This window comes from Catenulispora sp. MAP12-49, from assembly GCF_041262705.1.
Lineage (GTDB): Bacteria > Actinomycetota > Actinomycetes > Streptomycetales > Catenulisporaceae > Catenulispora.
In genome coordinates this window covers 57,672-113,472 of sequence record NZ_JBGCCP010000027.1, presented here as the reverse complement: position 1 = coordinate 113,472, position 55,801 = coordinate 57,672, and the positions used below count along the sequence as shown (strand labels likewise).

53 protein-coding genes and 1 pseudogene (2 of these 54 only partly in view) are annotated in these 55,801 nt (G+C 70.8%); 27 read left to right on the top strand and 27 right to left on the bottom strand.

Annotated elements, in window-relative coordinates; genetic code table 11:
• From ABIA35_RS36130 to ABIA35_RS36110, 5 genes are all read right to left on the bottom strand, one after another.
• Positions 1 to 140, bottom strand: the start of a protein-coding gene (locus tag ABIA35_RS36130; protein ID WP_370360935.1) for a DUF6084 family protein. It extends 505 nt beyond the left edge of the window; the window shows 140 of its 645 coding nt (coding positions 1-140); it begins with the start codon at positions 138 to 140; its stop codon lies beyond the left edge, outside the window.
• Positions 137 to 772, bottom strand: coding sequence for a DUF5947 family protein (locus ABIA35_RS36125; protein WP_370360934.1), 636 nt, complete (start codon positions 770 to 772; stop codon positions 137 to 139). The genes ABIA35_RS36130 and ABIA35_RS36125 overlap by 4 nt, the downstream gene beginning before the upstream one ends.
• On the bottom strand, positions 769 to 1,353 hold the full coding sequence (locus tag ABIA35_RS36120; protein WP_370360933.1) for a NifU family protein: 585 nt from the start codon (positions 1,351 to 1,353) through the stop codon (positions 769 to 771). Before ABIA35_RS36120 ends, ABIA35_RS36125 begins: the two co-directional genes overlap by 4 nt.
• Complete coding sequence (locus tag ABIA35_RS36115; RefSeq protein WP_370360932.1) at positions 1,353 to 3,137, bottom strand: nickel-dependent hydrogenase large subunit; 1,785 nt, start codon at positions 3,135 to 3,137, stop codon at positions 1,353 to 1,355. Before ABIA35_RS36115 ends, ABIA35_RS36120 begins: the two co-directional genes overlap by 1 nt.
• A gap of 74 nt (positions 3,138 to 3,211) precedes the next feature.
• Positions 3,212 to 4,267 (bottom strand): hydrogenase expression protein HypE, encoded by a 1,056-nt coding sequence (locus tag ABIA35_RS36110; protein ID WP_370346261.1) that lies wholly within the window; start codon positions 4,265 to 4,267, stop codon positions 3,212 to 3,214.
• Positions 4,268 to 4,414: 147 nt separating this feature from the next.
• Here ABIA35_RS36110 and hypF point away from each other — a divergent pair, with 147 nt between their 5' ends.
• Positions 4,415 to 6,745: a carbamoyltransferase HypF gene (gene hypF / locus ABIA35_RS36105; RefSeq protein ID WP_370360931.1), complete on the top strand. Its 2,331-nt coding sequence runs from the start codon at positions 4,415 to 4,417 to the stop codon at positions 6,743 to 6,745.
• On the opposite strand, the gene ABIA35_RS36100 is transcribed toward hypF, so the two are convergent.
• On the bottom strand, positions 6,696 to 8,078 hold the full coding sequence (locus ABIA35_RS36100) for an SIS domain-containing protein (RefSeq protein WP_370360930.1): 1,383 nt from the start codon (positions 8,076 to 8,078) through the stop codon (positions 6,696 to 6,698). The genes hypF and ABIA35_RS36100 overlap by 50 nt on opposite strands.
• A 52-nt stretch (positions 8,079 to 8,130) precedes the next feature.
• Positions 8,131 to 8,826, bottom strand: a complete 696-nt coding sequence (locus ABIA35_RS36095; RefSeq protein WP_370346255.1) for a hypothetical protein — start codon at positions 8,824 to 8,826, stop codon at positions 8,131 to 8,133.
• Positions 8,827 to 9,006: 180 nt separating this feature from the next.
• On the opposite strand from ABIA35_RS36095, the gene ABIA35_RS36090 reads away from it, so the two are divergent.
• Both ABIA35_RS36090 and ABIA35_RS36085 read left to right on the top strand, forming a co-directional pair.
• Positions 9,007 to 10,272, top strand: coding sequence for a glycosyltransferase (locus ABIA35_RS36090; RefSeq protein WP_370360929.1), 1,266 nt, complete (start codon positions 9,007 to 9,009; stop codon positions 10,270 to 10,272).
• 34 nt (positions 10,273 to 10,306) lie between these two features.
• The gene (locus ABIA35_RS36085) at positions 10,307 to 10,777 is read left to right on the top strand and encodes a DUF5709 domain-containing protein (protein WP_370360928.1); all 471 of its coding nucleotides are present in this window, start codon (positions 10,307 to 10,309) and stop codon (positions 10,775 to 10,777) included.
• Positions 10,778 to 10,818: 41 nt separating this feature from the next.
• Here the strand turns inward: ABIA35_RS36085 and ABIA35_RS36080 are convergent, their stop codons facing one another.
• Positions 10,819 to 12,399: an MFS transporter gene (locus ABIA35_RS36080; RefSeq protein ID WP_370346249.1), complete on the bottom strand. Its 1,581-nt coding sequence runs from the start codon at positions 12,397 to 12,399 to the stop codon at positions 10,819 to 10,821.
• Between the two features lie 184 nt (positions 12,400 to 12,583).
• Here ABIA35_RS36080 and ABIA35_RS36075 point away from each other — a divergent pair, with 184 nt between their 5' ends.
• The 3 genes from ABIA35_RS36075 to ABIA35_RS36065 are packed head-to-tail and all read left to right on the top strand — an operon-like array spanning position 12,584 to position 14,771.
• Positions 12,584 to 13,417 (top strand): patatin-like phospholipase family protein, encoded by an 834-nt coding sequence (locus tag ABIA35_RS36075; RefSeq protein ID WP_370346297.1) that lies wholly within the window; start codon positions 12,584 to 12,586, stop codon positions 13,415 to 13,417.
• On the top strand, positions 13,414 to 14,505 hold the full coding sequence (locus ABIA35_RS36070) for a 1-acyl-sn-glycerol-3-phosphate acyltransferase (protein WP_370360927.1): 1,092 nt from the start codon (positions 13,414 to 13,416) through the stop codon (positions 14,503 to 14,505). Before ABIA35_RS36075 ends, ABIA35_RS36070 begins: the two co-directional genes overlap by 4 nt.
• Before the next feature lie 47 nt (positions 14,506 to 14,552).
• On the top strand, positions 14,553 to 14,771 hold the full coding sequence (locus ABIA35_RS36065; RefSeq protein ID WP_370360926.1) for a CsbD family protein: 219 nt from the start codon (positions 14,553 to 14,555) through the stop codon (positions 14,769 to 14,771).
• A gap of 91 nt (positions 14,772 to 14,862) precedes the next feature.
• Here the strand turns inward: ABIA35_RS36065 and ABIA35_RS36060 are convergent, their stop codons facing one another.
• Positions 14,863 to 15,867, bottom strand: a complete 1,005-nt coding sequence (locus ABIA35_RS36060; RefSeq protein WP_370360925.1) for a YihY/virulence factor BrkB family protein — start codon at positions 15,865 to 15,867, stop codon at positions 14,863 to 14,865.
• Positions 15,868 to 16,130: 263 nt separating this feature from the next.
• Between ABIA35_RS36060 and ABIA35_RS36055 the strand changes: the two genes are divergently transcribed.
• A complete protein-coding gene (locus tag ABIA35_RS36055) occupies positions 16,131 to 16,487 on the top strand; it encodes an STAS domain-containing protein (protein ID WP_370360924.1) in 357 nt (118 codons plus the stop codon).
• Positions 16,488 to 16,592: 105 nt separating this feature from the next.
• On the opposite strand, the gene ABIA35_RS36050 is transcribed toward ABIA35_RS36055, so the two are convergent.
• On the bottom strand, positions 16,593 to 18,806 hold the full coding sequence (locus ABIA35_RS36050; protein WP_370360923.1) for an exo-alpha-sialidase: 2,214 nt from the start codon (positions 18,804 to 18,806) through the stop codon (positions 16,593 to 16,595).
• Between the two features lie 320 nt (positions 18,807 to 19,126).
• Here ABIA35_RS36050 and ABIA35_RS36045 point away from each other — a divergent pair, with 320 nt between their 5' ends.
• The 3 genes and pseudogenes from ABIA35_RS36045 (at position 19,127) to crcB (ending at position 20,297) form a co-directional block, all read left to right on the top strand.
• Positions 19,127 to 19,696, top strand: coding sequence for a CrcB family protein (locus tag ABIA35_RS36045; RefSeq protein WP_370360922.1), 570 nt, complete (start codon positions 19,127 to 19,129; stop codon positions 19,694 to 19,696).
• Positions 19,693 to 19,854: pseudogene (locus ABIA35_RS36040) on the top strand (DUF190 domain-containing protein); the annotation flags it as partial. The gene ABIA35_RS36045 and the pseudogene ABIA35_RS36040, both read left to right, overlap by 4 nt.
• A 74-nt stretch (positions 19,855 to 19,928) precedes the next feature.
• Positions 19,929 to 20,297, top strand: coding sequence for a fluoride efflux transporter CrcB (gene crcB, locus ABIA35_RS36035; RefSeq protein ID WP_370346295.1), 369 nt, complete (start codon positions 19,929 to 19,931; stop codon positions 20,295 to 20,297).
• Positions 20,298 to 20,304: 7 nt separating this feature from the next.
• Here crcB and ABIA35_RS36030 read toward each other — a convergent pair whose 3' ends face one another.
• The gene (locus ABIA35_RS36030) at positions 20,305 to 21,339 is read right to left on the bottom strand and encodes an NADP-dependent oxidoreductase (protein WP_370360921.1); all 1,035 of its coding nucleotides are present in this window, start codon (positions 21,337 to 21,339) and stop codon (positions 20,305 to 20,307) included.
• A 189-nt stretch (positions 21,340 to 21,528) separates the two neighbouring features.
• Here ABIA35_RS36030 and ABIA35_RS36025 point away from each other — a divergent pair, with 189 nt between their 5' ends.
• Positions 21,529 to 22,545 (top strand): Lrp/AsnC family transcriptional regulator, encoded by a 1,017-nt coding sequence (locus tag ABIA35_RS36025; protein ID WP_370360920.1) that lies wholly within the window; start codon positions 21,529 to 21,531, stop codon positions 22,543 to 22,545.
• Positions 22,546 to 22,885: 340 nt separating this feature from the next.
• On the top strand, positions 22,886 to 25,264 hold the full coding sequence (locus tag ABIA35_RS36020) for a putative Ig domain-containing protein (RefSeq protein ID WP_370360919.1): 2,379 nt from the start codon (positions 22,886 to 22,888) through the stop codon (positions 25,262 to 25,264).
• Between the two features lie 77 nt (positions 25,265 to 25,341).
• Here the strand turns inward: ABIA35_RS36020 and ABIA35_RS36015 are convergent, their stop codons facing one another.
• The gene (locus ABIA35_RS36015; RefSeq protein ID WP_370360918.1) at positions 25,342 to 26,712 is read right to left on the bottom strand and encodes a recombinase family protein; all 1,371 of its coding nucleotides are present in this window, start codon (positions 26,710 to 26,712) and stop codon (positions 25,342 to 25,344) included.
• A gap of 84 nt (positions 26,713 to 26,796) precedes the next feature.
• Between ABIA35_RS36015 and ABIA35_RS36010 the strand changes: the two genes are divergently transcribed.
• A complete protein-coding gene (locus ABIA35_RS36010; protein WP_370346225.1) occupies positions 26,797 to 27,165 on the top strand; it encodes a BlaI/MecI/CopY family transcriptional regulator in 369 nt (122 codons plus the stop codon).
• 101 nt (positions 27,166 to 27,266) lie between these two features.
• Here ABIA35_RS36010 and ABIA35_RS36005 read toward each other — a convergent pair whose 3' ends face one another.
• The 4 genes from ABIA35_RS36005 to ABIA35_RS35990 all read right to left on the bottom strand — a co-directional run bounded on the left by ABIA35_RS36005 (position 27,267) and on the right by ABIA35_RS35990 (position 30,867).
• Entirely contained in the window at positions 27,267 to 27,842 is a 576-nt protein-coding gene (locus ABIA35_RS36005; protein WP_370346223.1) for a carboxymuconolactone decarboxylase family protein, read from the bottom strand.
• A gap of 2 nt (positions 27,843 to 27,844) precedes the next feature.
• A complete protein-coding gene (locus ABIA35_RS36000; RefSeq protein WP_370360917.1) occupies positions 27,845 to 28,909 on the bottom strand; it encodes a cobalamin-independent methionine synthase II family protein in 1,065 nt (354 codons plus the stop codon).
• A 150-nt stretch (positions 28,910 to 29,059) separates the two neighbouring features.
• Positions 29,060 to 30,331, bottom strand: a complete 1,272-nt coding sequence (mltG, locus tag ABIA35_RS35995) for an endolytic transglycosylase MltG (RefSeq protein ID WP_370360916.1) — start codon at positions 30,329 to 30,331, stop codon at positions 29,060 to 29,062.
• Positions 30,332 to 30,345: 14 nt separating this feature from the next.
• Complete coding sequence (locus ABIA35_RS35990; RefSeq protein WP_370346217.1) at positions 30,346 to 30,867, bottom strand: SigE family RNA polymerase sigma factor; 522 nt, start codon at positions 30,865 to 30,867, stop codon at positions 30,346 to 30,348.
• Between the two features lie 227 nt (positions 30,868 to 31,094).
• On the opposite strand from ABIA35_RS35990, the gene ABIA35_RS35985 reads away from it, so the two are divergent.
• On the top strand, positions 31,095 to 31,703 hold the full coding sequence (locus tag ABIA35_RS35985; RefSeq protein ID WP_370346215.1) for a TetR/AcrR family transcriptional regulator: 609 nt from the start codon (positions 31,095 to 31,097) through the stop codon (positions 31,701 to 31,703).
• On the opposite strand, the gene ABIA35_RS35980 is transcribed toward ABIA35_RS35985, so the two are convergent.
• On the bottom strand, positions 31,692 to 32,873 hold the full coding sequence (locus tag ABIA35_RS35980) for a hypothetical protein (RefSeq protein WP_370360915.1): 1,182 nt from the start codon (positions 32,871 to 32,873) through the stop codon (positions 31,692 to 31,694). The genes ABIA35_RS35985 and ABIA35_RS35980 overlap by 12 nt on opposite strands.
• Positions 32,874 to 33,002: 129 nt before the next feature.
• Here ABIA35_RS35980 and ABIA35_RS35975 point away from each other — a divergent pair, with 129 nt between their 5' ends.
• On the top strand, positions 33,003 to 33,995 hold the full coding sequence (locus ABIA35_RS35975) for a GlxA family transcriptional regulator (RefSeq protein WP_370346211.1): 993 nt from the start codon (positions 33,003 to 33,005) through the stop codon (positions 33,993 to 33,995).
• A gap of 146 nt (positions 33,996 to 34,141) precedes the next feature.
• Positions 34,142 to 35,137 carry a type I glyceraldehyde-3-phosphate dehydrogenase gene (gene gap, locus ABIA35_RS35970; protein ID WP_370346209.1) on the top strand — a complete coding sequence of 332 codons (996 nt, stop codon included), beginning with the start codon at positions 34,142 to 34,144 and terminating at the stop codon, positions 35,135 to 35,137.
• Positions 35,138 to 35,168: 31 nt separating this feature from the next.
• Here the strand turns inward: gap and ABIA35_RS35965 are convergent, their stop codons facing one another.
• Positions 35,169 to 35,723 carry a TetR/AcrR family transcriptional regulator gene (locus ABIA35_RS35965; RefSeq protein ID WP_370346207.1) on the bottom strand — a complete coding sequence of 185 codons (555 nt, stop codon included), beginning with the start codon at positions 35,721 to 35,723 and terminating at the stop codon, positions 35,169 to 35,171.
• Positions 35,724 to 35,871: 148 nt separating this feature from the next.
• Here ABIA35_RS35965 and ABIA35_RS35960 point away from each other — a divergent pair, with 148 nt between their 5' ends.
• Complete coding sequence (locus tag ABIA35_RS35960; RefSeq protein WP_370346205.1) at positions 35,872 to 36,288, top strand: hypothetical protein; 417 nt, start codon at positions 35,872 to 35,874, stop codon at positions 36,286 to 36,288.
• Positions 36,289 to 36,343: 55 nt separating this feature from the next.
• A complete protein-coding gene (locus ABIA35_RS35955; protein ID WP_370360914.1) occupies positions 36,344 to 37,120 on the top strand; it encodes an aminotransferase class IV in 777 nt (258 codons plus the stop codon).
• Here the strand turns inward: ABIA35_RS35955 and ABIA35_RS35950 are convergent.
• Positions 37,090 to 38,358, bottom strand: coding sequence for an MFS transporter (locus tag ABIA35_RS35950; RefSeq protein ID WP_370360913.1), 1,269 nt, complete (start codon positions 38,356 to 38,358; stop codon positions 37,090 to 37,092). The two genes, ABIA35_RS35955 and ABIA35_RS35950, sit on opposite strands and share 31 nt — an antisense overlap.
• Positions 38,359 to 38,453: 95 nt before the next feature.
• Between ABIA35_RS35950 and ABIA35_RS35945 the strand changes: the two genes are divergently transcribed.
• Positions 38,454 to 39,428 carry a helix-turn-helix domain-containing protein gene (locus ABIA35_RS35945; RefSeq protein WP_370360912.1) on the top strand — a complete coding sequence of 325 codons (975 nt, stop codon included), beginning with the start codon at positions 38,454 to 38,456 and terminating at the stop codon, positions 39,426 to 39,428.
• Between the two features lie 48 nt (positions 39,429 to 39,476).
• Here ABIA35_RS35945 and ABIA35_RS35940 read toward each other — a convergent pair whose 3' ends face one another.
• The 3 genes from ABIA35_RS35940 to ABIA35_RS35930 form a co-directional block, all read right to left on the bottom strand.
• The gene (locus ABIA35_RS35940; RefSeq protein WP_370360911.1) at positions 39,477 to 39,665 is read right to left on the bottom strand and encodes a hypothetical protein; all 189 of its coding nucleotides are present in this window, start codon (positions 39,663 to 39,665) and stop codon (positions 39,477 to 39,479) included.
• Between the two features lie 97 nt (positions 39,666 to 39,762).
• Complete coding sequence (locus tag ABIA35_RS35935; RefSeq protein WP_370360910.1) at positions 39,763 to 40,527, bottom strand: hypothetical protein; 765 nt, start codon at positions 40,525 to 40,527, stop codon at positions 39,763 to 39,765.
• A 4-nt stretch (positions 40,528 to 40,531) separates the two neighbouring features.
• Positions 40,532 to 41,161 carry a TetR/AcrR family transcriptional regulator C-terminal domain-containing protein gene (locus tag ABIA35_RS35930; protein ID WP_370360909.1) on the bottom strand — a complete coding sequence of 210 codons (630 nt, stop codon included), beginning with the start codon at positions 41,159 to 41,161 and terminating at the stop codon, positions 40,532 to 40,534.
• 101 nt (positions 41,162 to 41,262) lie between these two features.
• Here ABIA35_RS35930 and ABIA35_RS35925 point away from each other — a divergent pair, with 101 nt between their 5' ends.
• Both ABIA35_RS35925 and ABIA35_RS35920 read left to right on the top strand, forming a co-directional pair.
• Positions 41,263 to 42,798, top strand: coding sequence for an FAD-dependent monooxygenase (locus ABIA35_RS35925; protein ID WP_370360908.1), 1,536 nt, complete (start codon positions 41,263 to 41,265; stop codon positions 42,796 to 42,798).
• Positions 42,799 to 43,169: 371 nt separating this feature from the next.
• Positions 43,170 to 44,804: a lectin gene (locus tag ABIA35_RS35920; protein WP_370360907.1), complete on the top strand. Its 1,635-nt coding sequence runs from the start codon at positions 43,170 to 43,172 to the stop codon at positions 44,802 to 44,804.
• Positions 44,805 to 44,891: 87 nt separating this feature from the next.
• Here the strand turns inward: ABIA35_RS35920 and ABIA35_RS35915 are convergent, their stop codons facing one another.
• The 4 genes from ABIA35_RS35915 to ABIA35_RS35900 form a co-directional block, all read right to left on the bottom strand.
• A complete protein-coding gene (locus ABIA35_RS35915; protein ID WP_370346187.1) occupies positions 44,892 to 46,319 on the bottom strand; it encodes a WGR domain-containing protein in 1,428 nt (475 codons plus the stop codon).
• A complete protein-coding gene (locus ABIA35_RS35910; RefSeq protein ID WP_370360906.1) occupies positions 46,316 to 46,963 on the bottom strand; it encodes a hypothetical protein in 648 nt (215 codons plus the stop codon). The genes ABIA35_RS35915 and ABIA35_RS35910 overlap by 4 nt, the downstream gene beginning before the upstream one ends.
• Before the next feature lie 32 nt (positions 46,964 to 46,995).
• Complete coding sequence (locus tag ABIA35_RS35905; RefSeq protein ID WP_370360905.1) at positions 46,996 to 48,498, bottom strand: hypothetical protein; 1,503 nt, start codon at positions 48,496 to 48,498, stop codon at positions 46,996 to 46,998.
• Between the two features lie 62 nt (positions 48,499 to 48,560).
• Positions 48,561 to 50,663, bottom strand: a complete 2,103-nt coding sequence (locus ABIA35_RS35900) for a hypothetical protein (RefSeq protein ID WP_370360904.1) — start codon at positions 50,661 to 50,663, stop codon at positions 48,561 to 48,563.
• A gap of 153 nt (positions 50,664 to 50,816) precedes the next feature.
• On the opposite strand from ABIA35_RS35900, the gene ABIA35_RS35895 reads away from it, so the two are divergent.
• The 6 genes from ABIA35_RS35895 (at position 50,817) to ABIA35_RS35870 (ending at position 55,192) form a co-directional block, all read left to right on the top strand.
• The gene (locus ABIA35_RS35895; RefSeq protein WP_370360903.1) at positions 50,817 to 51,245 is read left to right on the top strand and encodes an uL11 family ribosomal protein; all 429 of its coding nucleotides are present in this window, start codon (positions 50,817 to 50,819) and stop codon (positions 51,243 to 51,245) included.
• Positions 51,246 to 51,273: 28 nt separating this feature from the next.
• Entirely contained in the window at positions 51,274 to 51,735 is a 462-nt protein-coding gene (locus ABIA35_RS35890; RefSeq protein WP_370346177.1) for an enoyl-CoA hydratase-related protein, read from the top strand.
• A gap of 71 nt (positions 51,736 to 51,806) precedes the next feature.
• Positions 51,807 to 51,935, top strand: coding sequence for a hypothetical protein (locus ABIA35_RS35885; protein WP_370346175.1), 129 nt, complete (start codon positions 51,807 to 51,809; stop codon positions 51,933 to 51,935).
• Between the two features lie 271 nt (positions 51,936 to 52,206).
• Positions 52,207 to 52,824 (top strand): TetR/AcrR family transcriptional regulator, encoded by a 618-nt coding sequence (locus ABIA35_RS35880; RefSeq protein ID WP_370346173.1) that lies wholly within the window; start codon positions 52,207 to 52,209, stop codon positions 52,822 to 52,824.
• Between the two features lie 89 nt (positions 52,825 to 52,913).
• Entirely contained in the window at positions 52,914 to 53,600 is a 687-nt protein-coding gene (locus ABIA35_RS35875) for a TetR/AcrR family transcriptional regulator (RefSeq protein WP_370346171.1), read from the top strand.
• A 134-nt stretch (positions 53,601 to 53,734) separates the two neighbouring features.
• Complete coding sequence (locus tag ABIA35_RS35870) at positions 53,735 to 55,192, top strand: MFS transporter (RefSeq protein ID WP_370360902.1); 1,458 nt, start codon at positions 53,735 to 53,737, stop codon at positions 55,190 to 55,192.
• 12 nt (positions 55,193 to 55,204) lie between these two features.
• Here the strand turns inward: ABIA35_RS35870 and ABIA35_RS35865 are convergent, their stop codons facing one another.
• Positions 55,205 to 55,801 carry the 3' portion of an alpha/beta fold hydrolase gene (locus ABIA35_RS35865; RefSeq protein ID WP_370360901.1) on the bottom strand. Its footprint extends 219 nt past the window's final position, so only the last 597 of its 816 coding nucleotides appear in the window; its start codon lies beyond the right edge, outside the window; it ends in the stop codon at positions 55,205 to 55,207.

Sequence of the window (55,801 nt, the reverse complement as noted above, 5' to 3'; positions counted from 1 at the left end):
ATCTGGACCTGGCAGCGCAGCGCGATCGCGTGGACGCGCTCGCCGGTGACCTCGGTGATCCGCAGGCGGGCGGCCAGGTTCGGCGCGGCCGCGTACGGCTCCGGGCTGATGTCCAGCACGGTGAAGGCAAGCTCGCTCACGCCGGTCGCACCGCCTTGCGCTCGATGTCGGCGAAGAACTCCGCGACGCGGGCGTGGGCCTCGGAGCCGCCGTCGAAACCGCGCCACAGCACGCGCAGGTGGCCGACCAGGGCGTAGCAGGCATCGATGGGGACGACGAAGCGGTCGAACCCGTCCTCGCGCGCCCGGACCAGGACGGCCTCGACGTCGGGGACGGCTTCGGCGAACGCCTCGGAGGCGTCGGTGGGCAGATCGGCCTCGGTGGCGCCGGCCGGGCCCGGATAGCAGACGACGGTGCGCTCCTGCCGGGAGTTGCGGAAGATGAAGGCCAGCCCGACCGGGACCTCGAGGCTGTCCCACTGCTGCCGGGGCAGCGGCGGCAGGGCGAGGTGGCGGTCGGGGACGGTGCGATAGGACAGTTCGGCGCCCTGGTACTCGAACAGCAGCGAGCAGGGGCGGCAGGCGCACAGCAGCGCGCGGCTGTCGAGGTTGACGACGTGGCGGTGCTCGGCCGAGACCGGGACCGCGCACAGCTCGCAGCGCTCGATGACGGTCGGGACCTCGGGGTGTGCCTTGGGCCTGGTCGCGCGGATGCGGCGGAGGGCGGCCAGCGCGTCGGTGCTCTCAACCGGCGCGGGTGTCGGATGGTTCATGCTCGCACCGGGTTCACGTGCAGGCCGGTCATCAGCGAGTCCAGCGAGATGAACGTCCCGGCGGCGGCGCGCGCCGTCTCGACCTTCACCACCGCGTCCGGCGCGGCATCCTCGACCGCTGCCCGGATGCTGCCGACCAGCGCTTCGGATGTCGAGGCGCAGCCGCCGGCCCCCGTGACGCGCAGGAGCACCGTGCCCTCCTCGGTCGTGTCGGCCTCGACCTCGACTTCGTGGCGTTCCAGCTGGGGCCGGAGCTCGTCGAGGGCGCGGGCCACCCGCTGTTCGACGCTGTCCGGGTGCAGTCCGTGCACCAACAGCAGGCTGCCGACGAGCGAGTCGGCGGCCAGGCGGGACAGCAGGGCGTCGTCCAGGGCGCCGGCCTCGTCGGCGATCGCCAGGAGGCGTTCCAGGCCGGCGCCGTAGAGGTCGGTGACCAGGCGCAGCAGGTCGCGCGCCTCGTCGCGGGCGACCGGCCGAGCGGGATCCCCCTGTTCGAGGACCCGCTCGATCCGCTCGCCGACCTCGACGAGCCGGTCCGCATCTGTATCCGCAGATGCGGTGGCGGCGGCGTTCATCTCCATCACTCGGGCGTCGCCATCGTCGGCGTGTGCAGCTTCTGCAGGGTCTTGCCGCCGCCGAGGTACATGTGCACCCCGCAAGGCAGGCAGGGGTCGAAGCTGCGCACCGTGCGCATCACGTCGATGCCCTTGAACGCGTCGCCCTTGTTCTCCTCGAACAGCGGCTGGTCCTGGACCGCGTCCTCGTACGGCCCCGGCGTCCCGTAGGAGTCGCGCGGGCTGGCGTTCCACGGCGTCGGCGGGTACGGGTGGTAGTTCGCGATCTTGCCGTCGCGGATCACCATGTGGTGCGAGAGCACGCCGCGCACGGCCTCGGTGAAGCCGCAGCTGATGGCCTCGTTCGGGACCTCGAACTTCTCCCAGGTCTGGGTCCGGCCGGCGCGGATCTCGGCGAGCGCCTTCTCGGCGAAGTGCAGTGCGCAGGCCGCGGCGTAGGCCTGGAAGTAGGTCCGGGCGCGGTTGCGCTCCAGGGTGTTGCTCCACTTCGGGATCTTCCACTCGAAGGTCACCGCTGGCTTGAGCGCCGTCTTGGGCAGCTCGATCTGCACGCTGTGCCCGGTGGCCTTGACGTACCCGGTGTCGACGAGCCCGGACAGCGCGGTGGACCACAGCCGGGCCAGCGGGCCGCCGCCGGTGTCCAGGGCCAGGTAGTCCTTGCCGTCGTACCAGCGCGGGGACATCACCCAGCTGTACTTGTCCTCCAGGTCCCGCTTGCCCGGGCGCGGGTTGGTGTGCTGGTTCCAGGGGTGCCGGCGGTCCACCGGGTTGCCCAGGGGGTCGTGGCTGACGAAGGTCTCCTGGTCGTTCCAGTCCTCGTAGTAGGAGCTGCCGAGCAGGATGCGGATGCCGAGGTTGATGTCCACCAGGTCGTTGGTGACGAGCTTGCCGTCGACCACGACACCGGGGGTGACGAACATCTTGCGGCCCCAGTCGGTCATGTCCGCGTAGGAGAAGTTGCAGTACTCGGGGTCCTGGAAGGAGCCCCAGCAACCCAGCAGGGTGCGGCGCAGGCCGACGTTCTCATAGCCCGGCAGCGCCTCGTAGAAGAAGTCGAACAGGTCGTCGTGCATCGGCACGACCTTCTTCATGAACTCCACGTAGCGCATCAGCCGGGACAGGTAGTCCGTCATCAGCTGGACGGTCGCCACGGTGCCGACGCCGCCGGCATACAGCGTGGAGGGGTGCACGTGGCGCCCTTCCATCAGGCAGAACATCTCCCGCGTGGAGCGGCTGACCTGCAGCGCCTCGCGGTAGAACTCGCCGCTGAAGGGGTTCAGGGCCCGCATGATGTCGGCGATGGTCTTGTAGCCGTGGGCCTCGGCGCCGGGGGCCGGGGTGTTCTCGGCCTTGGCCAGCACCGAGGGGTTGGTCTCCTTGACCATCCGCTCGCAGTAGTCCACGCCGACCAGGTTCTCCTGGAAGATGTTGTGGTCGAACATGTACTCCGCGGCCTCGCCGAGGTTCACGATCCACTCGCCGAGGTGCGGCGGCTTCACGCCGTAGGCCATGTTCTGCGCGTAGCAGGAGCAGGTGGCGTGGTTGTCGCCGCAGATGCCGCAGATGCGGCTGGTGATGAAGTGCGCGTCGCGCGGGTCCTTGCCCTTCATGAACAGGCTGTAGCCGCGGAAGATCGAGGACGTGCTGTGGCACTCGGCCACGGTCGCGTTCTTGAAGTCGATCTTCGTGTAGATGCCGAGGCTGCCCACGATCCGGGTGATCGGGTCCCAGGCCATCTCCACGAGGCCGTCGCCGGAGGCTTTGCTGCCCTTGCTGGTCGTGGCGGTCATCAGGCGTGTCCCATCGGAGTGGTGGCGGTGCAATGGGTCGGGGGTCGGGGGTCGGGGGATGCGCGGGCCGACGGTCACCAGGTGCGCTTGGCGCCGGTGGTCAGCTTGGGTCCGGGACGGCGCCACTTCGGTTCGGCGTCGACGGTCTTGGTGGTGATCGAGCGCAGATTGCGGATCACCTTGCCGTAGGCCTTGGAGGCGGTGGTGGACACGACCGCTCCGGGCGGGGCGTCCATGAACGGCATGAACTTGTCCGGGAAGCCGGGCATGGTGCAGCCGATGCAGATGCCGCCGACGTTCGGGCAGCCGCCGATGCCGCCCATCCAGCCGCGCTTGGGCACGTTGCACTTCACCACCGGGCCCCAGCAGCCGAGCTTGACCAGGCACGTCGGCTCGCCGTAGGAGTCGGCGAACTCGCCCTGCTCGTAGTAGCCGCCGCGGTCGCAGCCCTCGTGCACGGTCGCGCCGAACAGCCAGGCCGGCCGCAGCGCGTCGTCCAGCGGGATCATCGGGGCCTGGCCGCTGGCCTGGTAGAGCAGGTAGGTGATGGTCTCGGACAGGTTGTCCGGCTGGATCGGGCAGCCCGGCACGCACACGATCGGGATGCCGGCCTTGGAGGTCCAGTCCCAGCCCAGGAAGTCCGGGACGCCCATGGCGCCGGTGGGGTTGCCGGACATGGCGTGGATGCCGCCGTAGGTGGCGCAGGTGCCGACCGCGAGCACCACGGTCGCCTTCGGCGCCAGCCGGGTCACCCACTCCGAGGTGGTGATCGGCTGCCCGGTCTTGGGGTCGGTGCCGAACGCGGCCCAGTAGCCCTCGTCCTTGATCGACTCGTTGGGGATCGAGCCCTCCACGACGAGCACGAACGGCTCCAGCTCGCCCCGGTCGGCCTTGCGGAACCACTCCAGGAAGTCGTCCGCGCCGCCGGCGGGTCCGCACTCGAAATCGATCAGCGGCCAGTGCACGGCCACCTTCGGCAGGCCCGGCAGGGCGCCGAGCGCGATCTCCTCGATGCTGGGCTGGCTCGCGGCCGTCAGCGCGACGGAGTCTCCGTCGCAACTGAGCCCGGCGTTGAGCCACAGGACATGGATCACGGTCTCCTCAGCGGGGGCCGCTTGGGCTGCCGGCATGATCGCCTCCCGTTCGTCGGAACGGCCCGCGCGCTCGCTCTTGCGAGCGGCACAGGCCGATGCGCGGTCCAACTTACGCAGCTATCACCGGATTCGCCGGTATTTGTAGTCCATGAGGATTGCGACAGGCGGGACCCGGGAGGGCAAATGACGCGCATTCGGGTTCGTGTCCAGGGAGTCGTGCAGGGCGTGGGCTATCGGCCGTTCGTGTACGGCCTGGCGTGTCGCCTGCGGCTCGGCGGGTTCGTCGGCAACGACGGCCTCGGGGTCCTGATCGAGGCCGAGGGCGAGCCCACGGCGCTGGACCGTTTGGTGGACGCGCTGACCGGCCAGGCACCGCCGCTGGCCCGGGTCGAGCAGGTCGAGGTCGAGCCGATCTCCGCGCTCGGCCAGAGGGATTTCTCGATCTCGGCCAGCGGCACCGGCGGACCGCGCACCGTCCTGGTCGCGCCGGACACCGGCACCTGCGCGGACTGCCTGGCGGAGATGGCCGACCCCGCCGACCGGCGCCACGCTTACGCGTTCACCAACTGCACCAACTGCGGGCCGCGCTTCACCATCGTGCGCGAACTCCCCTACGACCGGCCGGGAACGACCATGGCGGCGTTCGCCTTGTGCGGGCGCTGCGACCGCGAGTACGCCGATCCGGCGGATCGGCGCTTCCACGCGCAGCCGGTGTGCTGCCCGGACTGCGGGCCGCGCTTGGAGCTGCGGGCCGCCGACGGCTCGGCGATCCCGGGCGATGGCGACCCCATTGCGCGCGCCGCCGGCCTGCTCGCCGACGGCGCCATCGTGGCGATCAAGGGCCTGGGCGGCTATCACCTCGCCGTCGCGGCGACGAACGAGGACGCTGTCAGGACCCTGCGACAGCGCAAGCACCGCGAGGAACGGCCGCTGGCGCTCATGGTCGCCGATCTCGACGCCGCCCGGCGGTTGTGCGAGGTGGACGCCGTGGAAGAGGGGCTGCTGCTCGACCCCGCGCGGCCGATCGTGGTGCTGGAGCGGCGTCCGGACGCCGAGGACGCGGCGGGCGCGGCGGGCGCGGTCGCGCCGTCGGTGTCTCCGCGCCAGCGGAGCCTGGGCATCATGCTGCCCTATACGCCGCTGCACCATCTGCTGGTCTCGGCGCATCCCGCGCCGCTGGTGATGACCAGCGGCAACCTGTCGGACGAGCCGATCGCGCACCGCGACGACGACGCGTTCAAACGCCTGTCCGGGGTCGCGGACGCGTTCCTGACCCACGACCGGGCGATCCACACCCGGGTCGACGACTCGGTGCTGCGGGCCGGCCGTGGCGGGCCGCTGCCGATCCGGCGCTCGCGCGGGTTCGCCCCGGCGCCGCTGACACTGCCGTGGGAGTTCCCGCGCCACGTCCTGGCCTGCGGACCCGAACTGAAGAACACGTTCTGCCTGGCGCGCGACCGGCATGCCTTCGTCTCCCACCACATCGGCGATCTGGAGAACCACGAGACGCTGCAGTCCTTCACCGAGGGCATCGAGCACTTCAGCCGCCTGTTCTCCGTCACGCCGCAGGTGGTCGTCCACGATCTGCATCCGGAGTACCTGTCGACCAAATACGCGCTCGACTATCCCGACGTCGAACTGGTCGCGGTCCAGCACCACCACGCGCACATCGCCTCCTGCCTGGCCGACAACGACGCCGGCGCCGACGAGACCGTGATCGGGGTCGCGTTCGACGGCCTCGGCATGGGAGAGGACGGCACGCTGTGGGGCGGCGAATTCCTCGTCGCCGACCTGGCCGGTTTCACCCGCGCCGGACACCTGGCCACGGTTCCGATGCCAGGAGGCGCACGCGCGGTCCGCGAACCCTGGCGGATGGGTGCGGCGTATCTGGACGCCGCCTACGGCACCGACTGGCCCGACATCGCGCCGGTGCGGGATCTGATGGCGCGGCACGGCGAGCGGCTGGAGCAGGTCGCGGCGGCGGCGCGCGCCGGTCTGAACGCACCGCGCACCTCCAGCGCCGGACGGCTGTTCGACGCGGCGGCGGCGTTGGCGGGCGTTCGCGACACGGTCTCCTACGAGGGGCAGGCGGCGATCGAGTTCGAGCAGCTGGCCGACCGTTCCGAGCGGGGGTGCTACGTCGCGCGGGTAGAGGCCGGGGCAACCGGGACTCCGCTGGTGGTCCACGGCGCGGATCTGGTGGACGCGGTCGCGGCGGACGTGCACGCCGGGATCGCGATCCCGGTGGTCTCGGCACGGTTCCACAACGGGCTGGCCGCGACCGTGACCGAGGTCTGCGAACTCCTCCGGCGCGAGACCGCCTTGGACACCGCCTTGGACACAGTGGCGCTGTCCGGCGGCGTCTTCCAGAACGCGATACTGGTCGAGCGGTGCGTCGCCGGGCTGGAGGCGGCGGGTTTCCGGGTGCTCACCCACCGCCGGGTCCCGCCGAACGACGGCGGGATCAGTCTCGGCCAGGCCGCGGTGTGCGGGGCGCGGGACCGGCGCTCGTGAGGCGCAGTTCGCGCTGAACTTGTTCCCACAGCACGTGATACAGCGTCGTTTGCACCTCCTGGATGCGGTGCACGGAGGAGGACGGGACGGCGAACAGGTGGTCCACCAGGCCCGGCTCGGCCATCTTGCCGCCGCCGTAGCCGGCGAAGCCGACGGTGGTCATCCCGGCCTTGCGGGCGGCGGCCAGCGCGGCCAGGACGTTGGCCGAGCCGCCGCTGGTGGACACCGCGACCGCCAGGTCCCCGGGGCGTCCGACGGCTTGCAGCTGCCGGGCGAAGACGACGTCGAAGCTGACGTCGTTGGACAGGGCGGTGACCACGGCGGTGTCGTTGGTCAGGCACAGGGCGGGCAAGGCTGTGACCTCAGCACCCGGGCCCGGGTCGAGGAAGGTGTGGACGATGTCCTGCGCGTCGGAGCTGCTGCCGCCGTTGCCGAACGCCAGCAGCGTCGCGCCCTTGCCGAAGCCCTCGGCCAGGGCGTAGGCGCACGCGGCGAGCGAGGCGGCTTCAGCCTGTCCGACAGACCGGCGCAGGGCCACGATCTCGGCGATCTTCGCCCGGGCCGAGGCCGCCACTTCGACGGTCAACGCTTCCAGCGATGATGTGCCCGAATACAGGAACGGGTAGAGCGTGCCGATGCCGTCCGCGGCTTCAGGGCTGGTTTCCGAAGTAGCGGCCGAGTCCAGGGCATGCGGCTGCTCCAGGTAGACATGCGTCAGCTCCCACAGCAGGTGGTAGAGCGTGACGTGCCCTTCCTTGACCACACGGTGATCGTCGGAACGGACCACGAAGCGGTGGTCGGCGAGCCCGTCCTCGGCGATGCGGCCGCCGTCGCCGCCGATGAGCGCGACGGTGGTCAGGCCGGAGGCGCGGGCGGCGGCCAGGCCTTGCACGACGGCGGGGCTGTCGCCGTCCCCGCAGACGCCGAGGGCGATGTCCCCGGCGCGTCCCAGCACCCTGAGCTGATGGGCGAACACCGCGTCCGGGCCGAGCGTCTGGGCCAGCCCGCTCATCGTCGCCGAGTCGGCGGCCAGCGAGAACGCCGGCAGCGCCCGCTTGCCCACGATCACCGGGTGCATGAACTCGACCGAGACGTGCTGCGCGTCGGTGGCGGCGGTGCCGGTGCCGAACACCAACAGCCGCCCGCCGGCGCGGAAGGCGCGCGCCACGGCGAGGCAGGCCTCGGCGAGGGCGTCGGCGTCCTCGGTCAGGCGCTCGATCGGGGCCACGCGGCGGTGGAGGGCTTCGAAAACGGCGGGGGCTTCGAAAACGGTAGGGGCTTCGAGTACGGCAGTTGCTTCGAGCACGGCGGGGTCCGGTGATTCGCTCGTCATGGATCAAAACGTAACAATCCCCGCGATCCCCGCGAGCAAGCCACGCCCGGCCTCAGCCGCGCCGGTGGCCGACCGGCCGCAGATCCCTGATCTGCCGTTTCGACAGCCGCACCGTGATCCCGGAATCGTCCACGCCCCGCACCAGCGCCATCGGGATGGCGACCCGGCGGCGCCACCACAGGTGGCCGGCGTCGACCAGGATGTAGGCCAGGCGCTTGTCGCGCGGGCGCACCATCACCCCGGCCACCAGGCCGAGTTCGCCGTCGGAGACGTGCACGGCGGTGTCCTCGTGGACCCGCACTTCGCCCGGCGGCACCCGGACCTCGATCTCCACCTGCGGGGTCGGCCCCGGGAACGGCGCCGGGGCGCCGACGCTCGGCGTGGGCACGCCGGGCCCCGGGCCGTCCTCGGGCCAGGTGGAGGGCTCGCCGTGCTGGTGGTGCCGGCGGTACCGGCGGTGGTGCAGTTCGTCCTCGACGTAATCGGCGGCCTCGGCCGGATCGACATGCGTGACGATGGCCGTCCCGGCGCTGTCGAACTGGTCCTTGGAGCAGTCCAGCGCCAGGCCGGCGGCGGTGGCGTGGGCCTGGCGCGCCGGGATGAGCCGGGGCTCCCCGTCCGGGTACGGGTCCACGATCAGGTGCGCGAGCCTGGCGTTGGCGGGCATGACCGTCACCGCGCTCAGCCGGCCGCAGGCCTTGGCTTCGCAGAAGACCTCGTCGCCGATCTCGAAGTTCTCGTCGCGCATGAGCCGTTCTCCTTAGGCCGTGCGTGTGCCCCGGGCAGGTGCCCGTAAACGACACCCGTGGTGCGCGTGGTGCGACCGGTGCCCGATTGCCACGCGGGTATCGGAATCGCCGACCTCGGACGCATCGGAGCGTTTAAACGGGCCATAAGAGGCGTACCCCTCGGAGCAGGAGACAAAGAGATGACAACCACTTTGACTTTTCCGGGTGTGGAGCTGCGTCCGGTCCGCACCGAGCAGGAGCGCTTGGACGTCGTGGTGCTGTCGACCTACCCGCCGCGGCAGTGCGGCATCGGCGCGTTCGCCGCGGACCTGTACAAGAGCCTTGACGATGTCGCGCCGGACCTGGACGTGTCGGTGTGCGCGGTGGACCGCGAAGGGCTCCGCTACGACCAGGAAGTCGCCTGGGTGCTGGACCAGCGTGATCCGGCGGCCTATCGCCGGACCGCCGCGGACCTGGCGGCGGCCGGGACCGACGCGGTGCTGATCCAGCACGAGTTCGGCATCTACGGAGGCACCGACGGGGCGCTGGTCGCCTCCTTCGCCTCGGAGTTGTCGGCGGCCGGGGTGCCCTACCTGGTCACGCTGCACAGCGTGCCCGCCGCGCCGACCCGCGGCCAGGCCGACGTGCTGCGGCGCCTGTGCCGCGGCGCCGCCGCGGTCACCGTCCTGTCCCCCACCGCCCGGCGGCTGGCCGGGGCCGCCGGGATCCGGGCCGACCGGTGGGAGACCATCGCGCACGGCGCGCCCGAAGCGCTGCACCACCCGGCGCGCGGACCCGCGCAGACGTCCGTCCGGCCCGAGGTCGCCGCGATGCTGGACGAGCTCGCGCACCGCACCGTGGTGAGCACGTTCGGCCTGCTGTCCCCGGACAAGGGGCTGGAGACGGCCATCGCCGCGGTCGCCGACCTGGCCCGCGACCTGCCCGACCTGAGCTACGTCATAGCCGGCGCCACGCATCCGGACATCGTCCGGCGCCACGGCGAGCGCTACCGGGACGGGCTCGGCAAGCTGGTCGCCGAGCTGGGCGTCGCCGACCGCGTCCGGTTCCTGGACTTCTTCCTCACCCACGCCGAACTGGCCGAACTGCTGGCGCACACGACCGTGTTCCTGACGCCGTACCGCTCGCGGGACCGGGTCAGCTCCGGCGCGCTGACGTACGCGCTGGCCGCCGGCCGCCCGGTGGTGTCGACGTCGTTCTTCTACGCCCAGGACATGCTCTCCGGCGGGGCCGGGCTGCTGGCCGAGCCGGGCGACGCCGGGGCGTACGCGGCGGCGCTGCGCCGCATGCTCACCGAACCCGGGCGCCTGGCGCGCGCCGAGCACGCCGCCGCGGCGGCCGGCACCGGGCTGCTGTGGCCGGTCGTCGCACACCGGATCGCCGAGGTGATCCGCAGCGCGGTCGGGGTGAAGGGGCCTCGGCGGCTGCCGATCCCCGGGCAGCGTTGAGCTGGAAGAGCCTAAAAGAGCGTGGAGGTACGCCATGAACGCCGGACCAGCAGAACCCGTCGAGCCGCTCGACCCGCTCGACCCGCTCGACCCGCTCGACCCGGTCGACCCGGAGGCGTACGACGCGGCCGAGGAACTGGACCAGCTCGAAGCGGAGGATTCACAGGTCGGCGGCGGCGATCCCGGCGATCCGGGCTACTCCCCGCCGGAACGTCCGCTGGGGATGCGGACCGAACTGACGCTCGACGCCCGCCTGGAGGAGGAGGAACCGGAGCCCGAGGCCGACGGCGACTGGGACGGCATCGGCGACACCCGCGACACCGACGGCGAGCCGTTCGACGACCAGGTCGGCGACGAGCGCGCGGGGCGCCTGGTCTCGCCGGACGAGGACCGGCCCGTCGAGGCCGAACCGGATATGGTCGCCCGCGACGTGGGCATCGACGGCGCCGCGGCCTCGGCCGAGGAGGCCGCCATGCACGTCGTGGAACTGGAGGACAGGCCCTGAGCTGAGCGTTCATCGGCAGCCACGCCACCGGCCATCCGCGGTCATCCCGCGCGTTCTGTGCGGACGTCCCCCTCCGTGCGGACCTCCTCCTCCGTATGGAAGTCCTTGGTGCGGATGAGCACCGCGGCCAGCACCGCTGCGACGAAGCACGCGACGGCACCGACCAGCAGGATCTCGTTCAGCCCGGTGGTGAAGGCGCCGCGGGCGATCAGGGTGAGCTGTCCGCGCTGCTGCGGCGGCGTCGTGGCGAACAGGCTCTTGGCGTCCCCGTTGCGCAGAGCCGTGGAGATCTCGGCGCTGCGGCCCGCCAGCGGGGTCGGGGCGGACAGCGAGGACACCGCCGAGGTGAGGCGGTTGGCGAACAGCGTGCCCAGCAGTGCGATGCCGGTGGCGATGCCGACCTGCCGGAACGTGGAGTTGATCCCGGAGGCCATGCCGGCCCGGCGTGGTTCGACGACGCCGACCGCGGTGGAGGCCAGCGGCGGGTTCACCAGGCCCACGCCGATGCCGCCGACGATCAGGCCGGGGATCAGGTGGGTCCAGGTTGAGGTGGCGCTGAGCCCGCGCATGAGCAGCAGTCCGACGGCGATCAGCGCCAGGCCGGGCCCGATCAGGGCGCGGATGGGGACCTTGACGCTCAGCCGGCCGGACACCGCGCTGGCCACGAGCATGCCGCCGGAGAGCAGCAACAGCCGTACGCCGGTCTGCAGGGCGCTGTACTCCAGGACGTCCTGCAGGTACAGCACGAGGTACAGCAGCATCGAGAACATCCCGGCCGACATCGCGAAGGCGGTGATGTCGCCGCCGACGAACGTGGGCAGCCGGAACAGGCCCAGGTCGAACATCGGATGCCGGCTGCGCATCTCGACGGCCACGAAGGCGACGAGCAGGACCCCGGAGGCGGCGAAGCAGGCGATCACTGTGGAGTCGGAGAAGCCGACGCGGCCGGATTCGATGAGGCCGTACACCAGCGCGGCCAACGCGGCGGAGAACGTCACGAAGCCGGCCCAGTCCGGCCGCCGGGCCTGCTTCTCCCGCGACTCGGCCACCTTCAGCGCGGTCAGCACCATCGCCGCGATCCCGACCGGCACGTTCACGAAGAAGATCCAGCGCCAGGACAGCCCGGAGACCAGCACCCCGCCGACCACCGGCCCGACCGCCACCGCGATCCCGGTCAGCGCGCCCCAGATCCCGAAGGCCACGCCCCGGTCCTTGCCGCGGAACGCCGTGGCCAGCAGCGCCAGCGACACCGAGAACATCGCCGCCCCGCCGACCCCCTGCGCCCCGCGCGACAACTCCAGCATCAGCGGCGACTGCGCCGCCCCGCACAGGACCGAGGCCCCGGTGAACAGCGCCAGGCCGATCAGGTACAGCCGGCGCCGTCCGTACTGGTCGGCGAGCGAGCCGGTGGTCAGCAGCAGCGCGGCCAGGGTGAGCGCGTAGGCGTCCACGACCCACTGCACGTCGGAGAACGAGGCCCCCAGCGAGCTCTGGATCTGCGGCAGCGCGACGTTCACGATCGTGATGTCCAGCAGGAGCATGAGGGTGCCGAGGCAGACCGCGGTCAGGGTCCACCACTTCGGGTCGGGTGCGCGCCGTTGCTTTGTCTGTGTCTCACTCATGATCTGCGGCATGTAACCCCGCTTTTAGAGGGCAAACGCCCCCGAACTCCCATCATCGCGGCTCAGCCGTGATCGCGCATGCTTCCGCGCAGCGCGGGTACGCGGACGCCCCGGCGCGCGCCGGGTCGGCGGCGGATCAGTGGGCCTGCTCATCGGGCCAGATCGGAGGAGGTGCTGGCTGGTGATGGCCAAACCGGTGGCGTTCGTACTCGGCGGCGGCGGGCCCCTGGGGGCCTACGAGGTGGGCATGCTCAAGGCCCTGATAGAGCGGGACATCCGCCCGGACCTGATCCTCGGCTCCTCCGTCGGCGCGCTCAACGGCGCGGCGGTCGCCGCCGATCCGCGGCCGGACGCCGTGACGCGGCTGGAGCACTTGTGGGTCTCGCTGCGGGAGCGCGGCGTGTTCGCGGACAACCTGTTCGCCCAGATGGGGACCGCGCTGCGCAGCCGGACGCACCTGTTCTCCAACGCGGCGCTGCGCGAACTGCTGGAGCGCGAGTTCGGGACGCGGCGGATCGAGGACCTGGAGGTCCCCTTCGAATGCGTCGCCGCCTCGATCGAGCGCGCCGCGGAGCACTGGTTCAGTTCCGGCCCGCTGGTCCAGGCGGTGCTGGCGTCCTCGGCGGTGCCGGGGCTGCTCCCGCCGGTGCCGGTGGGCGACGAGCACTTCCTGGACGGCGGGCTGGTGGACAGCGTCCCGGTCGGCCGCGCGCTGGCCTCGGGCGCCGGGACGGTGTACGTGCTGCACGTCGGGCGGCTCGACCAGCCGCTGAGTCCGCCGCGCACGCCGCGGGAGGTGGCCGTGGTCGCGTTCGAGATCGCGCGGCGGCACCGGCTGGTGCACGCGCTGAGCCACCCGGTGGCCGGCGTCGAGGTGCACGTGCTGCCCACCGGCGCGCCGGGCGGGTCCACCGACCTGCGGCCCCGGTACGGACGGCGGGGGCTGGGCCTGGTCCAGGAGCGCATCGAGCGGGCTTATCAGGCCTCCTCGACCTATCTTGTGAAGCACGCGTCATGAGCGGGACGATGCGCGGTTTCGGCCGCCGGGTGGCGGGTGTGCTTCTGCTGGCGGTCGCGACGACCGTGGTTCTGCCGGTCGCGGTCGTGTGCGCGGTCTTCACCGCGCTCACCTCGCCGTGGCACCTGCGTGTCGGGCGGCTTCGGCGGGTCGTGGCGGTCGCGGCGGTGTATTCGGCCACTGAGATCGTCGGTCTGGTTCTGGCGGCGGGGCGATGGGTGCGCTTCGTCGTCGGCGGCGATGCCGGGCGGGATCGGCGTTCGCGCGTGCGGTCGCTGACGTCGTCGCTCAGCGCGCTGCGAGGGGCGGCGCGGCGTTATGGACGGCTCGAGGTCAATCTCGTGAGCCCGTCCGACCAGGACCCTGATTCACTGGCTCTGCCCGCCGGGCCGCTGATCGTCTGCGGCCGCCACGGCGGCGTCGGCGGGGCGTTCCTGCTGGCGCAGATCCTGCTCGCCGACTACAGCCGTCTCCCCCGGGTGGTGCTGAAGCAGACCCTGTCCTGGGACCCGCTGATCGACACGCTGCTCAGCCGCATCCCGCACGCCTTCATCGACCCGCACCCCGGCGACCAGGGCGCCACCGCCGCCCGCATCGGCGTCCTGGCCCAGCACATGGACCCCGACGACGCCCTGCTGATCTTCCCCGAGGGCGGCAACTTCTCACCCCGCCGCCGCATGCACGCCATCCGCCGCCTGCGCCGCCGCGGCCTGACCAAGGCCGCCGCGCACGCCGAGCAACTCCAGCACGTGATGCCACCCCACCCCGACGGCCTGTTCGCCGCCATCGAGGCGGCCCCGGAAGCGGACGTGCTCTTCGTGGCGCACACAGGGCTGGAGCACGTGCAGTCGGCCGCGGACATGTGGCGCGCGCTGCCCCTGCGCCTGCCGGTGGTGTTCACGTGGTGGACCGTGCCGGCGTCGGAGATACCGCACGAGGAGGAGGCGCGGGTCGCCTGGCTGGAGGAGAACTGGTCCCGGATCGACCGCTGGGTGGCGGCCTCGCGCGGCACGGGGAGTCTGGGTGCTGGAGATCAGGACACTGAAGATCAGGGCACCGGAACTCTGGGCGCGGGAAGTCACGCGTGAATTGCGATGAGCGGGTTATAAGGGATATCCAGATAGGAGGGACGACCATGACAGCTCAGGGCAAGGTAAAGCACACGGCGCGTACGGCCAGGGGCAAGGTCAAGGAAATCGTCGGCCGGGCCGTCGGCAACAAGCGGATGGTGCGTCGGGGCAAGACCGAACGAGTGACGGCGCGGATCAGGCACACCGCGGAGAACAACCACATAACGATGCGGGCGAGACTGAGCAAGGCCTCCGCGCGGATCTCCGAGAAGCTCAACAAGTAGTCACGGATTCCGGCCGGTAATCGCCGCCGGGGTGACTCCGGTTTTCCCGGAGTCACCCCGGCGGCTCCGGTTTTCCCGGCGGCTCCGTCGTTCAGGCCCGATCCGCGGTCGCGGACGACTTCTCGGCCACTTCTCCGGTCGGCTCCTGGACCGATTCCTCGGACGGGTCCGCCGACGCCGTTTCCGGCTTGACCCGCTGCTCCATCGCCGCATAGGAGCGATAGACCCGCTCGTCCTGGTCGTTCAACGGCGGCGGGAACAGGGTGCGCGGCCACAGCTTCCTGACCCGGACCACATCGGCCTCCACCGCGTACACCGTGAGCCTGGCCTGCAGGTACAGCCAGGCGATCAGGCCGAGTACGACCCCGAACACGCCGTACAGCGACGAGGAATTGCGCAGCTGGTGCGCGACGATCAAACCGCCGGTGATCTGCAGGATCTGCCACACCACGCCGGCCAGGGCCGCCGCCAGCCACTGGTCGCGCCACCCGACCTCTTTCGCCGTCGCCAGGTGGAAGGCCAGCCAGAACAGGCTCATGTTGACGATCAGCGACAAGATCACCGAGGCCACCTGGACGCCGATGCCGAACACGCCGTTGCCGCCCCAGGCCCCGATGCCGGACAGGAACGTTGTGGCCAGCACGCCCAGGCCCAGCACCGCGATGATGCCGTAGCTGCGCAGCCAGTTGTGCGGGAAGCCGGGCCGGCGCGTGTAGGGCACGGCCCAGAGCTTGTTCAGCGCGTACTGCGTCGCGTCCGCCAGGCCCCTGGCGCCCAGCAGCGAGCCGATGATGCCGACGGCCAGCCCGAAGCCGCTGCGGCCGATGCCGTTGACGTTCGTCTTCAGCTGCTGCCCGATGACCGGGAAGTCGGCCAGCGCCGAGTTCAGCACCCGGTGTTGCAGGTCCGGATTGCCGTGCAGGAGCAAACCCAGCACCGTCACCAGGACCAGCAGCAGCGGGAACAGCGAGACGAAGGCGAAGAAGGCGAGCAGGGCGCACAGGTAGCCGGCCCTGTCATCGCTGAACTTCTTCCACACCGCGACCGGGTAGGCCAGGGCCGGATGACGCTGCTGGAAACGGTCGATCCTGCGCAAGAGCGGATGAAGATCCGGCATGGGACACCTTCCCGCTGAAGTGAGACCGTGTGGGATCGCGTGAGATCGTGCGGTCGTTTTCCGGACACTCCGGGTGTCCGCTGATCGGCCCCACTAAACAGGTGACCAGGTCACGGCCGTCCGCGGCCCGGCCCCGCCGGCACCGCGCGAGGTACGCCATGTGGGTTAACACACCGGCCTTCGGGCCTTCCCGGAGCCGGTTCCGGGTTCACGCCCGCGCGCGGGCCGGAGAAGATGGGCCCATGGGATTCCTCTGCGGGAGCATCGACGCCGGCGGGGATCCGACGGTCGTCTGGGCGGTCGGCGACGTGGACCTCGCGGTCGCCGCGAGACTGGGCGCCGAGATCGAACCGCACCTCAGACCGGGCGCGACGGTGCTGCTGGACTGCTCCGGCATCACCTTCATCGACTCGCTGGGCCTGCGGGTCCTGGTGCACGCCTCCCGCGTCGCGGGCCAAGTCCAGGCCCGGTTCATGCTGGCGGCGGTCCCCGAGCCGGTCGAGCGCGTGCTGCGGCTGGCCGGGCTGGCGTCGAGCTTCACCGTGTTCGGCACCATGGCCGAGGCCAAGGCCTTGCTCGCCGAGACGCGGCACTCGTAGCGCCGGCGCCCCCTCCCGGCCTCCACGGGCAACGGCCGTGCCCATCGCGGTTGGCGATGGACACGGCCGCCTCTCAGCCCGCGCGAGCGGGCCGGGACAGGGGCTCTACATCAGAGCCCTGTGCGCCGGCGCCCTCGGATGCTGGGGCGCGGCGTAGACCGGTCCGGTGGTGGCCCGGATCGGCCCTCCGCGCATCGCGAGGCCGCCGCCGACGGTCCACATGCCCTCGTCGAAGGCCTGGCCGTTGGCGGGGGCCTTGCCGACGGCGACGAGGGCGACGCCCTTGCCGTTGACGACCGAGCAGGAGATGTAGTCGCCGACCATGTAGCCCTGGCTGGTGTTGGCGATCTGGGCCATGGTCATCGGCCCGGCCACGGTCTGCGCGGCGCTCCAGGTGGTGCCGCCGTCGGCGGAGGAGATGTAGCCCACGGACATCTGGCAGGTGGAGACGGTGCAGTTGGCGTTGGAGTAGGCGTAGTAGTACAGCCCGAGCTTGGCGGTGCTGCCGGAGGTGGTGTGGTCCACGCCCAGGCCCGGGATGAAGTGGTCGGTGCCGGAGGTGGTGGCGTCGATCGGGATGCGGGTGACGGCCGACCAGGTGGTGCCGTTGGTGGAGGTCGACATCACGATGTCGTTGCCGGGGCAGCCGGAGCGGAAGCGGCAGTCCTGCCAGGCCACGTAGACCTTGCCGGAGGCGTCGATCTCGGCGGAGGGCAGGCCGGAGCCGTCACGCAGGCTGCCGTTGGCGGTGTGCACCTGGACACTGGAGATCGTGTTGACGCCGCCCCAGGAGGAGCCGCCGTTGGCGGAGGTGAAGGCCTCGATCGCGGTGCCGTTGGTGGAGAAGGGCACGATGACGGTGCCGTTGGGCTGCACCACCGGCTGGCCGCCGAGGCCGGTGGGGCTGCCGGACGGCTGCTTGGCGGCGCCCCAGGTCTGGCCGCCGTCGGTGGAGGTGGACATCAGCTCGCTGTTGCCGGTGCTGGTGTTGTCGACCTCGATGTAGCAGTTCCCGTAGTAGGGGCTGGTCGAGGTGGTGTCGCAGGTGACCCACTGCTTGTCGTAGCCCTGGCCGTCGAAGCCGACCGCGTGGGTGGCCGAGCCCCAGGTGAGGCCGCCGTCGGTGGAGCGGTTGACGGTGACGCCGACGGCGTTGCCGGAGGAGTCGACCGGCAGGCCGACGATCATCCAGGTGCTGTGCTTCGGGTCGTAGGCGACCGAGGCGTCGGAGACCTGGGCATAGGCACCGCCGCCCTGGTTGACGGTGATCCCGTTGAGGTATCCGTGCTGCCAGGTGGTGCCGCCGTCGGTGGAGGTGGCCCAGCCGATGTCGGAGGCGCCGCCGCCGTAGACCCGGCCGACCTGGAAGGCGGCGACCACCGTGTTCCCGTAGGCGTAGGTGTCGGGCTCCACCTCGGTGGCGTGCTGGGCGTCGGTGTCGGTGAACGGGTCGGTGGACACTTCTTGCAGCGTCGGGCCGGTCCCGTTCACCGTCAGGGTGAACGTGGTCGTGTGGGTGGCCGAGGCTCCGGTCCCGGTGATCGTGATCGGGTAGCTGCCCGGCGGGGTGCTGGAGGCGGTGGCGACCGTCAGCGTGGAGGAGCCGCCGGCGGTGACCGGGTTGGTCGAGAACGACGCGGACGCGCCGGAGGGCAGACCGGAGGCGGACAGCGTCACACTCTGCGCGCTGCCGGAGGTGACCGCGGTGGAGATCGTCGAGGTCGCCGACGCGCCGGGGTTCACGGCCGCCGAGGCCGGGCTGTCACTGATCGAGAAGTCGTTGCTCGGAACGCCGCCGGACAACGTGACGTCGTCGTACAGCGTGTACGTCGGGTCGCCCGCGTAGTCGTCGTCCTTGCTGGTCAACGTCAGCGTGTAGTTGTGGTTCGCGGTCAGCGTCCTCGTGACCTGCTTCCACCCCGAGGACGGGTTCACGCACGTCTTGGGCAGCACCGTGGTCGTGGTGTTGGCGGTGGTGTCCTTCAGCGTCGCGGTGGCCCAGTCGTAGGTGACGGTGTCCGGGCAGACCACGTCGTACCAGAACGACAGCGAGGGGCTGGTCGCCGGCGCGGTGAAGGACTGCGCGATGGAGGAGGTGTTGCTCGGGCTGGTCGAGCCGACCATCGCCGCGTACGTCCCCGAGTGCGGGTTCGTGGTCGTGACCGAGGTGACGCCGGTGCCGGTCCAGCCGGACAGGCTCCCGGCCTCGAAACCTCCGTTGGTGATGGACGTCGCGGCCGAGGCGGGGGTGCCCAGGGCCGCGGTGCCGAGGAACATCAGGCCGACCGCCGAGATGACGGCGAGCAGTCTGGCGCGCAATGGGCGTGGAGGGCGGTGACGCACATTGACTCCCTGTTGGGGTGGGCGGATCGGAGAACGGCGGCGACACTCCCAGTGGGACCCGTAGTAGTGCCGAACCGCGGGGCGGAGACTAGGTGTGATGTCGCACACCGTCAAGGTTCTGCTACACAGCGCTTTCGAGGGTTGCTCAGGCCCGGATGCCGGCGGCCACGGTATATTGGGGCCGTATCACGGCGGTGGGGCTCGCCGTATAACCGCCATTTCCTTGGCCAACGGTCCCTACTCAACTGCGATGCCGGCATGCCGCCGTCATCCCGCGACGAGTAGGAGCACGCCCCGTGAACCCCGATGCTTCGCTGAAGCCGGCTGACGATCTGCCCGTCGATCCGGATGCGGCCGAACCCTCCCCCGCACCACGCCGGTCCCGTGCGCCGCGGCGGGTCCTGGCGGCCATCGCCGCCGGCGGCGCGTTGGGCGGTCCGGTGCGCTACGGCCTGGGCCTGGCGTTCCCGACCGCGCCGCACACCTTCCCGGCCACCACGTTCGCGATCAACGTGAGCGGGTCGTTCGTGCTGGCGCTGCTGATGGTGCTGATCCTGGACGTGTGGCCGCCGAACGCCTACGTGCGCCCCTTCTTCTGCGTCGGGTTCCTCGGCGCCTACACCACGTTCTCCACGTGGATGGTCGACACCGACCGGCTGATCTCGGCCGGGGCGTACGGGACCGCGGCGGCGAACGTACTGCTCAGTCTGGCCGCCGGGATCGCCGCGACCAGCCTGGGGCTGAGCGTGGGCCGGGGCTTGGCCGCCTGGCGGCTCAAGCGCGGCGGGGCCGCGGCGGCCCGCGCGTCGTCGGCGTCATCGGGATCAGCGGCGGCGGCACCGGCCGAGACCGGAGGACAGCGATGAAACTGTCCGGCCCCTCCCGCCGCCTGAGCATCTTCATCGGCGAGACCGACCAGTACCGGCACGTCCCGCTGTACCACGAGATCGTCACCCGGGCGAAGAAGGCCGGGCCGGCCGGGGCCAGTGTCCTGCGCGGCATCGAGGGCTACGGCGCCGGCTCCCGCGAAACCGAGCCCGCCCCCGAGGCCGGGGACGATCCCGCCCCGCGCCGGCACCGCAGGGGGCGGTCCTCGTGATCACGCTGCTCGCCGTCTCGGCCGCCGCCGCGCTCGGCGCCCCGGCCCGCTACCTGCTGGACCGGGCGATCGCCGGCCGCCGGAGCTCGGCCCTGCCGCTGGGCACCATGGCCATCAACCTCACCGGCGCGTTCCTGCTCGGCCTGCTCACCGGCCTGGCGGCGCACCACGGCCTGCCGAAGGAGGCGGTGGTGGTGCTCGGCACCGGCTTCTGCGGCGCCTACACCACCTTCTCGACGTTCTCCTACGAGACCATGCGCCTGGTCGAGGACGGCTCGATCGCCGAGGCCGGCACCAACGTCGCGGTCAGCCTGGCGGCCGGGATGGGGATGGCGGCGCTCGGGCTCGGGCTCGCGCTGCTGCTGTAGGACTACATCAGAGCTCGACGACGACCGTGCCGAGATGCCGTCCGCCGATGGTGTCGACGACGGCCCGCGGGGCGTTCGCGATGCCCTTGATCCGCTCGTGCGGGAACGTGAGCGCCCCGTCCCGCAGCCACTCGGCGGACCTCTGGTTCCACTCCGGCAGCGCCTCGGGATCGTCGTCGGCGCTGTAGCCGCGCAGGGTGATCTTCTTCAGCAGCAGCTGGAAGGAGTCGAGTTCGACCGGCGCGGTACGGCCCGCGCCGGTCGCCGCGAGCTGCCCGGACAGCGCGCCGACCACCAGCACCTGCGCGCCGGGGTTCGCCACCGCGACGGAGGCGGCGAGCTGCTCGCCGCCGACGGTGTCGAGGACGACGTCGATCCCCCCGGGCGCGGCGCGCGTCAGCTGCTCGACGAAGGGGCCGCCGCCGCGGAGCACCACGGCGTCATAGCCGAGGCCGTCGGTCAGCCGCGCAGCCTTCGCCGGAGTACCCGCGCTGCCGACGACGCGCCCGGCGCCGAGCAGACGCGCGATCTGACCCGCCATCGAGCCGATGGCCCCGGAGGCACCGGAGACGAAGACCGTGGCGCCCGAAGGGATCTGGACGCCTCGGGTCAGCGCCGCGTAGGCCGTCCAGCCGTGGCCGAGGTGCACGATCGGATCGGCAGGACGCTGCGGCAGACGGTCCAGCGCGGCGAGCGGGACCGCGGCGTACTCGCGATAGCCCAGGTGATGGGAGACCAGATCGCCGGGCATCAGAGCGCTGCCGGCCGGAGCGGCGACGACCTCGCCGACGGCCTGTTCGGCCAGCGTGTCGCCGGGCGCCAAGGCCGGGAACGGGACGCCCTCGACCGCCTCGGCGCCCTCACTGATCATCATGCGGATCGAGGCCGAGACCCGGAAGGCGAGGTTCCGGACCAGGACCTCGTCGGCGGCCGGCGTCGGCAGCGGCGCCTCGACGACCGCGAAGTGCTCCAGGGCCGGAAGCCCTTCCGGGCGCTCGACGAGACGGACCTCGTGGCTGACGGCTGGGGTGATGACGGTCATGCGGATCTCCTGAACTCGCTGTCGATGGAACGCGTTTGTCGATGGGACTCGTCGTCGATGGAACTCGTCGTCGATTTCCGTGATCCAGCCTGCGCCGCGCCGCCGCCTCGCCCTATCCAGCGCCGCGATCGCACCGGAAACCGATCCCCATCCGAAGTTCACGCCGGATTCCGACATATGCTCGACCCCGTGGATCTCCTCGACCGCCAGATCGCGCACGCGCTCCGCATCGACGGCCGGGCGCCGTTCAGCCGCATCGCGGCCGTGCTCGGCGTCTCGGACCAGACGGTCGCGCGGCGTTACCGGGCCCTGCGACAGGCCGGGACGGTCAGGGTCGTCGGCGCCCTGTCGGCGGACCGGCTCGGCCTGACCACGTGGGTGATCCGGCTGCAGTGCGCCCCGGGATCCTCTGCCGCGATCGCCAAGGCCCTGGCCAAGCGTGACGACACCTCCTGGGTGCGCATCGCCTCCGGCGGCACCGAGGTGCTGTGCAGCATCCTGACCCCCGACGACGACCGGGACGCCCTGCTGCTCGAACGGCTTCCGGCCACCAAGCCGATCACCGCGATCAGCGCGTACTGCGTCGTGCACACCTTCACCGGCAACCAGGACGGCTGGCAGCCGGTGGCCACGGCGCTGGACGCCGAACAGGTCGCGGCGCTCGCCGGCGCTGCCCCACAAGCCGCCCCGCGCGCTGCCCCACGCACCGATGACCGCTCGGCCGACTCCCGTTCCGCGTTTCCCGATCCCGCCGAGTCCCCCGACTCTCCCGACCCCGCCGATCGCATCCTCGCCGCGGAGCTGGCGCGCGACGGCCGCACGCCGTTCACCGACCTCGCCGCCGCGACCGGGCTCGACGAGTCGAGCGTCCGCAGGCGGCTGGCGGCCCTGCTGGCCGACGGGAGGCTGTACTTCGACCTCGACGTCGACGACCGGGCCCTGGGCTACGGATTCAGCACCCTGCTGTGGCTGGCCGTGGAACCGGCTCGCCTGTCCGCCGTCGGGGCGGCGCTGGCCGGGTTCCCCGAAGTGGCGTTCGCCGGGGCGACCACGGGCCCCACGGACGTGCTGGCGTCGGTGGTGACGCCGAGCGGCGGAGCCTTCTACCGCTTCCTCACCGAGCGCGTCGGTCCACTATCGGGGGTGCGGGAGATCCAAAGCGCACCGGTCCTGAGGACCCTCAAACGAGCGGGGTCCACGGTATAGCACTATTTGTAAGTGTTCTGATATACGGACCCGCTGCACATACACCGGCCAACGTGAAGGCCTGATAAAGACTTCGAGGGTATGTCCCGATCGCCGTTGACCTCCCAACTCCGCAGCGCTAATTTGCCTAGTCGAGGCCTCAGGGACCGACCGTTCGGTCAGCACTACGCACCGTAGTTTCCGTCACCAGAGCACGGCCTAGCAGCACCACGGCACGGCCGGATCGGGCGCCCCCGTATGGCGCCTTCTGCAGATCCCCCCGGGCTGTCAACACCCCTACCGCAAGGTGGCCGCACAGGTTCATGCCACCTCCCCACGCTTCGAGAGGGGAACCACCCCAGTGAGAATCAGCTCACGTCTGCGCGCGTTCGCGGGCCTGGCGACAGCCGTCGCCATGGGCAGCGCGCTCGCGATCGGCTCCGCGTCGGGGGCCACCGCCTCCACCGCGCAGTCCTCGTCCTCGGTGTCCTCGGTCGCGTCGGCGACCACCGCGCTGATCGCCGCCGAGGCCGCGGGTTCGGCGAACGCTTCGCAGCCGGCCCTCACGGCCGCGAACCAGAACTCGTCGCACGCCTGTGCCGCCGTCATCGTGGTCGGCCACCAGTCCTGCTTCGCCCTGAAGCGGAACGCCGTGCACCCCACGGCCGTCACTCCCGACGCGATCCCGTCCGGGGTCGGCTACGGGCCCTCGCAGCTGCAGTCGGCCTACAACCTGACCTCGGCCTCGGCCTCGAACGGGTCCGGCCGCACCATCGCCCTGGTCGACGCCTACGACGACGCCAACGCCGCGTCCGACCTGGCCGCGTACCGCTCGGCGGCGGGCCTGCCCGCGGGCACCTTCTCCAAGGTGAACCAGAACGGCCAGACCTCCCCGCTGCCCTCGGCCCCGCCGGCCGGCGACGACTGGACGCTGGAGGAGTCGCTGGACCTGGACATGGCCTCGGCCATCTGCCCGCTGTGCAAGATCGTCCTGGTCGAGGCGCAGGACGACCAGAGCGACGGCCTCTACACCGCGCAGAACACGGCGGCGAGCCTGGCCGGCTACATCTCCAACTCCTGGGGCGGCAGCGAGGACTCGACCGAGACCTCCATGGACTCGCAGTACTTCACCCACGCTTCCGGCATCGTGACCACCGTCTCGGCCGGTGACTCGGACTACGGCGTCAGCTACCCGGCGACCTCCCCCAACGTGGTCTCCGTCGGCGGCACGAACCTGGCCACCGCCTCCAACAGCCGCGGCTGGACCGAGTCGGTCTGGAACACCACCACCGGTTCTGAAGGCACCGGCTCGGGCTGCTCGGCCTACGAGGCCGAACCGTCCTGGCAGACCGCGCTGGGCCTGCCCTCGGGCTGCTCCAAGCGCATCGACAACGACGTCGCCGCCGACGCCGACCCGGCCACCGGTGTCGCCGTCTACGACACGTCCAACGGCAACACCGGCTGGAACGAGGTCGGCGGCACGTCGGCGTCCTCCCCGATGGTCGCCGCGATGTACGCCCTGGCCGGCAACGCCGGCGCCACCCCGGCGCAGGACGTGTACCAGCACACGAGCAACTTCTACGACGTCACCTCCGGCAAGGACGCCTCGTCCTGCAGCCCGTCCTACCTGTGCACCGCGGGCACCGGCTTCGACGGCCCCACCGGCATCGGCACCCCGAACGGCATCACCGGCCTGCAGACCGGCGGCGGCGGGACCGAGACCGTCTCGGTGACCAACCCCGGCACCCAGACCTCGACGCAGAACACGGCGATCTCGACCCTGCAGATCTCCGCGACCGACTCGGCGGGCAAGGCGCTGACCTACTCGGCCACCGGCCTGCCGGCCGGTCTGTCGATCAGCAGCTCCGGCGCCATCACCGGCACCCCGACCGGCACCGGCAGCTCGACGGTGACCGTCACGGCGTCCTCGGGCACCGCCTCCGGCTCGACCTCCTTCACCTGGACCGTCAACCCGCAGGGCGGCACCGAGACCGTCTCGGTGACCAACCCCGGCAGCCAGACCTCGACGGCCGGCACCGCGATCAGCACCCTGCAGATCTCGGCCACCGACTCGGCGGGCAAGTCGCTGAGCTACTCGGCCTCCGGCCTGCCGGCCGGCCTGTCGATCAGCTCCAGCGGCGCCATCACCGGCACCCCGACCACCGCCGGCACGTCCAGCGTGACCGTGACGGCCACCTCGGGCACCGCCTCGGGCTCGACGACCTTCTCCTGGACCGTCAACCCCTCCGGCGGCGGCGGCTGCACCGCGACGCAGCTGCTCGGCAACCCCGGCTTCGAGACCGGTAGCGCCTCCCCGTGGACCGCGACCGCCGGCGTCATCAACAACGACACGGTCGACGAGCCGGCCCACTCCGGCAGCTGGAACGCCTGGCTCGACGGCTACGGCACCACCCACACCGACACCCTGGCGCAGAAGGTGAGCATCCCCGCCACCTGCAAGACGGCGAACTTCTCCTTCTGGCTGCACATCGACACCGCCGAGACGACCACCAGCACCGCGTACGACACCCTCAAGGTGCAGGTGCTCAACTCCTCCGGCACCGTGGTCGGCACGCTGGCGACCTACTCCAACCTCAACCACGCCAACGGCTACACCCAGCGCTCCTTCAGCCTGGCCAGCTACATCGGCCAGACCGTCACGCTGAAGTTCACCGGCAGCGAGGACGTCTCGCTGCAGACGTCGTTCGTCGTGGATGACACGGCGCTGAACGTCAACTGATCCGGTAATGAGCTAGTGCACGACTGAGGTGCGGGTGGCGGACCGGAAACGGTTCGCCACCCGTGGCGTTTGCGGGGCTACCCACCCACCAACCGCTCCTCCAAGGAAACCCCCGGCAGGATCCTGATCCGACTCGTGTCGAACACACTCCGGCTCGTCGTCTTCTCCCCGATCTCGATCGAGGCGAACAAGAACCGCAGCACCGCCCGCCGCCGGGCCTCCGGCAGCCGCGACCACGCCTCGTCCGCCTCGGGGCCTGTGACGACGCCGTCCAGGACGTTCGCGCTCTGCGTCTCGACGCGGCCGTGGCCGGTGCGGAACTGGTTCGCCCGCCCGGGGGCGCCGACGGGGCCGCGGCGGACGGTGACCGGGAGGTCGGCGGCGGTGGGGGGCGCGCCGGTGTTCTGCAGGAGGTCGATCGCGGCCTGCTGGACGTGCTGCTCCAGCGACTTGGCGGCTATGTAGCGGTTGCAGCGGTTGGGCAGGGGCTTGTTCTTCGAGGGGCAGGCGTACATCCGGTAGTCGCCCACGATCGAGCCCACCATGTGGTCGCGGCAGCGTTCGCAGACAACCAGGCCGGTCAGCAGGTAGTCCGCGCGCGGCCGGTTGTCGGTGGCCGCCGTGCGGGCCGCGCGTTCGGCCTGGGCGCGCTGCCAGTCCTCGATGCCGACGCAGGGTTCCCATACCGCCTGGCGCAGGCCGTCGATCGACTCCACACCGCCCTGGAAGACGCGCAGGCCCGCGTAACGCGGCGCGACCAGGATGCGCGTGATCCCGCCGGTGGTCCACGTCACGCCGGTGACGGTCGGGATGCCGCGGGCGTTCAGGTCGCCGGCGATCGCGCGCAGGCTGTCGCCGGCCAGGTAGCGGGCGTAGATCTCGCGGACCGTGCGGGCCTCGTCCTCGATCAGCGGGTGCATGCCCGGGCCGTAGCCGTAGGCGCGGCGGCCGCCGCCGTGGGGCCGGCCGTCGTCGGCGTTCTGACGCCGGAGCTTCTGCACCGTCTTCGACAGCGAGGCGGCCTTGCCCGCGTGCTGACGCGCCTGGGTCAGCGCCGCCTCGCGGCCGGCGGGATCGGCGAGGTCCAGGGCGTCGCCCATCGAATACAGGTCCACGCCGTGCTCCTGAGCGGCGATCAGGAGTTCGACCGCATCGGCCGCGCGATGGCGCACCAGCATCGCCGGTTTGATCACCACCAACGCCGGCACGCGACCACTACGCACGGCCGTAAGCAGCCTGCTCCACGCCGGCCGGGCACTGCCCGGATTCCACACCGCGCGACGCTGATCGGCGAACACCAGGTGCGCCGGCACCGTGATCCCGATCGCCGCCGCATGCTTGCGTCCCTGCCGTTCCTGCACGTCGACGGGAGTCTGATCGTCGTCGCCCCGCCTGGGAACGCAACAGTAGAGCGCTCCCACGGCACCTGCCTCGTCCAGCAAAGCCATACAGTCAAGCTACTACTGCACCTAGTAGATATTGAAGTCACAAGACCCACGACAATCCCGCGCGACTCGTTTACGCTGCCTGTCGTGGCTCTGCGGCAGTTCGGCGAATTGGAAGCGCAAGTGATGGACCGCGTATGGCGGTACAACCGCCCGGTCCTGGTCCGCGACGTCCTCTCCGACCTGAACACGGACCGGGAACTCGCCTACACCACCGTCCTGACCGTCATGGAGAAACTCCGCCGCAAAGGCTGGCTCCGCCGCCAACGCACCGGCCGCGCCTACGCCTACGAGGCAATCAGCTCCCGCGAGTCCTACACCGCCCGCCTGATGTGCGACGCCCTGGCCACCAGCGACAACCAGACCGTCTCGTTCGTCCACTTCCTGGAGCAGCTCTCCACCGAGGAGGCGCGCGCACTGCGCACGGCACTGGAGGTCCGTCAGCTTCCTGAGTGAGGGGTGGTCCCACACCAGCCGCACCCGCACCCGCACGAAGAACAGCCACCAGCGCGCCGGCGCGCCGAAAAACCAGTCCGACGCACCGCCGCGTCCGTAGTTCAGCCCGCCGAGACCTGCTCCCGGTGCGCCCGAGCGGCGTCGATCGTGGGCAGGTATCCCTGCGCCGCGATCACCTTCGCCCCGGCCGCGTACCCCGCCGGGTCGTCCGGGGCCACGGTGGCCAGGCCGTCGACGTAGCGGTTGTACATGCAGAACGCGGCGGCGATCAGCACGGTGTCGTGGATCTCCTCGTCGCCGGCTCCGGCGGCGCGGGAGCGCTCCACCAGCTCGGGGGTGACCTCGCGGCCTCCTCGCTGGACCGCGGCCGCGATGTCCAGCAGGGCTTTGAGTTTGTCGCTGATCGGGGCCGCGGCGAGGTCGGCGCGGATGGTCGGCAGGTCCAGGCCCTCGGGGAGCTGGGCCGCGGTGAAGGCGGCGTGGCTGGTGGAGCAGAACTTGCACTCGTTGAGTGTGGAGACGTGCGTGGCGATCAGCTCGCGCTCCCAGCGCTCCAGCGAGTTGGGGCCGCGCAACAGGATCTCGGCCAGCTCGCTCAGCGGTACGGCGGTCTCCGGCCGGTAGAAGAACAGCGAGCGGATGCCCGGCTCGTCGTTGCCCAGGTCTATGTGCGGCACCGTCACACCCCCAGCTGCTCGGCGGCCAGGGCGGTGCCCTCGACCCTGGCGCGGATCTTGGCGAAGGCGGTCTGGCGGGACGTGGAGGTGTCGTCGGCGAACGGCGAGAACCCGCAGTCGTCGCAGGTGCCCAGGCGGTCGGCCGGGAGGTGGCGCGCGGCGGTGAGGATCCGGTCCCTGACTTCCTCCGGCGTCTCCACCCGGGGATCGATCGGGTCGATGACGCCCACGAACACCCGGGCCCGCTCCGGCAGGTGCTCGGCGACCGTGGCGAGCACCCGGTCGGGATCGGCCTCGCTGGCCAGCTGGACGTAGAACGAGCCGGCGTGCAGGCGGAACAGCTGGGGCAGCAGCCCGGCGTAGTCGACGTCGAGGCTGTGGGTGGAGTCCTGGTCGCCGCCGGGGCAGGTGTGGACGCCGATCCGGGCCCGTTCGGCGTCGGTGAACCGGTCGAGCACGAGGTTGTTCAGCGCGATGAAGTCCTCCAGCACTCCCCCGCTGGGGTCGAGCTTGAGCGAGAGCCGCCCCTCGGTGAAGTCGAGCTGCACGCTGTGCGCGCCGGCGTCCAGGCAGCCGCGGATGTCGGCCTCGGCCTGGTCGGCGAGGTCGGCGAGGAACTGCTCGCGCGGGTAGCCGTCGATCCCGTCGGCCGGGTAGAGCAGGCTCAACGCCGAGGGGGCGATCACGGCCTGCTTGACCGGGACGCCGGCGTGCTTCAGCGCCTGCTTCAGGTAGCTGGCGGCGTGCTGCTGGTAGCGGAACGGTCCGGAGGTCAGATGCGGCAGCTGCCGCTGGTGGCCGTCGGCGAACGGGATGACGACGCCGTCCGGGCTCAGGCCTTCGAGCCCTGCGATCGGGTAGGTGGCGAAGCTCGGCTTTCCCTGCTCGCCGTCGGTGACCACCGGCGACCCGGCGGCCTCCATGGTCTTGATGGTGACGGCGACGGCCTGGTCGACGGCGTCGGCCAGGCCCTGCCCGTCCAGGCGGCCGTCTTCGTGGGCTGACATGGCGGCCAGCAGTTCGGCGGAGCGCGGGATGCTGCCGATCGGCTCAGTGGGAATGGACATAAGCGCAAACGTAGGGACACCGCGCCACGCCGTCAATCACCCAAAGTGATCAATTGATCACGCTGGGCTCGCCAGCAGCGGGAACAGCACCGCCGCACCGGTCGAGCCCGGACGGGAAGGTCCGGGCTCGACGACTCAGACTCCTGATTCCTACTGCCCGGAGCAGACCTTGTCACGCTCCGCCGGCTGGCTCTTCTTGAAGAACTGGATGCCGCCCTTGGTGGTGCACCAGTAGTAGACGCCGTCGTGCGACGGTGCCAGGGCCGCCTGGATCATGGCGTCCGAAGGGATGGACACCGGCGTCGGGGGCAGACCGTGGTGCGGCGCGTAGGTCGAGTACGGGTTGCTCGGGTCCTGGACCTGGGCCGCGGTCGGGAGCCGGCCGGCCGGGAGATGGCCGATGTAGTACAGCGCGGTGGAGTCCACAGTCAGGTAGTCGTTGGACTTCAGACGCGAGTACATGCCCTCGGCCATGTGGTCGCCGTTATACAGGTCGGGGCCGCCCTGGTTCTCGCTCTCGGCGATCGAGGCGACGGTCAGGACCTGCTCCGGCGTGCACTTGGCGGGGCCGCAGTCCAGGAAACCCGCCTGGGTCACGAAGTTGATGCTCTTGAGGAAGTCCATCCGATTCGCGACCATCTGCCGCAGCATGCTCTGCGGCGTGTCGGCGGAGGTGATCGTGTACGTGCCCGGCTCCAGCATCCCCTCGACCGTGAACTTGTGGGTGGTCGAGTCGACCGACCACGCCGGCAGCCCGATCGTGTTCTGCGCGATGGCCGTGTCGAAGTCGGCCTGCTTCCACTTGCGCTTGTCGATCAGGCTGGCGATGACGTCCTTGGCCCACTCGTGGGGCTGGACGATGACCACCGAGGCGTCCGACAGGTTCGACCGCTTCGAAAGCTCCACCACCGCGTTGGAGCCGGACATCCGCGGACAGATCACGTAGGTGCCCGGCGGGATGTCGGTCCGGCTCTGATCCTGCTTCACCGCGTCGAGATACGCCTGCGCGTTCTGCACGACTCCGGCGATGACCAACGCGTCCGCGATCTGCTGATTGGTCGCACCGCGCGGGACGTCCACCGGCACCTTCTCGCTCACCGCGCAGTCGCCCCCGGCGGTGTAGTCGGCCGCGGCCGTGTTGTCGGGACCGGAGGCGGTGTTCTTGGCGGGTTTGACGACGCCGACGCCGGCGCTCTGGGAGGGCGAGTGCACGCCGTAGAGCCCGAACACCGCGCCGCCGGTCACCGCGAGCGCGGTGCTCGCGCCGAGCACGGTCCGCCGCCTCTGCCTGGCCGCCTTCAGGTGCCGCTTGGTGATCCCGACCGGATCGGTGTGGTCCGGGTGCCGCGCGGCGCGGTTGTGAAGCATGCTGGAGACCTCTTCCTCGAACCCGCCGAAGCCTCCGGGTTCCTCGTCGATCATGGCTGACTCCTCCTCTATCGAATCGAGACGTCGGCCCGGGACTCGGACAGCGCCTCGCGCATCCGCACCAGTCCGCGCGAGGCCTGGCTCTTCACCGTCCCGAGCGACTTGCCCAGCAGCGCCGCGGTCTCGGCCTCCGAGAGGTCCTCGTAGTAACGCAGGACGACCACGGCGCGCATGCCCGCGGGCAGCGTCGCCAGGGCGCGCCACAGTTCGTCCTCGCGATCCACCGCGGCGTGGCCGTCGTGCTCGTCCGGCCGGTCCGGCGGCTCCCAGGCGACGTGCGTCCGGTGCCGCACCGCACGGCGCCACCAGGAGTTCGCCAGGTTGACGATGATCCGCCGCACATACACCTCGGGCTGGTCGGCACGCTCGATGCGCCGCCAGTTGCGGTGGGCGCGGATCAGCGCGTCCTGAACGAAGTCCTCGGCGTGCCCGTGATCCCCGGCCAGCAGGTACGCGGTGCGCACCAGAGCCTGCCGGCGGCTCGCCACGAACTCCCAGAACGCCTGCTCCTCATGCTCGGTGAGCGCCATTCGGCGGCACCTCGCTCTCCTTTTCCTCGCCCCGCGCACCGGCTCCCCCGGCACGCTCACTGGGTAGAGCCTCGGAGCGGCGTGGAAGTTGAGAGCCGGCGCCGGGTTTTTCGGCCGAGCACATACCAAGTGGAGACACCGCACCGGCTGCGCCAGAATGGTCCCCGACGAGCGGCAGGGACTTCGGCCTCCCCCGGTCGGGCACATCAGCATCCTGAGGAGACCCCATGAGCACCCCCAAGGCGGCGGAGCCGCGGCCGATGCGCGCCGACGCGCGGCGGAACTACGAGCGGCTGCTGACCGCCGCCCGGGTGGCCTTCGCCGAGCACGGCACGGACTTCTCGCTGGAGGACGTCGCCCGCCGCGCCGGAGTGGGCATCGGCACCCTGTACCGCCACTTCCCGACCCGGGACCAGCTGGCCGACGCGGTGTTCTCCGAGGAGTACGAGAAGCTCACGGCGATCGCCCGCGAACTGGCCACGGCCGAACCTCCCGGCCAGGCCCTGATGACGTGGCTGCACACGTTCATGGTGCACAACGCCTCGACGCCGGGGATCTTCAGGTCGCTGATGCACGCCCTGAAGAGCGACGAGACCACCAGGCTGCACGGCCGGCTGATGGAGCTGCGGGAGGCCGGACAGGCTCTGACCGAGCGCGCCATCGCCTCCGGCGAGGTGCGGGCGGACGCGGACTACTCGGACGTGGCGATGATCGTGTGCTGCGTGGCCCGGACCGCCCAGGACGCGGGCTGGCCGGCCGAGCGGCGGGATCAGATGTTCGCGGTCATCCGTGACGGGTTGCGGCCCGTGGCCTCGGGCATGCTGTCAGAAGCCTGAGTCGCTCAGCGAACCCGAGCCGCCGTCGGCAAGCCGCATCATCAGCTCGGCCACCGCGGCGGTGTCCCCGCCGACCGCGCCGCCGATGGCCGGGTAGATCTCGATGCCGGGCCGGCCCTCCGCCGTGAGCACACCCGGGCACAGCACCGGGTCGTAGTCGTATCCGTAGCGGCAGGCGAGGCCGGGGATGAAGGTCGCGAACATTTCGCCGACGGTCAGCGCCGTCCCGTGCCGGGCGAGGAACGATTCGATCAGGTACGCGCCCGGCAGCGCGGCGAGTCTCGCGGCGGTGGCCCGGTCCCATTCCGCGATGAGCTCCGCGCCGCGTCCATCCGCGACCAGACCGACCACGTCGACCGGAGTCGCCTCGCGCTCCAGCAGGTGCCCGGCCCCCTCGATGACGTCCTGACAGCCCACCTCGTAGTCGAAGCCGATGGCGTCGTCCGGGTCCACATCGATGGCTGCCACCAGTGTGTCGTTGTCGTCCTCGGGCAGGGCCGCGATGAGCGGGACGCACTCCGCCGGGATCAGCGGGTTCACCGCCGGCTTGGAGTTGACGGCCCAGTCGGGGACCGGCTGGGCCGCGACGCGCAGCCAGTTAGAGTAAAGGTCTTGGAGCGGCTCAGAACCGACAACCAGGTAGCGCGGGGCGTAATCCACGAAGTGCTCGGTGAGCGCCCGGGCATGGATGAGCGCGGCTTGAGCCCGCTCCTGGGATCCCGCCATCGCCGCGGCCGCCCGATCGGCATAGCGTGCGAGGTCCGAGCGGGCCTCGGCGCTGCCGTCGAGAAACCGCCGATAGCGACGGCCCATCGCTGTTTGCGGGCCGAAAAAGTCCAGGCTGCCCTGGATCCGATCTGTGCTGCGGACGAGTGCGTCGGCGAGCGCCGGATGCGGCTGCCCCAGCGACGCCATGCAGTGGGCCAGCACCGTTTTGAGCTCGACGATCGACAGTCCCAGTACGAACGGCGCACCTACATACAGCGTCAGATCCTCTGGTGTGTCCCCGGAAATGGCGACCTCGGCGTAGGGGCTCACCAGAAGCTGCGCCGGCGCGTCGACGCGGATCGCGCGGGCGATCCCGGCGACCAGGTCTGCCAGCGGGGCGGTCTCCGGCCTGTCGGCCGGGACGCCGAGCAGCCCCTTGTCCATGTAGTACGCGGTCGCCAAGAGCCGCTTCAGACGAAACCGTCCCAGGCCACCCGCCGGTTGACGCTTCTCAGCCACAGCTCCCCCACTGGTCTCAGCTCCCGCACCATACACCGCAGGGCTCGGCGCGGCGGCGATAGCCTGGCGGTCATGGCCGACCGAGAGGTTCCCGACGCGGACGGGACCGCGCCGCCTGCGCGCCTGCGCCGCATCGCGGTCCTGGTCCTGGAAGGCGCCAAGCCGCTGGACGTCGGCATCCCGGCGCAGGTGTTCACGACCCGCGCCAGCATGCCGTACGAGGTCCGGGTCTGCGGCGCGGCGCCGGGCCTGGTGACCGGCGGCGACGGTCTGGCCTACCACGTGGCGCACGGTCTGGAGGCGCTGGCGTGGGCCGACATCGCCTTCATCCCCGGCTACCGCAATCCCGACCGGGACGAGCCGCCGCCGGCCGTGGTCGAGGCGCTGCTCGCCGCGCACCGCCGGGGCGTGCGGCTGGCCGCGATCTCCACCGGGGCCTTCGCCCTGGCGGCCACCGGCCTGCTGGACGGCAAGCGCGCGACGACGCACTGGCACTACACGCGCATCCTGGCCCAGCGGCATCCGGCGATCCGCGTCGACGAGAACGTCCTGTTCGTCGACGAAGGCAGCGTCCTGACCTCGGCCGGCGCCGCCTCGGGCATCGACCTGTGCCTGCACATCCTGCGCGGCGACCTCGGGGTGTCCGCGGCGAACCACGCGGCGCGGCGGCTGGTCGCGGCGCCCTACCGCAGCGGCGGCCAGGCGCAGTACGTGCCGCGCAGCGTGCCCGAACCGCTCGGCGAGCGCTTCGCCGCCACCCGCGAGTGGGCCCTGCATCGGCTCGGCGACCCGCTCAGCCTGGAAAGCCTCGCCGAGCACGCGGCGGTCTCCCCGCGCACGTTCTCGCGGCGCTTCATCGAGGACACCGGCTACACGCCGATGCAGTGGGTCACGCGTGCCCGCGTCGACCTGGCGCGCGAGCTGCTGGAGCGCTCGCAGCGCAGCATCGAGCAGATCGCGAACGACGTCGGGCTCGGCACCGGCACGAATCTGCGCTCGCACTTCCAGCGCGTCCTCGGCACGACGCCGAGCGAGTACCGGCGGACGTTCACCCGGGGCGAGTAGCCGGGGCGCTGCGAGTGGCCAGGTCGCTGCGAGATAGCCAGGTCACCCTGGCGCGATCCTTGCGAACAATGGCGACCACGCCACTGCCACCGCGTTCGGGCGGAAGCCAGACTCGTGATGACTGAGAAACCGAAAGGACATCACCCATGACTCGCATCGCCGTCAACGGCTTCGGCCGCATCGGCCGCAACGTGCTCCGCGCCCTGCTGGAGCGGGGCAGCGACCTGGAGGTCGTCGCGGTCAACGACCTCACCGACCCCACCGCGCTGGCCCGGCTCCTGGCCTTCGACACCACCGCCGGGCGCCTGGGCCGCCCGGTGCGGGTCGACGGCAACGTCCTGGTCGTCGACGAGCAGCGGATCACCGTGCTCGCCGAGCGCGAGCCGGCGCAGCTGCCGTGGGCCGACCTCGGCGTGGACATCGTGCTGGAGGCCACCGGCCGCTTCACCGCCGCCAAGGCCGCGAGCGCCCACCTGGACGCCGGCGCGCGGAAGGTCCTGGTCAGCGCGCCGTCCGACGGCGCCGACGTGACCCTGGCCTACGGCGTCAACACAGAGGCCTACGACCCGGCCGCGCACACCGTCGTCTCCAACGCGTCCTGCACCACCAACGCGCTGGCGCCGCTGGCCGCCGTCCTGGACGACCTGGCCGGCATCGAGCACGGCTTCATGACCACCGTGCACGCCTACACGCAGGAGCAGAACCTCCAGGACGGTCCGCACCGCGACCCGCGCCGGGCCCGCGCCGCCGCGGTCAACATCGTGCCGACGACCACCGGCGCGGCCAAGGCCATCGGCCTGGTGCTGCCGCGACTGGCGGGCAAACTGTCCGGCGACTCGATCCGGGTGCCGGTCCCGGTCGGCTCGATCGTGGAGCTGAACACCACGGTCGAGCGCGACGTGACCCGCGAGGACGTGCTGACCGCCTACCGCGAGGCCGCCGGGGGCCGGCTCGCCGGCATCCTGGAGTACTCCGAGGACCCGCTGGTCTCCTCCGACATCGTCGGCAACCCTGCGTCGTCGATCTTCGACTCGGCGCTGACCCGCGTCGAGGGGCGGCACGTGAAGGTGGTCGCCTGGTACGACAACGAGTACGGGTTCTCCAACCGGGTGGTCGACACGCTGGAGCTGCTCGCGCGCTGATCCGGGCCCCGGGGGGGGGAGGCCGGGCGGCTCAGGAATCCACCAGAGCCCGAGCCGCCCGCGCCGCGGCGTCGAAGGGCTCGATGTCGCCGACAGCGCGGCAGACCACCTGCGCGCCCTCCAGCATGCTGATCAGCAGCGCCGCGGTGTCTGCCGCCTTCTTCCGGGACAGTCCCGCATCAGCGAGCCTGCCGGCAAGCTCCTGCAACCACGCGGTGAAGGCGACCCCGGCGGTGCGGCACAGTTCCCCGTCATCCGTGGAGCCGACGCTGGCCGCCGCGACCGCGCAGCTGTAGCCGCCGATGGACGCCTGCACCACGGGCCGCACCGCCGTCACGAAGGCTTCGAGCACCGAGCCCGGATCGGCGCCGTCCAAGTCCCCGAGCGTGCCGCGCACGCGCTCGCCGAAGCGGGCCGTGGCCTCGGCGACCAACTGGCCCTTGCCCTGCGGGAAGTGGTGGTAGATCGCTCCGCGCGCGGCGCCGCTGGCCTGCAATACCTCGGTGAACGACATGCCGGCCACGCCGTGCCGGCTCAGGGCGTCGACGGTCGCGTCGATCATGCGGTCGCGGGTGTCGGGGGCCATGGTCCGCCTTTCTGCTTTCGCCTTCTCGTTGCGCCTTCTCGTTGCGCCTTCACTGTGCCTTCTCACTTGACTAGTACGCACATCCTAGACGAGACTGGCGACCAGGAGCTAGTACGCACGTACTAGCTAGTTCGAGAGGGGAACAGCCATGCCCATCACCGTGACCGCACCGCGCGGCGTCCTGACGCCGGCCGGCGAGCGCGAGATCCTGCCGCGCCTGACCGAGGCCCTCATCGAGGTCTCCGGGCTGGCCGGCAACGCCTTCTTCACGGCCGTCGTCGGCGGCACCGTGCACATCCTGGACCCGGAGAACGTCTACGCCGGCGGGGTCAGCTGGCCGGTCGTCATGGTCGAGCTCAAGCTGCCGAACATCGGCCTGGCCGAGCAGCCGGCGCGCGCCGCGTTCATCGCCGCGGCCACCGACATCGTCGCCGGCCTGGCCCGGCCCGACCACCGGCGCGAGGACATCTGGGTCAACATCCTGAACGCCCCGGACGGCGCCTGGGGCCTGGGCGGCAAGGCCTACACCAACGAGGCGCTGATCGCCGCGATCGCCGGCGCGTAGGGCCCCGGCCGGACCGGTCGCGGAACGTCCGCGCCGCGCTGGCTACCCTGAGCAGATGCCCCGCATCGAGATCGACGGCCGGACCCCGGACCCGGACCTCCTGGCGACCGCGCTGCTCAACCAGTACGGCCATTTCACGGCGATGCAGGTTCGAGGCCGCAGGGCCCGCGGCCTCGACCTGCATCTGGCGCGGCTGAGTTCGGCGACCGCGGAGGTGTTCGGGACCGGCCTGGACACCGATCTCGTACGGCGCCATCTGCGCGGCTCCCTCACCGAGGAGTACGCCGACAGCGCCGTCCGCATCCAGGTGCTCCAGTTGGACCCGGGCGGCGCGCCGTCGATCGTCGTCCTGCTGCGGCCGCCGGTCGACATGCCGCGCGCCCCGCAACGGCTGCGCAGCGTGCGCCACCTGCGGCCGCTGGCCAACATCAAGCAGGTCGGCGGCAGTTTCGGCCAGAGCTACCACGGACGCGCCGCCCGGACCGCGGGCTTCGACGACGCGCTGCTGACCGCCGACGACGGCGCCGTCAGCGAGACCAGCATCGCCAACATCGGCTTCTTCGACGGCTCGGCGATCACTTGGCCGGACGGCCCGGCGTTGGAGGGCATCACGAAGCAGCTGCTGCGACGCCACGGCCCCGCGGCTGGTCTAACCTCGAAAGCCGGTCGGGTGACGCTCGATGAAGTGCCGGCTTATCGGGCCGCGTTCGTCGCGAATTCCCAAGGCATCGCACCGGTGTCGGCGATCGACGACATCCCGCTGCGGGTCGACGACGACCTCATGTCAGCGCTCTACAACGTCTACGAATCAGCCCCCTGGGATGCCATTTGAGGCACCTCGTCTACGGAGGCTCGCACCGCGTGCGGCAGGCACCGCACCGTCTTGAACGCCAGCGGGAAGAAGGCCGCGCCGAGATAGATGAGGCCCGCGATCTCAGCGACCCGGAAGCCGCCGAACGCCGCGGCGAGCGGCCCGACACTGAGCTGCCCGATCGGGATCGCCCCGTAGGAGAGCAGGTCGTCGAACGAGCACACGCGCGACAACGCGTGCGCCGGCACGTGTTCCTGCAGCGAGGTGTCCCAGCTGACGCTCGCGACCGCTGAGCCCAGTCCCGCGACGAAGGCGGCAGCGATCAGGAAGGGCGCGTGCAGTCCCGCGCCGAGGACCAGCAAGGGCAGTGAGCACAGCGAGCTCGCGAGCTGCCCGAAGGCCAGGAAGCGCCGGATCGTCAGCCGGGTGAGCAGCGTGCTCATCACCAGCAGCCCGACGCCGCGGGCGCTGAGGACGAAGCCCCAGGCCGCCACGCCGCTGGTCTTCTTGGTCAGGTCCGGGCCGAGGATCTGCCAGGTCCCGGTCTGCACCAGGTTCATCAGGCAGAACGTCGCCGAGACCGTCCAGATCCAGCGGAACCCGACGAACTGGCCCCAGCCCTCGCGGATGTCGGCGACGATGCCCGTCCTCTCGGTCTTCTTCGGATGGCTGGTCGAGGACAACAGCCGCAGGCAGACCGCCGCGAACAGGTACGTCGCCGCGTCGAAGGCGATGGCCGAGCCGCCGCCGATCGCCACGACCAGGACCCCGGACAGACTCGGCCCGAAGATCTTCGCGGCGTTGCGCATCGAGCTCAGCAGCGCGTTGGCCTGCTGGATCTGGTGCGGCTCGACGAGCTCGGGCAGGAACCCGCGCAGCGCCGGCGTGGTGAAGCCGGCCAGAACGCCGTTGAGCAGTTCGAGCAGGGCCACCGGCACGAGCGAGAAGTGCCCGGTGAGCAGCAACACCGCGACCGCGCCCTGAGTCAGGCCCGAGCCGAGGTTCGCCCAGACCAGCACGGTGCGCCGGGCGAACCGATCGGCCGTGGCGCCGCCGACGAGCAGGAACACCAGCATCGGGATCATGTGCGCGGTGAGCACCACGCCGAGGTCGGTGGCCTTGTCGTGGGAGGCGTTGAGCACGGCGAAGGCCAGCGCCACCGGCGCCATCGAGGTGCCGAGCAGGGACACGGTCTGGCCGGTGAAGAACCAGCGGAAGTCGGGGCGGACCAGGAGCAGCTTGACGCGGTTCTCGGGCATGGGCGGCAGTTGCGGCATGGGTGGCGTGGGCGGCATGGCCGGCAGTGGACCGCGCCCGGGCCGTGGGAGGCTAACCCTTCGGATGGAGGCGAAAGATGACTCTCCTGCGCTTGTCCCCGCGCGCCTTGTCCCGATCGCGTTTCGCGCTCTCGCCGATGGCCGAGACGCTGGGGGCGTTGCGCGTGCTGGCCAACCCCTGCCGCGACCCGTGGCTCGCGTCCTGGCACGCGCGGCACTCGGGGCCGTTCCGGGCGCGGGTGGCGGCGGACCGGTTCACCGCCGGGCTGGTCGGGCTGCTCACCACCACGGGATGGCTGCCCGACATCGTCGCCCAGCCGCCGCCCGGCGGCCTGCGGACGAAGATGGCGCAGGAACTCGATCTCGCACGCCGGTTCTCCGACACCGAGGTCCGCACGCAGCTCACAGAGAGCGACCGGCATTCCGAAACGCCCACCGGCCTGGACTGGCTGGAGGGGACGAACTGGGCCGACCGCGGCGCGGCACTGATGGGGGCGGTCTGGCAGGACCACATCCTGCCGGACTGGCCGCGTCGCAGGGCCCTGCTGGAGCGCGAGGTGACCTATCGCGCGGGGCTGGTGGCGGTCTACGGATGGTCCAACGCTTTGGGCTCGATGAGCCGCCGCAGCTCCTGGGTGGGCGAGGACGCGATCCGGTTCAGCAACCGGCCACAGGCGGACCGGATCGTCGGCGCCGAGGGCATGCTGTTCGTACCGGTGACGCTCACCCGCGGCACCTGGCTCTGCGAGGTACCACCCGACACCTACGCGCTGGTCTACCCAGCACGCGGGGCCGCTGAACGAGCCGGCGGCCCGGCGCCGGACCGGGTCCGCGCACTGGAGCGGCTGATCGGCGCGGTACGCGCCCGCATCCTGCTGGAGCTGGCCCGACCGGCGACCACAACCGAGCTCGCGACGCTGCTCGCGGTCTCGTTGGGCACCGCCGGCGGCCACATCGCGGTACTGCGCGACATGGGACTGATCGAGGGGACGCGGGTCGGGCGGCGCGTGGTCTATCGGCGTACTGATGACGGGGATCGGCTCGCCGGCTGAGCTGGCTCTCCGCGCTACCGCTGGCGCTGTTGTGGCGACTTCGCCGACCTACCCGCGGGACACCCGAAACTGCACGAGCAGGTCGTAACCGAGCACGAACGCCAGCGCGGCGAGGTTCGCCACGATGAGGCCCCAGCCGTGGGCGTTGATCACGTTCGAGACGATCACGGCGACGAGCGGGGTGTTGCCGCCCCCCGGCGCCTGGTTCGGGTCGGGAGTGTTGTCGATAGTAGGCATCGCGGTGTCCTTCCTGGAACAGTGTTTCGCTGTTGGAAGGAGAGTGGCGCGGCCCGATTCCGAAGGAATTCGCGTGCGCGTTGGTTCGGAGGAATCCTCAGGATTCGTGCTCGGCGTTCGGTGGGGCAGTCCGGATCGCCAGGAAGTCCTTGTGGAGAGTGTCACGCGACGGCTTCGACGGCTGTCGGCCGAGCCTGGTGGTCCGCAGCTGGCGGAAGGTGCCGCCGGCGGTGCGCTCAGAGTTGTCGAAGTCCCGCCGGATCATCGCCACAGTGGCCTGTGGGAAGCGCTCAAGGACTTCGCGAAGTACGTCCTGCCGGATCTGCTTATCGACCGGGGTCCGGCGCTGCGCGCCGCCGGCATAGGGCATCGACAGATTCCGTCCGCCGGCCTGGGCGCGGACGCGGGTGCGGATCCGGTCAGCGTTGATCGCCGCGCGTTCGCCGCGGCCGTCACGAGCCACGCCGCCACGGCCGTCGCGGTGGATCGCGGAGACCCCGGGGACCTGGAGCTTCGCGGCCAGCTCAGGCGCCGGATCGTCCCAGGGGATCGAGTGGCCGGCTCGCGAAAGCAGGAGCAGTTCACCGACAGCGACCCGATCGCCGTCCCACTCCGGATCCAGAGGAACTCCGGCTGCGATGAGGTCGAGCATGGCGAATTCGACGACAGCCCGGAAGCCGCTAACGTGTTCGTCGACGACCGCGCGCTCGGCCGGCGTCAGCAGCCAAGCCTGCGGGTTGATCGCATACTGCTGCTCATTGCCGAAGAGTTCATCGAACGATTTCACCCACCCAGTGTGACTTGCCGATTCGGAGTCCAGGCCGCCGCCACGAGGCGTGGCCGCTGACTCGCCAGCCACCACCGAGCTACCGCTGCCGCTGTTCCAACTCCGCGCGCAGGCCGGCCACGATCGCCCGCAAGCCGTACTCGAAGATGGCGTCGGGATCCGGGGCCACCTCGGCCGCCGCGGTCAGATTCGGGTACTGCGACAGGTCCGGCATCCCGTTCTCCGGCGCGAGCTCGGCGCGTTCGGCATCTGCCGCGCGGCCGCGCGAGCCTTCGCGTTCCAGCGCTGATCCGGTCACGTAGGCGCTGATCGCCAGTAGGCCGCGCAGGCCTTCCTGCGGGGTGAAGCCGGCGGCGGACAGGACCTCGAGCATGGCCTCCAGCCTCGGGTAGAGGTCCTCGGTCGGGCGGGTGCGGGCCGCCAGGCGGGCGCCGTCGCGGTGCTTGTTCAGGCCGTGGTAGAGCAGCCGGGTGCGCTCGATGAGCCAGTCGTCCCAGGCCTGGCCGGCGCGGGGGACGCGCAGTTCCTCGGTGCCCATCGCGACGAGCATGTGGTCCAGCAGTTCCTGCTTGTTCTTGAAGTGCCAGTAGAGCGCCGGGGCCTGGACGTCGAGGTCCTTGGCCAGCCGGCGCATGGACAGCCCGTCGAGCCCGACCTCGTCCAGCAGCGCGATCGCGGCCTCGACGATGGCTTCGCGTTCCAGCTTCACCCGGGCTCCGTTTCCTCCTCGCCGCGACCTGCGGTGTTGACAGCTTAACAGCGTTCAGGGCACCCTTAACACTGTTAAGTTTAACGCTGTTAAGGAGGCGGATGATGCGCATCGTCATCGTCGGGGGCGGACCGGTGGGCCTGATGGCCGCGTGCGAGCTGCGGCTGTACGGCATCGAGACCGTGGTGCTGGAACGCCGGGAGGACATCGACCCCACCATCAAGGCCGGCGGCATCCAGGCCCGGGGCGTGGCCGCGCTGGACCGGCGCGGGCTGGCCGACCGCGTGCGCGCGGCCGGTGGCGACTGGATGCGCAACATGGTGTCGCTGATGCAGCAGCACGGCATACGCGGCCACTTCTCCGGCCTGTTCGTGCTGCGCGAGAGCGACTACGGCGACGACCCGATGCTGCCGGTGCGGCAGCAGGCCCTGGAGGCGGTGCTGAACGAGCGCGCGCTGGAACTGGGCGTCGAGGTGCGGCGCGGACAGGCGGTGCGCCAATGGAGTCAGGACCCTGACGGTGTGACCGTGACCGTCACCGATACGGACGACCCCGACGGCGAGTCCTACGACCTGCGCGCCGACTGGCTGATCGGCGCCGACGGCGGCCGCTCGGCGGTGCGCAAGGGCGGCGCGTTCGCCTTCCCCGGCACCGACGGCGTCATCACCGGCTACCAGGCCGTCGTCGACCTCGACGACCCCGACTTCCTGCCCCTGGGCTGGACCCGCCGCCCGAACGGCATGGTGGTGAACGGCCCGACGCCGGGCCGGATCCTCATCGTCGGCTTCGACGGCCCGCCCGCCGACCGCGACGCCCCGGTCACCCTGGAGGAGCTGCAAAGCGCGCTGCGGCACATCAGCGGCACCGAGGTCGGCATCCGCTCGATCAGCACCGTGACCCGCTTCACCGACAACGCCCGCCAGGCCGACACCTACCGGGACGGCCGCGTCCTGCTGGCCGGCGACGCCGCGCACGTCCACTCCCCCTTCGGCGGCCAGGGCCTGAACCTGGGCCTGGGCGACGCGGTGAACCTGGGCTGGAAGCTGGCCCTGGTGGCGCTCGGCCGCGCCCCGCACAGCCTGCTCGACACGTACACCGCCGAGCGCCACCCGGTCGCCGCGCAGGTACTGGACAACACGCGCGCGCAGGTCGCGCTCATGTACCCCGGCCCCCACACCGACGCCCTGCGCGGCATCTTCACCCGGCTGCTCGAGCAGGACGACGCCAACCGCTGGCTCACCGATCTGATCAGCGGCAACGACCTGCGGTACGACCTCGGGTCCGACCTCGACGCGATCGGCCGGTTCTGCCCGGACCTCGTGATGAGCACCGGTGGCAGCGACACGGCGCGGCTGGCCGTGCTGCAACGCTCCGGCCGGGGGCAGCTGCTCATCTTGGAGACGGAGGCAGAGACGGAGGGGGAGACGGAGGCAGAGGCGGAGGAATCGCAGGACACTGCGCAGTGGATCAAGACCGCGTCCCAGTGGGGCGATCGCGTGGAGGTGACGGTCGGAACGTGCGCCGACGCGCCATCGCGCGCGGTCCTGGTCCGTCCGGACGGATTCACCGCCTGGACCGCGGAGTCCGAGCAGCCGCTGGAGGACGCGCTCGGGCTCTGGTTCGGCGCCGCGGAATAGGATGGCTTATGACGATCGGCGCGGCAGTGGTCCGGCTCCACGTGGAAGACCTGGAAGCGGCTGTTCCATTCTACGAGACGATGACCGGAAGTACCGCTTCCCGTTTCGCACGCCGAACGGCCGCCGCGCGATCCTTCGGCGCCCGCAGGGCGGGGTCTTCGAGTACGTCGGGCGCTGAACGGATTTCGAAGCCGTCAAACGTCTTTGTTGACAGAACACGACTTCCGGAACTTAATTAGCCGGGACCCTGTACCGGGAATAGCATATCCGGGCCCTGTCTTTATGAATCCTTGACCGATTCCCGCACAATCCCGCTGTATTTTGGCCTCCGGGTACCCCACACTCAACCCCCTGATTCGAGTGAGGCCAAGATGACGCTCTCCCGACGCACCCTGCTGTCCTCAGCCCTGGCCGGCACGGCGCTGGCCGCCGCCGGCGGCTCCGAACTGTCCTCGGCGTTCGCCACGTCCCCGGCCCAGGCGTCCCCGGCCGCCTCGGCGGCCGGGGACGTGGTCGGCAAGATCACCGTCGGCTACCAGGGCTGGTTCGCCTGTATCGGGGACGGGGCGCCGATCGACGCGTGGTGGCACTGGAGCCAGAACGAGTCGCAGGCTCCGTCGCCGAGCAACGAGAACATCAAGGCCTGGCCCGACATGAGCATCTACAGCGCGGGATACAAGACCGGATACGCCAATCTGGGCAACGGTTCCGCGCCGACGCTGTTCTCGTCCTACGACCAGTCCACCGTCAACGCCCAGTTCTCGCTGATGCAGCAGAACGGCTGCGACACCGCCGCGCTCCAGCGCTTCGACCCGAACGGCAGCGAAGGCCCGACCCGCAACGCCGTCACCGCGAAGGTGAACACCGCCGCGCAGCAGTACGGCCGGAAGTTCTACATCATGTACGACGCCTCCGGCTGGACGAACATGAAGACCGAGATGCCCGCCGACTGGACGAACGTGATGTCGCAGTACGCGTCCTCGCCGGCGTACGCGCACCAGAACGGCAAGCCGGTCGTCGGCATCTGGGGCTTCGGCTTCAACGACGCGAACCACCCCTGGTCGGCCGCCGACTGCCTGTCGGTCGTGCAGTGGTTCCAGAGCCAGGGCTGCTACGTGATGGGCGGCATCCCGACCTACTGGCGCACCGGCGTCAACGACTCGCGGTCCGGCTACCTCAACGTCTACTCCGCGTTCAACATGATCTCGCCGTGGATGGTCGGACGCATCGGCTCGGCGGCGGACTCGAACAACTTCTATACGAACGTCAACGTCGGCGACCAGTCCTACTGCAACTCCCACGGCATCGACTACCAGCCCTGCGTCCTGCCCGGCGACCTGTCGGCCCGCCAGCGCGCGCACGGCGACTTCATGTGGGCGCAGTTCTACAACATGGTGCGCGTCGGCGCCCAGGGGATCTACATCTCCATGTTCGACGAGTACGGCGAGGGCAACCAGATCCTCAACACCGCCCCGACGCAGGCCGCCGTCCCGACCAACTCCGGGCTGCTGTCCCTGGACGAGGACGGCACGGCGTGCAGCGCGGACTACTACCTGCGGCTGACCAACGACGGCGGCCGGATGCTCAAGGGCCAGATCGCGCTCACCGCCACGCGTCCCACCGCGCCGGTGCTCAACGGCGGTGGCGGGGGCGGCGGTGGGACCGGCTGCGGCCAGATGGCCGCGAACCAGCAGATCACCGTGAACCAGTCGGCCCTCTCCTGCGACGGCCGGTTCAAGCTGATCCTGCAGGGCGACGGCAACCTCGTGCTCTACCAGGGCAGCACGCCGCTGTGGGCCTCGAACACCGTGGGGCAGGCCAGTGCCAACGCCATCATGCAGGGCGACGGCAACTTCGTGGTCTACGACGGCAGCGGCAAGCCGCTGTGGGCCAGCAACACGGCCGGGAACAGCGGCGCGTACCTGAGCGTGCAGAACGACGGCAACACCGTCATCTTCAGTGCAAGCGGCGCGACGTTGTGGAGTACCGGGACCGGCGGGCACTGAGCGCCACTGAGCGCCCCGAGCGCCACCGCGCGCCCCCGAGCTCTGCGGGGCTTGGAGCCCCGAGCCCCGCAGAGCAGACCACCCCGGTCAAACCAGCCGCTTGATCTCGCCGCGCACGCGGTAGAACCCGCGGCTGGCCTCGTGGATCTCCTCGACCACGTAGCGCGCGCCCACCACCCGCATGTCGCGGGGGAACTGCACGTTCCAGCCGGTCTGGAAGCCGCCGCCGACGACCCGCACCCGGACGCGGCCGTGGTCGTCGATGCACTCCACGATCGTGCCGGAGCCGACGGAACTGGTCGTGGCGACCACGGTCGTGGGCGTCGCGACCGGCATCGCCGCGCTCGCCTTCACGTCCAGGACCGTCGGCACGACGCCGCCCTGCGCGGCCGTGATCGCCGACTCGGTGGCGTCGATGCAGGCGAGCGAGCCGTCGGTGGTGACGACGTATAGCCGGCCGTCGCGGTACTGCATCGACAGCGCCGAGCCGCAGCCGGTGCCGAGCTTCCACAGGCGCTTGCCGTCGGCGGCGAAGCAGTACACGGAGGACGCGCTGTCCCCGGCGAAGACGTAGCGGCCGTCCGGGGCGGTCGCGCAGGAGTAGACGGCGGTGTCGCAGCGGTACTCAGCGACCGGCCGGCCGTCCGCCTTGGCGATCTTGTGCACGACATGGCGCCCGGTACCGGCATAGACGTGGTCTGATTCCTGCCATCCGAACAGCACATTGCCCGGCGTCTTGGTGTTCCACAGCTCCCGGCCGCCGTCAGCGGCGTAGGCGGTGACACCGGCGCTGTGCCCGTGGTAGACCGCCTCAGCGTCGCTGCGCACCATCCAAGCGCCGGTGCCCGAGCTGTTGCGCGACCACTGGTGCTCCTCCTCGTGGTCGATGACGACCAGGCGCCCGCCGGCATCGGAGACCGCCAGCACACCCTCGTGGATGTCCAGCCAGTAGATGTCGACGTCCTGGTCGATGCGGTAGGCGGCGTGCGGGATCTTGCCGGACAGGTCGTAGACGGAGCCGTCGTCGCAGCCCGCGTAGATCCAGAAGTCGTCGGCCACCAGGCACTTGACCCCCTCCGGCAACTGGAACCGGGACAACACCTGCCCGTCGTGCCCGAGGCTGTAGACATCGCCGGACTGGTTGCCCACCCAACAACGGTCGCCATCGATGTGGATCCCGAACGCACTGGAGGCGGTCCGGAACCGCCACAACACCGGAGCCGTCGCCCGCGCCGTCGACGGAGCCGACGAGACCGCACGCCGAGTGATACTCCGTGCCGCGCGGATGCCCATCACCGAAGGCGCGTACCCCTTGCGCACCTTCTCGCCGATCTTCTTGGCCGCGGCCGCCTCGGCCTTCTCGACCGTCGGGAACGTCGAGGTCTGCCGCGAACCATCGGTGCCTATCCGGCCGTAGCGGATGTCGACGGTGGTGCCGGTGACCGTCACCTCGTAGAACTTATGAGCGCTGCCGCTGTCCTCGGACAGCTCCAGATAGGTCGTCCCCTGAGTCATGGCGATGAAGGTACAGCCCTCGGCCGACAAGGGTGGTCGGCGGACTCGGACCGGAGCCTGGTCCATGTGCGGAAGGTGAGATCCACCGAAAGGCGTCCGTCGAACAACAGCCCGTCTTCGAGGCGTTTGTTGGCCTCGACTCGGATGCCCGCGGGCCAACCGGGGTCGAAAAGCACCCTCTGGCCGCCGCTGAAGGTCATCTCCGCGAGGCGGATGACGCCGCGCTGCGGGCCGGACTCGTTGTCGATCGCACAGCGCACCTGCAAGCATTGCGCTTCCAGCTGCTCGCCGAAGTAGGTGTAGCCGACATCGAGGACACCGACTTTGTCCATGTCCCCCCAGTCCTCGCCGTACGCCTCCCAGACAGGAGCCTGGACGACGGCGAAGTCGATGGTGCCGCCGTTGACGCCCGTCGAGAGTTTGAGCAGTCCGTTGCCGGATTCAAGGTAGACCGGCGTCGACATCGGGCAGAACCGCCGGAACCCGGCAGCGTCGTCGAGAAACGAGCCCTCGAACAGCAGACCCCCGAAGACCGCGGTCTCCAGGAATCCGACCAGTCCATCCCACCCGAGCGCACTCATGCGGCCATCCTGCACGAAAGCGGCGCCGCGATCCCGCCAGGAGGATCGCGACGCCGCCGTCAACAAACCGAGCGGCCTTCAGCCCGGGCCGGGGCTCACGCCAGTGACGGTCCCGCTGTCGAGTTCAGCCATTCCCAGCCGGACCAGGTGCTGAAGCCGGTCTGCCACTTGTGGTAGATGCCGGCGGTGCTGGAGGCGAACACCTCCTCGTGGCCGTCCTGGTTGTTCGCGGCCTCGACCTCGGTGCCGCCGGTGCCGAAGGTCTCCCAGGGCGACCAGGCGCCGTCGACGTCCGTCTGCCAGATGTGGGTGGCGGTGGTGGCGTTGATGGCGAAGACCTCGACGCGGCCGTCGGTCGAGATCGATGAGGACAGCTCCGAGTTGGCGGCGCCGCCGTTGGTGCCGGTCCAGTCCGACCAGGTGGTGTAGCTGGTCTCCCAGCGGTGGAACACGCCGCCGGCGTTGGAGGCGAACACCTCCAGGCGGCCGTCGGCGTCGTGGTTGACCGTCAGGCCGTCACCGCCGCCGCCGAAGTCCTCCCAGGCCGACCAGCCGCCGTTAACAGTGGTCTGATACAGGTGGCCGAAGGTGGAGTCCGACAGGGCGAACACCTCCAGGCGGCCGTCGGAGGAACGCTCCATCTGCAGCCGGGAGTCCGCCGGGCCGCCGACGCCGGCCCAGTCGGAGAAGGGGCTGTTCGGCGCGGTCTGCCAGCAGTGGAAGACCCCTGCGTCGCTGGAGGCGAAGACCTCGATGCGGCCGTCGGCGTTGGCGCCGGCCGCGATCCGGTATCCGCCGCCGCCCAGTTTGGCCCAGCTGGACCAGGCGGCGTTCGGGGCGGTCTGCCAGATGTGGTCCAGCTCGGTGCCGTTCTCCGCGAACAGCTCCAGCCGGCCGTCCTGGTTCGGGGCGATGGCCAGCTGCGCGTTGGGCAGGCCGCCCTCGTTGACCCAGTCCGACCACGTGCCGTTCGGCGAGTTCTGCCAGGAGTGCCAGATGCCGTCCGGCCCGGCCGCGAAGGTCTCCAGGCGGCCGTCGGCGTCGCGGGCCGACACGATACGGCCGGACGCATAGGGATGCGGTTGCAGGGAACTGTCTTCGACGACGTTGTTATAACGGCGCGCGCTCAGGTCGCTGTTGGCGATGCCGTCGATGTAGGCGGCATTGATGTTGCCGGACAGGTGCTGGACCGGTGTCGAGCCGAACGTGTAGTAGACGAAGTCGCCGTCGGCGTCGGTCCAGTGGTCGAAGATGAACGTGTGCTCGGTGTAGTTGATGAGGATGTCCCCGGGCAGCAGGTCGCTGCGGTCGATCGGGACTGTGAAGCTGTCCCAGAGCCCTGCGGTGTTGGGGTCGGCGTTCAGGTGCCAGGCCATGTCCACGTAGCCGGAGCAGTCCCGGCGGTAGTTGTGGTCGCCGCCGGGGCCGGGCGACCAGCCGCCCTGGTCGTAGGGCCCTGGCTGGTTGTCGACCCAGTACTGGGCCCGTGCCATGATCTCGCTGCGGCTGATCGGGCCGCCGATCGCGGAGTCGGCGGCGGCGCGGGGCGCGGTGGACAGCCCGACGCCGGTCATGGTCAGCAGCAGGCCGGCGACCACCAACAGGATTCTGATAACGCTTATCGGTTTTCTCAACATCGCTGTACTCCCTTCCGAAGTGGTCACGGGCCGACCCACGCGGCGCCGCCGAACGTTCCGTCGCCGTTCCAGGCGCTCCAGCCGCCGTTCGGCGCCGTCTGCCAGATATGGAAGATGCTCGAGCCGCCGGGGGCCAGGGCGAACACCTCCATGCGGCCGTCGGCGTTGTGGCTGACGTTCACCGTCGCCGCGGCGCCGCCGAAGGAGCCGTTCCAGGCGCCCCAGCCGGCCGACGGCGCGCTCTGCTCGCGGATCGCGATGGAGTTCCCGTCGGGACCCAGGACGAACACCGCCATACGGCCGTCCGCCTCGTGACCGACCACCGGGGTCCCGCCGACGGGACCGCCGAACTGGCCGTCGCCGTCGCCGTTCCACGCGCTCCAGCCGCCGTTCACGGCGGTCTGCCAGATGTGCGAGATCGAGCTCTTGTCCGGCGCCACGGCGAAGACTTCCATGCGGCCGTCAGCGTTCTCGCCGACGGTCACCCCGGAGGCCGGGCCACCGAAGGAGCCGTTCCACGCGCCCCAGCCCGCCGACGGCGCGGTCTGCTCGCGGATCGCGATCGCGTTCCCGTTGGGACCGAGGACGAACACCGCCATCCGGCCGTCCGCCTCGTGGCCGACGACTGGCGTTCCGCCGCAAGGGCCGCCGAAGAAGCCGTTCCCGTCACCGTTCCAGGCACTCCAGCCGGCATTCGGCGCGGTCTGCCAGATATGCGAGATCGAACTCGAATCCGGCGCCACCGCGAACAGCTCCAGCCGGCCGTCGGCGCTCTGCCCGAGGCTCACCCCTGAGGCCGCTCCCCCGAACGAAGTGTCCCAGGTGCTCCAGCCACCTTCGGGGGTCTGCCAGATGTGCATCACGCTCTGCTTGTTGGGCCCCAACACGAACAGCTCCAGGCGTCCGTCGGGATCGCGCCCGACCACCGGCAGCCCGCCGACCGCGCCGCCGAGCTTCTGCCAGGCGCCCCAGGTGCCGTTCGGCGTGGACTGGACGCGGTCGTAGATGCCCTGCTGGTCCGGCGACACCGCGAAGGCGATCATCGAGCCGTCGCCCTGCCTGCCGACCGCGGGGTTCTGCCGGCCGTCGCCGAAGTCGTCGGTGGCGGCCGGCGGCGGGGTCCCGCCGGAGGTCCACAGGTAGGTGACGGTCACCCAGCCGTTGTCGGACAGGCCGACGTCGGAGAACGTCCCGTCGGCCAGGTCGATGCCCGCGGGGTTGGCGATGGAGGAGCCGAGGTCGTCCAGGCCGCCGTTGTAGCCGTTCTGATAGGCGGCTTGCGCCTCCGGCTCCCCCTGCGGCAGGTCGGTGAACTCGGCGCGGTTCGCGTCCCAGTAGTCGTCGCGCTCGTTCCACGGCCCGACGTCCCACACCGGCGCCGTCACACACGCCGACGGACCGCAGACCTGCACCGAGTAGTCGCCCGAGCCCTGCGGCGACAGCGCGGTGCCAGACGGCAGCGCGACGAAGTGGTCGTTCGGCTGAATGACGTGGCCGTTGGCGGTCGTGCCGCCGACGAGGCCCTCGCGGGTGGCGTAGACCTGGTAAGCCAAGGGCGTGGCGGCGGGCTTCACGGTGGTGGCCACGACGCCGTTCGACGCACTCAGCGCCAGCTTGGTCACGCTCGCGCTGTCGCCGCGAGCGTCGTCCCGCAGCGTGAGCCGCGCCTGGACCTCGGTGACGGAACGCGGAAGCCGCGTCGGACCGGAGGCCGCGGCGGGCACCCACTGGGTCCACTTCCCGTTGACCCCTAGACCGCGCACGTCGGCCTGCACGTCCGAGCCGGCGGGACGGGTCGCGACGAGCGTGACAGCAACCTGATTCGCCGGAGCGGCGAGCCGGTGCTCGGGCAGCGTCTGGGAGCCGTAGCCCCGAGTGTCCTGCGCCGACGACGCGGCATGCAGGTGGCTGTCGCGGACCTGAAGGGCCCGACCGGTCCAGACGACATTGACGTCGCCGGCCCGCAGCCGCGACAGATCCTCGGTCCAGCCCGAACCGCCGCCGGCCCCGGCCTTCGGCACAGCGGCCAGGGCGCTCGGCGCGGCGGCCAGCATCCCGGTGGCCAGGGCGGCGGCGATCGCGAGCGCGGTCGCGCCGAGCCTGCGCTTGGTGAGTGTGGGTGACATGGACGCAGTGTCGCGAGCGCGCTTCACAATCAGCGCACAGCGATCGCACAAAGGATCTTGCGGCCCGGCCGCGCGCCGGCGGCCGATCCGTTTGACATTGACGTCGCGGCAATTTGTAGCGTCGCAATCCATTCGGAAGAAAGGACACCCACCATGGCGTCGAAACCCAAAACCCTCGCGGTCGTCCGGATCGAGCACGAGGGCGGCAGTGTCAATATGGCGAAGCTCGGTCAGACGGTCGGCGTGTACGGCATCAACATCGTCGCGTTGTCGAAGGATTTCAATGCGGCCACGGCTGCGCATCGGGGGCTGCGAGTGGCCGCCTATGTGACCGTGTTCGAGGACAAGACGTTCCAGGTGCAGGTCAAGACGCCGGCCACCGCGAGCCTGATCCTGCGTGCCGCCGGGGTCGCGAAGGGATCGGGGCGGCCGAATTCGCAGAAGATCGGGTCAATCTCGCAGCGGCAGCTCGCGGAGATCGCCGCTGTGAAAATGCCGGATCTGGACGCCCCGACGCCGGAGGCGGCGCAGAAGACAATCGCCGGTACGGCGCGATCAATGGGAATCCAGATCGTCGGATGACGAAGCACGCAACGGCTACACGATGCAGATGGCTGACGAACTCGCCGCCGCGTTGCGGCGCGCCGACGCCGACGACGAGGTGCGGGTGGTCGTCCTCAACGGCGCGGGCCCGACCTTCTGCGTCGGCACCGACCTGTCGCCGGCCCAGGACGGCGACCGGTCCTTCGGCGCGCAGGGCGACAACTCCGCCGCGGCCGCGATGGCTGACGGAACGTATCAGGAGCCTGCGGGGCAGGTGACGTCGGTGATGTACGCGATGGCCAAGCCGGTCATCGCCGCGGTGCACGGCGCCGCGGCCGGCGTCGGCGCGACGATGCTGCTGCCGGCCGACTTCCGGCTGGCGGCGAAGGGCACCAAGTTCGCGTTCCCGTTCACCCGGCGCGGCATCGTGCCGGAGGGCGCCTCAACGTGGTGGCTGCCCCGGATCGTGGGGCTGACGCGCGCCATGGACTGGCTCGTCTCCGGCCGCCGCCGCTGTCGGTCGCGCTGACCCGGCAGCTGGTGTATCGGCTGGCGTGGGCTGCCAGCCCGGAACCGGTGCACCGCGCGGATTCGCGGCTCGTGTACGAGACGGTGCGCGGGCCCGATGCGGCCGAGGGCGTGCTGTCGTACTTCGAGAAGCGACCGCCGATCTTCCCGACGACGGTTCCCGGCGGACTGCCGGACTATGCGTCCGAGCTGCTGAAATGACCCTCGACTCCCGCCAGAGGGCGGCGCTCACAGCCATCTGCGACACCTTCGCCGCCTGCGGAGCTAGCAGGAACGGGGCGGCGGCCAGGATGCCCAGGGCGATGACGGGGGCTGATGCGCCGAGGCCCAGGTCGCCGAGCGTCACGCTGCCGGCAAGCGGCTGGGTGCGGTGCAGGCGGTCGAGCCGGCGGTGGGCGAGGTGACGGCCGGCGCGCTGCTGATTCACGGTGTCCGGCGACCCCGGCCCCGGCGCCGTCCGTAGAATCGGACCATGCCCGCCACCAGCGACCAGGCCACCGACCAGGCCACGGACCAGGGTCGAGAACCGTCGCCCCCCAAGCGCGGCCGCCCCGCGCAGTTGAGCCGCGACCGGATCGTCGCGGCGGCGCTGGAGTCGAATCTGGACACGCTCACCGTGCGGGAACTGGCCGGCCGGCTCGGGGTGAGCCATGGCGCGCTGTATCGGTGGGTGCCGAGCCATCAGGCGATCGCGGACCTGGTCAGCGAGGCGATCGTCGAGCGCGTCCTGCCGGGCGAGCCGCCGCGGGCGCGGCAGTGGCGGGACTGGCTGCGGCGGCTGGCGTGGTCGATGCACGACGAGTTCCTGGCCGTCCCCGGCTACGCCTCGCGCATCGCCAGGCCCCACCAGCACAGCCCGGCCTCGTTCGCCCGGCTGCGGGAGCAGGTGATCGCGGCGTTCACACTCGCCGGCGCCCCGCCGGAGATGGCCGAGCAGAGCTGGTACATCTTCGCCACCTCGATCGTGAGCTGGCTGGCCGGCACGGAGAACTCGCTCGACCTGGGCCCGGCCGCCCCCCGCTTCGACCTCTTCCTCGACGCATTGCTGCGCGGCCTGCCCGCCCGCGAGCCGGCCCAGGGGCGGCCGTGACAGCAGCCATGACGGCGGCCACGACGGCCGCCGTGATGTCAGCGCCGGCACCGGCCCGTATATTCGTCGCAACGCGCCATTAACATCGCATGGAAGGCAACCCCATGGCCGAGACGCAGACCGCGACCGAACCGACGCGGCGCGGCGGAAGGCCCCCGCTGAGCGAATCGCGCAAGGACGAGATCCGCCTGCAGATCGCCACCGCCGCCGTCCGTCTGTTCACCGAGCAGGGACTGGACGCCACCTCGGTCGCGCAGATCGCCGACGCGGCCGGCATCGCGACCCGTACCCTGTGGCGCTACTTCCCGAGCAAAGAGGCCTGCGCGGCACCCCTGCTCTCCTTCGGACTGGACCGCTTCACGACCTACGTCCACGACTGGCCCGCCGACCGCCCCCTGGCCGAGGCCGCCGACGACACCCGCTGGTTCAGCGACACCTCCCCGGCGCGGCTCCTGCTGGTGATCGACCTGCTCCGGCTGACCCACACCGAACCCCTGCTCGACGCGGTGTGGAGCCGGTGCTACTCCGAGGCCGTGGCGCCCCTGGCCGTCGTGCTCGGCGAGCGCCTCGGCCACCCGGCGGACGACCTGCGGGTGCGGGTGAAGGCCGCGATGCTGCTGGCCTCGATGCACCAGGGACTGCGGCACTACGTCTGCCGCGCGCCGGGCGAGCACGGGCCGTCGCTGGAGGACACGATCCGGGCCTCGGCGCGGATCGGGTTGGCGGCGGCGGAGGCCGCGGATGTTGATGCGGGAGTGAGATCCGCCGGGAAGTGAGCGGCGCGCGGCCTGTGACCGCCGCCACTCCCCGATTAATTGTCGCACCGCGCCATTTATCGCTACAGTGATCGAGCCGCCGGGCACTCTGCCCCGGCGCCTGATTCCTTCTCCCGATCTGGAGCGGTCGCACCATGCCCAGACGTCCGGCGGATATTTCGCGTCCCCATTACAACGTCATCTTCGCGGTCCTTCTCATAGGCATCTCCGCGTACGCGGTTCTGCAGTCGCTGGTCGCGCCGGTTCTGGCGACGTTCATCACCGCGCTGCACACGACGCAGGACACTGCGACGTGGCTGATGACCGCCTATCTGCTCTCCGCCTCGGTCGCCACGCCGATTCTCGGGCGGATCGGGGACAAGATCGGCAAGGAGCGGATGCTGGTCATCACGCTGCTGGCGCTGACTTTGGGGTCCGGGCTCGCCGCGCTGGCGCATTCGGTCGGGCTGATGATCATCGCGCGGGTGATCCAGGGGCTGGGCGGCGGGTTGCTGCCGCTCTCCTTCGGGATCATCCGGGACGAGTTCCCCGCCGGGAAGGTGAACTCGGCGATCGGGCTCGGGTCGGCCACGCTGGCTGTGGGCAGCGGGCTGGGGCTGCTGATCGCGGGGCCCATCGTGGCCCATCTGAACTACCACTGGCTGTTCTGGATACCGATGATCCTGACCGCCGTAGCGACCGTCGCGTGCTGGATGTTCGTGCCCGAATCACCGGTGCGCACGCCCGGGAAGATCAGCTGGGGTGCGGCGGTCCTGCTGTCGGCGTGGCTGGTGCTGCTGCTGCTCGCCGTCAGCGAGGGCCCGACGTGGGGCTGGGGTTCGCCGAAGGTGATCGGGCTGTTCGCCGGCGCGGCGGTGTGCCTGCCGCTGTGGATCTGGACCGAGCTGAAGTCGAGCGCGCCGCTGATCGACATGCGCATGATGCGGCTGCCCACGGTGTGGACCACCAACGTCGTGGCGATGCTGTTCGGGGTCGGCATGTACACGGTGATGACCTTCCTGCCGCAGCTCGTGCAGACCCCGCGGGCGATCGCCGGGTACGGCCTGAGCGCCAGCATCACGCAGTCCGGCGTCTACCTGCTGCCGATGACGATCGGCATGTTCCTGCTCGGCATCGCCGCCGCACCGCTGGCCAAGCGCATCGGACTCAAGGTCGTGCTGGTGCTCGGCTGCGCGGTCAGCATCCCGGCCTTCGCCGCCCTGGCCCTCGGGCACTCGCAGGGCTGGCAGATCTACCTGGCCTCCGGCCTGCTCGGCGTCGGTATCGGCCTGGCGTTCTCCGCCATGTCCGCGATCGTGGTCCAGGCGGTGCCGGCCTCGCAGGTCGGCGTGGCCAGCGGCATGAACGCCAACATCCGCACCATCGGCGGCGCGATCGGCAGCAGCGTGGGCGCCAGCCTCCTGGCCACCGGGGTCACCGCCGCGAACCCGATCCCGAAGGACGCCGGGTACACCCACGTGTTCTGGCTCCTGGCCGCGGCCGCGGTGCTCGCGACGCTGGCCGCGCTGATCATCCCGGCGGTCAAGGCACGGCCGGCGGCCCCGGGGGCCGAGCCGGCCTTCGACGAGGACGCGGTGGTCGCAGCCGTCTGAGTCAGCCGGTCCTCAGTTCTCCGCCCACCAGTCGGTGAGGATCCCGGCGAACCAGTCCGCGTCCTCCTCCCACACGAAGTGCCCCTTGTCGACGACATCCAGCCGACTGTGGGGCAGGAGGCGGTGCAGGTACTCGCCGTTGGCGGGTGGCACCACCGCATCGGAGGTACTGGAGAAGACCTGGACCGGAGTCTGGATCGCGGGCAGCAGATCGGCCAGCACCGGCAGCTCGGCGCGGTAGGCCTGGACGTAGGGGATCTGGTCGGCGAAGCGCTCGCCGCTGTAGGCCGCGAGGTAGTCCTCGCGGACGTCGTCGGGCAGGTCGTAGCCGGCGATGGTGCTCAAGGCGAGGGTCACGACGTCCTTCGGCCCCATCGCGCGATACGGGGCCAGGTCCTCGGCGAAGACCCAGGCCCGCAGCGGATCGCCGAGCTCGATGGGAACCGCGACACCGCCGCCGCCGACGGTCAGGCTGCGGAAGCGGCCGGGGTGAGCGGACGCCGCGAACAGGGCCGCGCTGGTGCCGATGTCGGGGCCGACCAAGTGGGGCCGGCTCAACCCGAAGGAGTCGGCGATCCGGGCGACGAACTCGCCCATCGCCTTGGGCGA

Bases quoted from the DNA above. Each gene is read 5' to 3' on its own strand.
- ABIA35_RS36125 (WP_370360934.1), bottom strand. From the start codon at position 772: ATGAACCATCCGACACCCGCGCCGGTTGAGAGCACCGACGCGCTGGCC.
- ABIA35_RS36120 (WP_370360933.1), bottom strand. From the start codon at position 1,353: ATGGAGATGAACGCCGCCGCCACCGCATCTGCGGATACAGATGCGGAC.
- ABIA35_RS36115 (WP_370360932.1), bottom strand. From the start codon at position 3,137: ATGACCGCCACGACCAGCAAGGGCAGCAAAGCCTCCGGCGACGGCCTC.
- ABIA35_RS36110 (WP_370346261.1), bottom strand. From the start codon at position 4,267: ATGCCGGCAGCCCAAGCGGCCCCCGCTGAGGAGACCGTGATCCATGTC.
- hypF (WP_370360931.1), top strand. From the start codon at position 4,415: ATGACGCGCATTCGGGTTCGTGTCCAGGGAGTCGTGCAGGGCGTGGGC.
- ABIA35_RS36100 (WP_370360930.1), bottom strand. From the start codon at position 8,078: ATGACGAGCGAATCACCGGACCCCGCCGTGCTCGAAGCAACTGCCGTA.
- ABIA35_RS36095 (WP_370346255.1), bottom strand. From the start codon at position 8,826: ATGCGCGACGAGAACTTCGAGATCGGCGACGAGGTCTTCTGCGAAGCC.
- ABIA35_RS36090 (WP_370360929.1), top strand. From the start codon at position 9,007: ATGACAACCACTTTGACTTTTCCGGGTGTGGAGCTGCGTCCGGTCCGC.
- ABIA35_RS36085 (WP_370360928.1), top strand. From the start codon at position 10,307: ATGAACGCCGGACCAGCAGAACCCGTCGAGCCGCTCGACCCGCTCGAC.
- ABIA35_RS36080 (WP_370346249.1), bottom strand. From the start codon at position 12,399: ATGAGTGAGACACAGACAAAGCAACGGCGCGCACCCGACCCGAAGTGG.
- ABIA35_RS36075 (WP_370346297.1), top strand. From the start codon at position 12,584: ATGGCCAAACCGGTGGCGTTCGTACTCGGCGGCGGCGGGCCCCTGGGG.
- ABIA35_RS36070 (WP_370360927.1), top strand. From the start codon at position 13,414: ATGAGCGGGACGATGCGCGGTTTCGGCCGCCGGGTGGCGGGTGTGCTT.
- ABIA35_RS36065 (WP_370360926.1), top strand. From the start codon at position 14,553: ATGACAGCTCAGGGCAAGGTAAAGCACACGGCGCGTACGGCCAGGGGC.
- ABIA35_RS36055 (WP_370360924.1), top strand. From the start codon at position 16,131: ATGGGATTCCTCTGCGGGAGCATCGACGCCGGCGGGGATCCGACGGTC.
- ABIA35_RS36030 (WP_370360921.1), bottom strand. From the start codon at position 21,339: ATGACCGTCATCACCCCAGCCGTCAGCCACGAGGTCCGTCTCGTCGAG.
- ABIA35_RS36015 (WP_370360918.1), bottom strand. From the start codon at position 26,712: ATGGCTTTGCTGGACGAGGCAGGTGCCGTGGGAGCGCTCTACTGTTGC.
- ABIA35_RS36000 (WP_370360917.1), bottom strand. From the start codon at position 28,909: ATGTCCATTCCCACTGAGCCGATCGGCAGCATCCCGCGCTCCGCCGAA.
- mltG (WP_370360916.1), bottom strand. From the start codon at position 30,331: ATGATCGACGAGGAACCCGGAGGCTTCGGCGGGTTCGAGGAAGAGGTC.
- ABIA35_RS35990 (WP_370346217.1), bottom strand. From the start codon at position 30,867: ATGGCGCTCACCGAGCATGAGGAGCAGGCGTTCTGGGAGTTCGTGGCG.
- ABIA35_RS35985 (WP_370346215.1), top strand. From the start codon at position 31,095: ATGAGCACCCCCAAGGCGGCGGAGCCGCGGCCGATGCGCGCCGACGCG.
- ABIA35_RS35975 (WP_370346211.1), top strand. From the start codon at position 33,003: ATGGCCGACCGAGAGGTTCCCGACGCGGACGGGACCGCGCCGCCTGCG.
- gap (WP_370346209.1), top strand. From the start codon at position 34,142: ATGACTCGCATCGCCGTCAACGGCTTCGGCCGCATCGGCCGCAACGTG.
- ABIA35_RS35965 (WP_370346207.1), bottom strand. From the start codon at position 35,723: ATGGCCCCCGACACCCGCGACCGCATGATCGACGCGACCGTCGACGCC.
- ABIA35_RS35960 (WP_370346205.1), top strand. From the start codon at position 35,872: ATGCCCATCACCGTGACCGCACCGCGCGGCGTCCTGACGCCGGCCGGC.
- ABIA35_RS35955 (WP_370360914.1), top strand. From the start codon at position 36,344: ATGCCCCGCATCGAGATCGACGGCCGGACCCCGGACCCGGACCTCCTG.
- ABIA35_RS35950 (WP_370360913.1), bottom strand. From the start codon at position 38,358: ATGCCCGAGAACCGCGTCAAGCTGCTCCTGGTCCGCCCCGACTTCCGC.
- ABIA35_RS35945 (WP_370360912.1), top strand. From the start codon at position 38,454: ATGACTCTCCTGCGCTTGTCCCCGCGCGCCTTGTCCCGATCGCGTTTC.
- ABIA35_RS35940 (WP_370360911.1), bottom strand. From the start codon at position 39,665: ATGCCTACTATCGACAACACTCCCGACCCGAACCAGGCGCCGGGGGGC.
- ABIA35_RS35925 (WP_370360908.1), top strand. From the start codon at position 41,263: ATGATGCGCATCGTCATCGTCGGGGGCGGACCGGTGGGCCTGATGGCC.
- ABIA35_RS35920 (WP_370360907.1), top strand. From the start codon at position 43,170: ATGACGCTCTCCCGACGCACCCTGCTGTCCTCAGCCCTGGCCGGCACG.
- ABIA35_RS35915 (WP_370346187.1), bottom strand. From the start codon at position 46,319: ATGACTCAGGGGACGACCTATCTGGAGCTGTCCGAGGACAGCGGCAGC.
- ABIA35_RS35900 (WP_370360904.1), bottom strand. From the start codon at position 50,663: ATGTCACCCACACTCACCAAGCGCAGGCTCGGCGCGACCGCGCTCGCG.
- ABIA35_RS35895 (WP_370360903.1), top strand. From the start codon at position 50,817: ATGGCGTCGAAACCCAAAACCCTCGCGGTCGTCCGGATCGAGCACGAG.
- ABIA35_RS35890 (WP_370346177.1), top strand. From the start codon at position 51,274: ATGGCTGACGAACTCGCCGCCGCGTTGCGGCGCGCCGACGCCGACGAC.
- ABIA35_RS35880 (WP_370346173.1), top strand. From the start codon at position 52,207: ATGCCCGCCACCAGCGACCAGGCCACCGACCAGGCCACGGACCAGGGT.
- ABIA35_RS35875 (WP_370346171.1), top strand. From the start codon at position 52,914: ATGGAAGGCAACCCCATGGCCGAGACGCAGACCGCGACCGAACCGACG.
- ABIA35_RS35870 (WP_370360902.1), top strand. From the start codon at position 53,735: ATGCCCAGACGTCCGGCGGATATTTCGCGTCCCCATTACAACGTCATC.